Genomic DNA, 46,293 nt, shown 5'->3' with positions numbered 1-46,293 from the left:
GCCATTGCCGGCGGTGGGGGCCGCCGTGGAGGCGGCGACGCTGGCCGGTGCGCGCGGTGCGAGGATGTCGGGCTGGGCGGGGACCGCGTTCGCGTTGGTCTCGTCGGAACGTGTGGAGGAGGTCGTCACGGGGGTTCGTGAGGCCTTCCGTGATCGAGGACGTCCCGAACCCCGGGTACGGGTGGCGGTGCCTTCGAAGGGCGCCGGCAGGGTGCTCTGAGCTTCGCGCCGCCGATGTTCGCTTCCGCCGCCTCGCACCGGCCGGGGCGTTGACGGGGTTGGAACCGAACCAGACTACCCTGTCAGCGATCACAAGGGACGTAGGACACACCGAGCGACACGCGGCACGGAGCAGATAGGCGAATCCATGGCTGACCGACGACATCGGGGCAGACCCGGCTCCACCGGCGAACACGACCGGGGCGGGGTGTTCAGACGCACCGGTGCGCCCGGCGAGCCGGACGAGTTCGAAAAGCTCTACCGCCCCCGTGAGTCCGAGCAGCGCGTGGTGGGGAAGACCCGCCGCCTGCCGCCCGCCGACCAAGTGCCCCCGCATCGCCCCCGCAAGCGCCGCACCCATGGCGCAGGGCGTGTGTACGACGGACGCGGCATCAAGCGTCGGGCGCAAGAGGATCGCAAGCGGCGTCTGCGTAACACCCTGATCGTCTTGTCGGTACTGCTCCTGGTGCTCCCGACCGGTTTCTACCTGTGGGCGAACTCGCGATTGGAGCGGGTGGAGGCCCTCCGGGACTACGAGGGCCGGCCCGACCGTGCCCGTGGCACCGTCTACATGATCGTGGGTTCGGACAGCCGCGAGGGGATGGACGAGGAGCGGATGCGGGAGTTGGCCACCGGTAACGCCGAGGGCCGACGCACCGACACCATCATGATCCTGTACATGCCGCGCGGCGATGGTGACCCCACGATCGTGAGCGTGCCGCGTGACTCCTACGTGCCGATGCCCATCCCGGGGTACGCGGACAACAAGATCAACACCGCCTTCGCGGATTCGGTGTGCGGCACCGGCGAGGACGGTGAGCAGGTCTGTGGTGGCCCCGCCCCACTGGTCCAGGCCTTCGAACAAGCCTCGGGGGTGCGGGTCGACCACTACGTGGAGATCGGCATGGGCGGCTTCGTCGACCTGGTCGACGCGGTCGGCGGTGTGGAACTGTGTCCTGAAGAGCCGATGGTGGATCCGAAGGCCGGTCTGGACATCGAGGCCGGCTGCCAGGAAATGGACGGCGGCACCGCGCTCGGTTACGTTCGCACCCGTGCCACCCCCCGTGCCGACCTCGATCGGATCCAGCGTCAGCGCGAGTTCTTCTCCGCGTTGGTCCAAGAGACCAGTGCCCCTTCCACGCTCTTCAATCCCTTCAAGTCGGTACCGCTGGTCCTCGCGGGGACCGACACCTTCATGGTCGACGAGGGTGACAAGCTGCGCCACTTGGCGAGCATGCTGCCGGCGATGCGCGGCGGTACCCGGACCACCGCCGTGCCGGTCGGCGATACCCCCACCCTGGATGGCGTCGGATCGGTCGTGCTGTGGGACGAGGGCAGGGCGGAGCTGATGTTCGACGCCATGCGCGAGGGTGAGCCCATCCCCGAAGAGGCCATGCAGGATTGACTCCGACGTGCGCCGGGGCTGGGCTCGCCCGCCCGCCCCGCGCGAGGTCCTCCCCCACGAAGGCGAAGGGCCCGTCACCAATGGTGACGGGCCCTTCTTCGTGACGTTCCGTACTGTGCGCGCCTACCCCCCAGCGGGCGCACGGCCGGCACGTCGGTTCATGGTGGCCGAGGGGATGGAAACCCGCTCTGGCCTGCCGGTTCTCACCGGTGTGTCTCCACAATAAGTCAAAGTTCGTGAAAGGGGCGAATCGCAACCACGTGTCATACGTCGCACTGGTTTCGGGAACCCGTCCCTGACTCCGTCATCCTCCCACCGGCAGGACCCTCATGGGCCCCGAACACGGGAAACACGCAGAGAAATTCTTGGCGCGAGCACGTGCGCATCCCCACGAAGACGACGTTTCGCCCTCAGCGCCTCTCATCGTTGCCTCGCGGATCCGGAGACCAGGAAGCCCGGACATCCCGTGGGCGGGGATGCCCGGGCGTGGTCAAGGCCTCACCACGAGCGCCGGCTCACGACGATCGTGGGCGGTTAAGGCTCAGGCCAGACGCTTGGTCAGGTTCTCGTCCAGAGCGGCCAGGAACTGCTCGGTGGTCAGCCACTCCTGCTCGGCACCGACCAGCAGAGCCAGGTCCTTGGTCATCTGACCACTCTCGACCGTCTTGACGACGACGTCCTCGAGGGTGTTGGCGAACTCGATCACCTTCGGAGTGTTGTCCAGCTTGCCCCGGTGCTCCAGGCCGCGGGTCCACGCGAAGATGGAGGCGATCGGGTTGGTCGAGGTGGGCTTGCCCTGCTGGTGCTGGCGGTAGTGACGGGTCACGGTGCCGTGGGCGGCCTCGGACTCGACGGTGCGGCCGTCGGCGGTGCGCAGCACCGAGGTCATCAGGCCGAGCGAGCCGAAGCCCTGTGCGACGGTGTCGGACTGCACGTCACCGTCGTAGTTCTTGGTGGCCCAGACGTAGCCGCCCTCCCACTTGAGCGCGGCGGCGACCATGTCGTCGATGAGACGGTGCTCGTAGGTCAGGCCCGCGGCGTCGAACTTGTCCTTGAACTCGGTCTCGAAGATCTCCTCGAACACGTCCTTGAACATGCCGTCGTAGGCCTTGAGGATGGTGTTCTTGGTGGACATGTAGANGGACAAAGCCGTAGTTGAGGCTGGCGCGGGCGAAGTCCTCGATGGACTTGCGGAAGTTGTACATGCCCATCGCCACGCCACCGGCCTCGGGGAAGTCGGCGACCTCGAACTCGACCGGCTGGCTGCCGTCGGCCGGGGTGTAGGTCATCGTGACCTTGCCGGGACCAGGAACCTTGAAATCGGTGGCCTTGTACTGGTCACCGTGGGCGTGACGGCCGATGATGATCGGCTGGGTCCAACCCGGCACCAGACGCGGCACGTTCTCACAGATGATCGGCTCACGGAAAACGACGCCACCGAGAATGTTGCGGATGGTGCCGTTGGGCGAACGCCACATCTTCTTGAGGCCGAACTCCTCCACCCGGGCCTCGTCCGGGGTGATGGTGGCGCACTTGACGCCGACACCGTGTTCCTTGATGGCGTTGGCCGCGTCGACGGTGATCTGGTCGTCGGTGCGGTCACGCTCCTCGATGCCCAGGTCGTAGTACTTCAGGTCGACGTCGAGGTACGGCAGGATCAGTCGGTCCTTGATGAAGGACCAGATGATCCGGGTCATCTCGTCGCCGTCGAGCTCGACTACGGGGTTCTCGACCTTGATCTTGGCCATGGCTGTGTGGCTGTCCCTTCAGTCTTGCTACCGCCTCGTGCGGCGGAGTTCCGCTGACACCGGTTCGTGGCCGGTCTCCGGATCCGCGCGCGCGGCAATCCCCTGATCCCGCCCGGTGTCCGTGCCAACCGGGGAGGCGGTGCTTGTCGGTGTCGCGGTATCTCGACATCAAGCTTATTAGACGCTCACGAGGAGAGTTGCGGCGCCACCCAGGCCAACACGATCAGCAGGATCGCGAGGGCCACCAAGGTGACCAGATCGACCCAGCGGCGACGTACCGCGAGCAGGCCGATCCAGTCCTTGGGCAGGAACGACCGGAAGGTCGCCGCGAGCAGCAACGCCCCCGCGATGATGGCGGGACCGCGTTTGAAGTAGGCCGCGGCGACGACCACGATCCCCGCCACGAGGGTGGACAAGACCAATGCGTAGGGCACCTGGGAGAGCCAGTAGGGCACCTTCCCACCCGGGGTTCGCGCACCGTCGTCGGGTGCGTCCCCATCCGACCCCGCCACCTGAGCCTGCTCCGCGTCGTTCACCGCGTCCCGACCTGTTCGCTTCCGAGTTCCCTGGCCGCCGCGCGGCTCGTCCTCACGGTCTCCTCCGGAATCTGGCACAGACCGGCCACCGGCTGAAGGGGCGTTGTCCGAAACCGAACGGCGCTCCACCGTGGCCCGTGTCGCCGGTGGCTTCGGGCGATCCCCGTTGAGTTCGGGTTCCGCCTCCAAGAGGGACCGAACCCATTGTAGTCTTCGGCCTCGCCGATACCTCAGGGCTCACGGAAACGGACTCCTCACCCAAGAAGACTCAAACGTCCGTTTCTCACTTCCGGTTCAGCCACAAGGCCGTATTTCCGCGCCTTATCCCCCTAACTCCGAAGTAAGCGCGTAGAACACCTGACAGCCGGGTAACCAGATTGAAGATGAGTGCATCGGTGAGCGAGGACCACCCCCATGAAGCCCACACGACGTATGGATCGAACCGTCACCCCCCGTCAGTCCCCCCTCCCCCACCGTCGCTCCCACACCCACCGACCGCGCGGCGCAGGCACGGGAGGAGTCGACGTGGAGGGCCCCTACCTACGGATCGAGGAGAGTGGAGACGTCTTCCCACTCTCCGATGAGGTCACCACCGTTGGCCGTGGAGAGGGGGCGGACATCCATCTCGACGACCGCAGCGTCTCCCAACTGCACGCCGAACTGATCCGACGCGGACCCTACGTCTACGTGGTGGACCTGGGTCTATCCCGCAACGGCACCCGGGTCAACGGTCGCCCCATCGCCCGGCGGGTGCTGGAGGAAGGCGACGTGGTCAGCTTCGGCACCGCACGCGGCCGAATCGGCGGGCTGCCCAAGGAGCAGCTGAGTCCCGACAAAGTACTCCGCCGGGGCGCCGCCCCCGAGCTCACCCGCCGCGAACTGGACGTGCTCACCGCCCTGTGTCGACCCGCCCTGTCCGAGGAGGCCTTCGTGGCCCCCGCCACCGCGCGCGACATCGCCGAGGCCTTGGTGGTCACCGAGGCCGCGGTCAAACAGCACCTACTGCGGCTCTACCAAAAGTTCCGTATCCCGGAAGGACAGAACCGACGTACCCGTTTGGCCAACGAGGTGGTGGCCCTGGGTCTGGTCCGCCCGATGCCGGTCGGTCACGCCCGCCGCGCGGGCTGACCCTTCCGGCGCATAGCACGACGTGGAGGGGGCGGCCCGAGTGGGGCCGCCCCTTCGGGTCGCGCCATTCGATTCGCGGTGTCAGCCGGTCGGACCGGCCTGACGCTCGGCGGCCTCGACCACGTTGACCAACAGCATCGCTCGGGTCATCGGGCCCACGCCGCCCGGGTTCGGGGACAGGTGACCGGCGACCTCGGACACGCCTTCGGCCACGTCACCGACCAGTCCGGAGTCGGTACGCGAGACGCCCACGTCCAGCACGGCCGCACCCGGCTTGACCATGTCCGGGGTGATGAGCCCGGGCACACCCGCACCGGCGACGATGATGTCGGCCCTACGGGTGTGTTCGGCCAGGTCACGGGTGCCGGTGTGGCACAGGGTGACGGTGGCGTTCTCCGAACGGCGGGTCAGCAGCAGCCCGAGGGGACGCCCCACGGTCACGCCACGGCCGACCACGACGACCTCGGCGCCCTTGATCGGCACCTCGTAGCGGCGCAGCAGCTCCACGATGCCGCGCGGGGTGCACGGCAGTGGGGCCTCCTCCATGAGGACCAGCCTGCCCAGGTTGGTCGGTTGGAGGCCATCGGCGTCCTTGAGGGGGTCGATCAGGTTCAGTACCCGACCTTCGTCCATCCCCTTGGGCAGGGGCAGCTGCACGATGTAACCCGTACAGGCGGGGTCCTGGTTGAGCTCGTGGACCGCCCGCTCCACCTCTTCCTGGGTGGCGTCGGCGGGCAGGTCACGGCGGATGCTGGCGATGCCCACCTGTGCGCAGTCTCGGTGCTTTCCGCGCACGTAGGAGTGGCTACCCGGATCGTCGCCGACCAGGACGGTTCCCAGCCCGGGGGCCAGGCCCTTGGCGTGCAGCCTGGCCACCCGCTCGGTCAGGTCCTCCTTGATGGCCTTGGCGACGGCCTTTCCGTCCAGAACGATCGCACTCATACGCTTCTCCTCAACTATTGCGGTCACCACGGGGGTTCTTTCGTTCGGACGCCGGCAGGCCCTGTTTTCGACAAACCCGTGGAGGGGCCTGCCCGAAAAAAGCCTGTCGGCCGCCAAGCCGTCCGTTGAGGGCGGTGGCGGGCGACGGGTGGGCGAGCCATCACACCGTAGGCACCGAAGGTTCCCGTCCTGCCCTTTGGCGCCCGAACACGCTCCAAAGATCTCTGTCGGCCGCCAGGCCGTCCGTTGAGGGCGGTGGCGGGCGACGGGTGGGAGAAGCGAAGGAGCAAAGAGAACCCCGCTAGTGGAAGAAGTGGCGGGTGCCGGTGAGGTACATGGCGACCCCTGCGGCCTCGGCGGCGGCGATGACTTCGGCGTCGCGGACCGAACCGCCCGGCTGGACCACGGCGCGCACCCCGGCCTTGGTGAGGATCTCCAGTCCGTCGGCGAAGGGGAAGAACGCGTCACTGGCGGCGACCGCGCCCCTGGCCCTCTCGGCGGCCCGGGAGACCGCCAGCCCCGCGGAGTCGACCCGGTTGACCTGTCCCATGCCCACCCCGACGGTGGCACCCTCGGAGGCCAGCAGGATGGCGTTGGACTTGACCGCGCGCACGGCCTTCCAAGCGAAGGCGAGGTCGGCGAGGGTCGCCTCGTCCGCGGGGGCACCGGTGGCCAGGGTCCAAGAGGTCGGATCGTCTCCGGCCGCGTCGATGACGTCGGTGTCCTGGACCAGCAGGCCGCCGCTGATCTGGCGGGTCTCCCGGCGAGCGCCCCGCTCCGGGTCGGCGACGACCAGCAGGCGGATGTTCTTCTTCACCGATAGGGTCCGAGCGGCCTCATCGGTGAAACCGGGGGCGACGACGACCTCGGTGAAGACCTCGGCGATCTGCGCGGCGAGGTCGGCACCGACCTCGCGGTTGGTGGCGATCACACCGCCGAAGGCGGAGACCGGGTCACAGGCGTGCGCCTTGCGATGGGCCTCGGCGTTGTCCGCGCCCACGGCGATACCGCAGGGGTTGGCGTGCTTGATGATGGCCACGCACGGCTCATCGAAGTCGTAGGCGGCGCGCAGTGCGGCGTCGGAGTCGACGTAGTTGTTGTACGACATGGCCTTGCCGTGCAACTGTTCGGCACCGGCCAGGCCACCTCGGACTCCGGTCTCGGTGTACAGAGCGGCCTTTTGGTGCGGGTTCTCCCCGTAGCGCAGGGTGTCCTGGCGGGTGTAAACCGAGGCACGGAAGTCCGGCCAGCCGCTCTCGGTCGCCTCAGGGTCGGGAGCGTAGGAGGAGGCGAACCAGTCGGCGACCGCGGCGTCGTAGGCGGCGGTGTGCTGGAACGCCTTTCCGGCCAAGGCCTTGCGCTGCCCCAGGGTGAAGCCGCCGCCGCGCACCGCGTCCAAGACGGAGTCGTAGGCCCTCGGGTCGACCACGATCGCCACGCTCGCGTGGTTCTTGGCGGAGGCGCGGACCATGGCGGGGCCGCCGATGTCGATCTTCTCGATGCAGTCGGCCTCGATGGCACCGGAGGCGACGGTGTCGGAGAAGGGATAGAGGTTGACCACGACCAGGTCGAAGGGGGCGATACCCAGTTCGTCGATCTTGGCGACGTGGTCGGGGTTGCCTTGATCAGCGAGCAGACCCGCGTGCACGGCGGGATGCAGGGTCTTGACCCGGCCCTCCATGATCTCGGGGAAGCCCGTGACCTCCTCGACGGGGGTAACGGCCACGCCCGCCTCGGTGAGCCTGGCCGCCGTGGAGCCGGTGGAGACGATCTCCACCCCGGCCTCGGCCAGGCCCGCGCCCAGCTCCGTCAGGCCGGTCTTGTCGTACACACTGATCAACGCACGCCTGATGGCCTGCTGGGTCACCGGATCTCCTTCGTGTCGGTGCGGCCGAACCGCACGTGCCTGCCGTCGATGGTCCAGCCCTCGCGGGCGAGCCGGCCGACCGTGTCGACCAGCATCCGCCGCTCCACGACCTTGATCCGTTCGTGGAGGCCGGCCTCGTCGTCGCCGTCCTCGACGGGCACCGCGACCTGATCGATGATCGGACCGGAATCGATGCCCTCGTCGAGGAAGTGGATGGTGGTGCCGGTGACGCGGACACCGTGGGCCAGAGCGTCGCGTACCGCGTGTGCGCCGGGGAAGGAGGGCAGCAGAGCCGGGTGGATGTTGACCGCTTGGTGACGGCCGACCACGGCGGGCCCGAGGATGCGCATGAAGCCGGCGGAGACGACCAGGTCGGGTGTGTACTCGGCGATCCGGTCGGACATGGCCGCGTCCCACTCGGAGCGTTCCGCGAAGGCGCGGAAGGGAACCACGAACGTGGGCACCCCGGCGGCCTCGGCCACCTGGATCCCGCGGGTTCCTTCGCGGTCCGTGCCGACGGCGACGATCTCGGCCCCATAGGCGGGGTCCTTCGCGGCCTCCATCAGGGCGGACATATTGCTGCCCGTCCCCGATATGAGAACCACCACTCGCGCGGACAAAGCGTGCTTCTCCCTCATGTGTAGAAGAACGGTGCGGAAGACCCACTGGTCTCCACTTCCGGGGGCACCGGGGGACGGCGCAGCATCCGGAAATCGCGTACGCCTGGTACAGACTCCAGGCCAGGGCCCACTCGGCCCGTCCGCGCTCCCACCCTATCGGTCCGGGTAGCGTCTACCCCACGCGGACCGGCGAGTTACGGCCGCGACCACGACGACCTTCCGCACCGCCTCGGCGAGCGCGGACCACGGCGCCCCATCCTGACCGGGCGCCATCGAAGGAGTGAAGCCGTGACCGACAACAGCCCGGAGACCCACGCGGACGGTCGGCCCCCGAAGGTCGAGCGAGGCGGCCTATGGGGGCTGTTCCTGGGGCTGGCGGGCCTGCTGTTCCCGCCCTACAGCGGGGTGCTGTCCGCGATGGGCGTGGTGCAGGGCCTGCGAGCCCGCAAGGCCGCACGAACCCACCGCTCCCACGCCCCGGGCGCGCTGTTGAGCGTGGCCCTGGGGCTGGCGGGCGTGGTGATCTCGGCGGGGATGCTCTCCATCCTGTTCGTCTACAGCGAGGAGGTCACCGAGTACCGGGACTGCTCGGCGCGGGCGCACACGGTCTCCGCCCAGAAGGCATGCGACCAGGTCTGGGAGTCCGGCACCGGGATGCCTCCGGTCGTCGTCGGCGGCTGACCCGGTTTCGTTCCAGGCCTCCGCCTCTCCCACCCCTCACTCCCCACCCTCAACGGGCGGATTGGCGGCCGACGGTCTCTTTCGGGCCGGTACCTCGTTCGCGGCTCGATTCGTCTTGCACGGTGTCCAAACGAAGCCGCTCCGACCGCGCCCGAAAAAAGAACGCTCCCATGGCGGAATCAACGAGGGGCATCGAGTCGACCCGATGCCCCTTTTGCGTGCCCAGCGCCACAGAATCCGGTCCGTCGACCATGGCCCACCTGATGACAGTCGGTCTCCAAACGGCCTCACCGAGGAAAAGGGCTGTTTTTCAAGTCACCGGACAGACCCAAAGGGATTACACTTAGTATGCAATCGCTTACTAAAAGTGCTGCCATGTCTGTGTGGAGGAGATCCGATGGACACCGAGCTCCCCGGCTCACCCGGACCGGAACTGAAGGAGTACACCGCACTGCTGAGGCGCCGGTGGCGGCTCGTGGGCACGGGGATGCTCGGCGGGCTGGTCCTCGCAACCGCCGGGGCGTTCGCGGTTCCGTCCACCTACACCTCCACCACCGCCGTCCAGGTCCACCCCACCGGGATGGCCGAGTTCACCGGTGAGCGCTCCGGGCGGCTGACCGGAGACGTCAACCTCGACAGCGAAGCCCAAGTGGTGATCTCCGACCGGGTCGCGGGGGTCGCGGCCGGGGAACTGCCCGGGTCCCCCTCCACGGAGGAGATACGCGACGACATCGACGTGACCGTCCCGCCCAACAGCAACGTCCTGGAGTTGCACTACTCCGCCCGCACCCCGGAACTGGCGCGCGAGGGCGCCCAGGCACTCGCCACCGCCTACCTGGACCACCGGCGAGAACAGGTCCACGGCCTCATCGACGACCGGCTGAAAGCCCTGCGCGAGGAACAGCAGGATCGCTACGACTCCCTGGCCGCATCGAACTCCTCCGGTCTCGGTGGCGAGGGCCAGGTGGATTCCGAGGCCCTGCGCCAGGAGATCAGCGACCTGGGCAGCGACATCAGCCCGCTCAGCGCACTACGCGAGACGGTCTCCCCCGGTCAGGTCATCACCACCGCCCATCTGCCCGAATCCGCGTCCTGGCCCATCATCCCGCTGTGGTCGACCGCCGGCGCCGCCCTCGGCCTCCTGGCCGGGCTCTTGACCGCCCTCGTCCGTGATCGGTTGGACCCGCGTTTGCACGACGCCGAGGACACCGCACGCGTGGGCGGACTGCCCGTCCTGCTGGACCTGTCCGCCCCGGGAGCGCGCCACGACCGCTCGCCCGGACTGCTCACCGACGCCACCGTCGACGGGCAGCGAACCAACGAGTTCGCCCACCTGGTCCGCGCCCGGCTCACCGCGAGCGCCGTGGGCGAGGACGTCGAGGAGGAACCGGCGTCCGGTCGGGTGATCGTGGTCACCGGCACCACCCCGGGACGCTCCGGCGCGGCCGCCGCCGTGAACCTGGCGGCCGCGCTGGGCCGTGGTGGTGCCACCACCCTGCTGGTCTGCGCCGACCCTCGTACCGAGACCGTCACCGAACTCCTCGACCTGCCCCAAGGGCCCGGGCTGGCGGAGGTCCTCATCGACGGAGCGGACCCCTCCGACCTGGCGGTCTCCCCCGCCGATCTGCCTCGGCTGCGGGTACTGCGCCACGGGAGCACCGACGATCTCGCCCCACTTCAGGGCGGCGCCACCGAACTCGTGGACCTGCTGCGCACCCGAGCGGAGTTCGTGGTCATCGCCACCGCCTCCTCTCAGGAGCGTGCCGACGCGCACGCCCTGGCCGCCTCGGTCGATCTGCTGCTGCCGGTGGTGGAGTCGGGTCGAACCCGCCGCTGGGACCTGATCGCCCTGTACACCGCCGGTTCCCGATTCGGGGTGAGCGTGCCGGGAGCGATCATCGTGCCGCGCCAGCCCGAGCCCGGGCCCGCCCCGGCACCACCCCGGCCGGTCCCGCCCGCGCCCCGGCCTCCCAGCGAGGAGATCACCGCCGACACCGGCTGGGAGGGCGGGTCCCCCCGGACGGAGCCGCCCTCCTCGGTGAGCGGCGAAACCGCGTCGGCGGGAGCCCGGCCTTGACCGGCCCGGCCGTGGCCTCCCACAAGGCGCGAGCCAAAGGTGTGACCTGGGAGGTCGCGCCTGGCTCCACCCCGGTCACCGGATGGCCACTGATCTGGTTGCTCGCCGGATATCCGCTGTGGTGGGCGCTGGGCCTGGGCCAGTTCGCCTATTGGTTGTTCGCGGTACCGATGTTCGCCGAACTGGTACGTCGCCACCGGACGGTGGGGTTGCGGGTGCCGCCGGGGTTCTGGCTGTGGGCGTTGTTCCTGGTGTGGACGGTCCTCGGCCTGTGCCTGGTCCCGTTGGAGATGCCCGGGACCGTGCCCGACAGCGGCGGTTATCCGGGGGCGCTGCTGCGGATCGTCAACTACCTCGTGCTGACCGTGGTGATGCTCTACGTCGGCAACCTGACCGAACGTGAACTCCCCGTGCGGCTCGTGGTGTGGTCGCTGGCGGTGCTGTGCCTGGCCACCATCGTCGGTGGCTATCTGGGCATGTTGGCACCGAGGTTCGAGTTCACCGCCCCGATGGAGTACCTCCTGCCGGACGCGCTGCTCTGGGACCCCTACGTGCGGACGCTGATCCACCCGGCCTCCGCACAGCTCATGGACATCTTCGGTTACGAGTCGGCACGCCCCAAGGCCCCATGGGAGTACACCAACGTCTGGGGGTACATGCTCTCCCTGCTCCTGGTGTGGCTGGTGGTCGGCTGGGTGGTGCAAGGGGGTGGCCTGACACGGTGGTGTGCCCTGGCCGCAGCCGCCCTGTCGATGGCCCCGATCGTCTACTCGCTGAACCGTGCCCTGTGGGCCGGCCTGGTGTTGTCCCTGGTCTTCACCGTCGTCCAGGCACTACGTCGTGGCCGAGGGGTCCTCGTGGGAGCCGGTGCGGTCGCCGTGGTCGTATCGCTGCCGGTCCTGGCCCTGTCCCCCTTGGCGGAAGTGGTGCGGGACCGGGTGGACACCCCGCACAGTGATGGCGGCCGGGCCGCCAGCAACGCCGCGTCCCTGGAGGCCGCCGACCTGTCACCGGTGGTGGGGTGGGGCACCACTCGTGAGGCACTGGGCAGCTCCGATTCCATGGCGATCGGCCCCACCCCCGAGTGCCCTGGCTGCGGTCAGCACGTGATCGGCAACGCCGGTCAACTGTGGATGACGCTCATCACGAACGGATGGGTGGGCACGGTCCTGTTCGTGGCGTTCTTCGCACTGCCGGCCTGGCGGTACCGGGCCGCGGCGACCACCGTCGGGCAAGGGGCCCTGCTGACCGTGCTGCTTCTGTTCTGGTACATGTTCTTCTACGTCGCGCTCATGTCCCCGCTCGCCGTCACCATGATCGCCGTCGCCCTGTTGTGGCGCGTCGAGGAGCCGGTGGTGACCGCGCGTCGGGCCGTACGCACGGGCAGGGGTGTCTGGTGAAGACGGAGACCACCTACCTGACCGACCTCGCCGCGGTGCTGTGGCCCTGCGGCGGACTGCTCGGCCCCGGTGACGGCAGTGTTCGGCGCATGGCCCCCCGTGACCGGGGCAACCAGTACCTTCCCGTGCCCAGCGCGCACAACCCCAGGGTGATCCTGCCCGCGCACGACCGCTCGGCGGCCACTCGTGGCATCACTTCCTTCGCACAGGGGCACTCCCTGTGGGAGCGGCTGCGAACCCTGCTGCTGACCGGTGCGTTCGCCACCGGGGTGGCCCCCTTGTTGCTGCGCGACCGGCTCTACGTCGGCGCGGGCCCGGGGATCGAGCACGCACTCAGCAGCGCGCTCGACCGGGAACTGTCCATCGCCATCCACCTGGGTCCGCCACGCGCCAACCGTAAACCGGTCCTGCTGTTGCTCACCCCGGGTGGACGGAGGGTCGGTTACGCCAAGGTCGCCATCAACGACCTCACCGCACGTCTGGTGCGAGCCGAGACCCGAGCCCTGCGCCACCTCGCCGAAGCCCACCTGCCGGACGTGACGGTGCCCCGACTGCTCTACTCCGGTGAGTGGAACGGGCGACCACTCCTGGTCCAAGAAGCCCTGCCGGTGGGCGACCAGACCGACCGCCCCACCCGACGGCAATTGTTGCGCTGTGTCACCCAGATCATCGCTCTGTCCCCGGTGTACGAGCGCGGACTCGCGGCGAGTCCCTACCTGAGGACCCTCGACGAACGCATCGCCAAGCTGGGTTCACGTCCCGAGGTGGTGCCCCTTCGCGCAGCGCTGCACCGGCTCCCGGACGTTTCGCTGCCCTTCGGCGCCTGGCACGGCGACCTGACCCGGTGGAACCTGGCCAGTACGCCCCGGCGCGCGTTCGTGTGGGACTGGGAACGCCTGACCATGGACGCGCCGGCCGGCTTCGACGCACTGCACTATGACCTCAACGAGTGCGTGCAAGCCGGTGTGCATCCGGGGGTGCACCGCTGGTTGGACAGCGGGGCCCGGTTGCTGCGCGACCCACTCATGAGCGAACTGGGCTTGCGTCCGCACACGGTCTCCACCGTGATGGCGCTGTACCTGATCGACCTGGCCACCCGGTACCTGCATGACCGACAGGTACAGAGCGGAGGTCGGCTCGCCGCCGTCGACGACTGGCTCCTGCCCGCCCTGGACGGTCTGCAGGAAAGAGCGACACACGAGGCCGTCCACGCCGACTGAACCATTTCCGCCGCCCACTTCACGTCGAAGGAGCTCACGATGTCCCGGGCCACCTCTGCCTTGAACCGCCTCGCCGTCCCGGCCCGGCGTGTCCTGCTACCACTCGCCGACGGACTGGGCGGGGCGACCAGCCACGCCAGGGCGTTGCCGGACTCGCTCATCTGCGGTGCTCAGCGCTCGGGCACCACCTCACTGTTCAAGGCGCTGACCCTGCATCCCGCCGTCACCGGGCCCGTCCTGCGCAAGGGAGTCCACTACTTCGATACCGGTCACCACCACGGCCTGGACTGGTACCGGTCGCACTTTCCGCTACGGGCCCCCCTGCGCGCCAGGCGGGGGCGGCCTCGGGTCCGGGTGTTGGAGTCCAGCCCGTACTACATGTTCCACCCACTGGCCGCGGAACGGATCGCCCGAGAGTTGCCCGGAGTGAAGGTGGTGCTGATCCTGCGTGATCCCGTGGAACGGGCCCACTCCGCGCACGCCCACGAGACCGCTCGTGGGTTCGAGACCGAACCGTTCGCCCGCGCGATCGAGCTGGAGCCGAAGCGGTTGGCCGGGGTCGAGGAGCGCATGGCCACGGATCCCGCTCACTACTCGTACTCCCACCAACACCACGGTTACCTGGCACGGGGGCACTACGTGGACCAGCTGGTGCGGATGGAGCACCACCTGGGTCGGGAACGCATGCACGTGGTGGACCACGCCGACCTGTTCGATGGCACTCCGGACGCACTGGAGGAGATCGTCCGTTTCCTCGGGTTGCCACCCGCGCCCCTGGCCGCACCGGGCCGACACAACGCCCGTGAGCGGACGGTGATGCCCGAATCGTTGAGGACCGAATTGGCCTCGCGGTTCGCCGAGAGCGACGCTCGACTGGCCGCGTGGTGGGGGCGCACGCCCTCGTGGTGCGCGTGACCTCCGTCGGGTACCGCCCCGACAGCGGGTTGCGTCGCGTCCTGCGCGGTGGGGTGATCAACATGTTGGGCGCGGCGGTGGGCGCGGTGCTCAACCTCGCACTGATCGTCGCGATCACCCGCGCGTTCTCCCAAGAGACGGCGGGGTTGCTGTTCTTCGCCACCTCGATCTTCCTGATCATGGTGATGGTGGCCAATGCGGGAGCCCCGGACGCGTTGGTCTACTTCGTCACCCGGATGCGGCTGTTCGGTCGGGCCGGGAGCGTGCCCGCACTGCTCCGGCGGACCATGGGCCCGGTGGTACTGCTGTCCGTACTGGTCTCGGCGGCCCTGTTGATGTTCGCACGGCCGTTGGCCGACGCGCTGGGGCCGGAGGAGGCCGCCACCTACCTGCGACTATTGGCGCTGTTCCTTCCCTTCGCGGTGCTCACCGATACCGCCCTGGCCACGTCCCGGGCCCATCACGACATGGCGCCCACCGTGCTGGTGGACAAGGTCGGCAGACCATTGGCCCAGCTGGCGCTGGTGGGGATGATCGCGCTGAGCGGTTCGGCCGGTCTATTGGCCCTCGCGTGGGCGGGCCCCTACCTGCCGGCAGCGGTGCTGGCCTGGTTCTGGTTGGGACGGATCGTCCATAGGGCCACCTCCGATTTACGTTCTGGACCCGAACCCATGCCCTCGCCCTGTGAAGACGAGGGGAAACGGGTCCTTGCCTCGACCTTCTGGGCCTTCGCCCTGCCTCGGTCCCTGGGCGGGGTGGCCCAGATGGGGGTGCAGCGCGGCGGAGTGGTGATGGTGGCGTTGCTGAACGGGCCCGCCGGCGCGGCGGTGTTCATGGCCGCCACCCGACTCCTGGTCGTGGGGCAGTCGATCACCCAGGCGGTGCTGTCCGCGGCCCAACCTCGCTTCACCGAACTGTTGGCCGCACGTGACCACGCGGGGGTGCGTTCGCTGTACCAGGCGGGGACCGCGTGGCTGATCTGCCTGACCTGGCCGCTCTACCTGTCGGGAATGGTGTTCGCACCCGAGGTGATGCGGCTGTTCGGAGCGGCCTACGCCGCCGGTGCGACGGTGCTGATGGTGGTGTGCGCCGGACAACTGGTGGCCTCACTGCTGGGGATGGGCGACCTCGTGCTCACCATGACCGGACGCACCGGGTTGAACCTGTTGAACAACCTGTTGTCCCTGCTGGTTCTCCTGGGTGTGTGCGCGTTGTCGGTGCCCCTCCAGGGCGCCCTGGGCGCGGCACTGGCCTTGGTGACCGCGGTGTTGGTGCGCAAGGTACTGCCGTTGTGGCAACTGCGTTCGGTGGCGATGCTGCACCCCGTGAGTCGTCCGGTACTGGTGGCCGCCGGCGGCGCACTGGTGTGGTTCGGGGCGATACCGCTGATGGCGGAGGCCATCATCGGGGGCGGGGTCTCCACACTGGTCGCCTGCCTGCTGGTGGGGACCCTCGGTCACCTGACCTCGGTCTACTGGTTGCGCGAAGGTCTGGCCCTGAAACCACGAAGATGAGTCGCACGTCTTCGTGTCCTCACCTTCTCCACCCCCAGGATCATCACCCAGTGTCATGAAAGGAGCACTAGATGTCCGCACGGCCGGTCCTCCTGGTGGCGTCCAGCGGCGGCCACCTCGCCCAGTTGTGTTCGTTGCGCCCTTGGTGGCGACGGAAGGAACGGGTGTGGGTCACCTTCCGCACCCCTGACGCCGAGTCCGTCCTCGGTGACGAATCGGTGCGCTGGGCGCACCACCCCACCACCCGCCATGTCGGCAACCTGTTGCGCAACACCGCCCTCGCCCTGCGGGTGATGCGTGAACAACGCCCTTCCGTGGTGGTCAGCACCGGGGCCGGCGTGGCCCTGCCCTTCTTCGTTCTGGCCTGGCTGTCGCGGATCCCGACCGTCTACATCGAGGTCTACGACCGCATCGACACCCCCACCCTCACCGCCCGCCTCTGTAAGCCGTTCACCCGACTGTTCCTGGCCCAGTGGGAGGAACAGCGCTCATTCATGCCGACCGCGATCACCGTAGGACCACTCCTATGACCGAACAGACCACACGTCAGGACAAGCAGCACAAGGACGACGGCGACCATCCCGACGTGGTCGTCAGCATCGGCACCGACCATCACGCGTTCGACCGGCTGGTGCGCTGGATGGACGACTACGCCCGCCGCCACCCCGACCTGAAGATCCTCGTCCAACACGGGCACAGCTCGGCGCCGAAGAAGGCCTCGGGCACTCCCTTCCTGCCCGGCATCGAGCTCTCCAAGGCCATGCGCCGAGCCCGCGCGGTCATCACCCACGGCGGGCCCGGGAGCATCTCCCAAGCGCGAGCCGCCGGGCACCTGCCGATCGTGGTGGCGCGCGATCCAGAGCTGGACGAACACGTGGACGACCACCAACTGCTGTTCGTTGACCGAGTGGAGGAGGCCGGGCGGGTACGCTCCTGTTCCACCGCCCAGCAACTGCACACCTCCATCGACAAGGCTCTGGCCTCCCCGAGCGACTTCCGTGTGGACCCGACCAGCGACAGCGGCACCGAGGAAGCGGTCCGACGGGCGGGGGCACTGATCGATCTGCTCAGCGACGAAGGAGCGTCCGTCACCGAGTCCCCCGCCGGGGCCACCGAAGGCACCTGGCCGGAGGTGAGCGTGGTCGTGCCGACCCGGGACCGGCCCGAACTCCTACTTCGCACCCTGCGGGCGGTGACCGAACAGGACTACCCGGGCCGGATCACCACGATCGTGGTGTTCGACAACGATCGACCCGACCCCTCCTTGTCCGAGGAGGAAGGGGAACGTCCGGTTCGAGTGGTGACCAACACGCTCACGCCGGGACTGCCCGGAGCGCGCAACACGGGGGTCCTGGCCGCCGACACCGACCTCGTGGCGTTCTGCGACGACGATGACACCTGGCTACCGAACAAGCTCCGGACCCAGGTGGAGATCATGCGGGCCGAACCGGACACGGACGTGGTGTGCTGCGGTATCCGGGTGGTCTACGACGGGGTGGAGTCCGAGCGGGTCCTGGCCCGCACCAGCGTCACCTTCAAAGATCTGCTGCGTTCACGCCTGACCGAACTGCACCCGTCCACGTTCCTCATCCGCCGCGCGGCCATGGTGGACGGCTGTGGGACGGTGAGCGAGGAGATCCCGGGTGGCTACGCCGAGGACTACGAACTGCTGTTGCGGTTGGCCCGTCGAGGTCCGATCCGCAACGTTCCCGAACCCGGAGTCCGGGTGTTGTGGCACCGAAAGTCTTTTTTCTCCGAGCGTTGGCGGACCATCTCCACCGCGTTGCGTTGGTTGTTGGAGCGCTACCCCGAATTCGGGCTGGTGCCACGCGGCCACGCCCGCCTCGCGGGGCAGATCGCCTTCTCGGAGGCTTCGGCCGGTCGTCGGCGAAGGGCGTTGCGGTGGATCGGCACCACCCTGCGCTCCCATCCGCTCGAAGGCCGCGCCTACCTGGCCTTCCTGGTGGTCTGTGGCGTACCCCCCGGCTGGATCCTGCGGGCGCTGCATCTGCGCGGTAGGGGGGTGTGAGGGCGCGGGCGGCCCCGACGGTGCCGGCCCCGCGCACCCGTGTCGATAATGCGTGGACCCGACCGGCGGCGAACGGATAGTCTCCAGCCGAAGGTCCCGGGGCGAAGCGGACCATCGGAGGGGAACGAATGATCAGAGAGGCCACCACGGAGGACGTCACGAAGGCGGCGAACACTCTGGCCGCGGCGTTCGTGGACTATCCCTTCACACGCCACACGATTTCCGCCGACGACCACCTCACCCGGCTTCGTGAGTTCCAGCGGATCTTCCTCGCCGAGATCGGTCTGCCGCACGGGCGGGTGTGGGTCAGTGACGACCTGACCGCCGTCGCCGTGTGGTCCACCCCCGACTCCGGCGGCGCCGACGTGGCCTTGGAGCGGCTGTTGCCCACCCTGGTCGACCTGGCCGGGGATCGTGCCGAGAGCTACGCATCGGCGGAGGAGACCATGCGGCACCACCGCCCGACCGAACCGGTGTGGTTCCTGGGCACGGTCGGGGTACACCCCCGAGCCCGAGGGCGCGGTCTGGGCCGGCGTGTGATCGAGGCCGGTCTACGTGAGGCGGACGCCGCGGGCGTGCCCGCCTTCCTGGAGACCTCCGCCCGAGAGAACGTCCGATTGTACGAATCCCTGGGCTTCATGGTGAGCGCCGAGTACGAACTGCCCGAGAACGGGCCGTGCACCTGGGCGATGTCACGACCGGTGGGCGCAGGCCCCCTCAGTCCCGGCCGTGGCCATGGCTTCGCGCGTACTCCAACCACTCGCGGGCATGATCGGGCAGGTTGACGTACGGGTCCTGGCCGGCCATCTCGAACCCGCGCCGGGCGTGCTTGTTGGCCTTGATACGAAAATCGCACCCCTCGGAGACCTTGTTGTCCCAGACCTTGACCGCGCGCACACGTTCGTAGCGCTTCAGGACTTCGGGGATCTGCGCGTACCACTGGAAGGTCTTTCGGGGGCCGATGTCGGTGGTGCCCATCTCACCGATCATCACCGGTTTGGTCGGGTCGATCCCGTGCCGTGGCCCCTCCTCCTGGATCCACTCGTAGGCGGGGGCGAGTGCGTCCTCGAACGAGAGCACCTCGGTCCAGTTCGGCTGGGCGTCGCAGTCGGTCATGTTGTACGCCTCCCAACTGAGCCAGTCGACGTAGTCGTTTCCGGGCCAAAGTCCAGGGAGTCGGTCGAGGTTGCCGGGCCAGCCGGTCACGTTCCACACCCAGATGGCGTTGTCGGCGCCCTCCTGGCGGTAGAGGTCGACGATGTGTCGCCAGGAGCGCACGAACTCCTCGGGGGTACCGCGGTTGTTGTAACGCTTGTTGGCGTCGGCCTCGTGATCGAAGGTGACGAAGTAGGGCGCTTCGGTCCGGGCGATGGTGCGGGCCTGGGAGCGGAGGGAGGAATCGAACTCTCCGGCGAGGATGTCGCGGTAGGGGATGGCCGGGTGTCCCGGGCGAGTGAAACGGCGCGCCTCGATGTTGGTGTGGATCAGACGCCCCTGCGCGAGCATCCCCAGTTCCCGTTCTCCGGGGATACCGGCCTGGTCGACGCCGCGCCAGGTGTAGACGAGGTCCATGTCCCGACCGACCGCCTTCTCCAACGGTTCGATGTCGTCACGGTAAGGGCTGGCGCCCCACCAGACCCCGCAGGAGGGTTCGAGGATGTCGGAAACGGTGCAGTCGACATCACCGGTGGGAGAGGAGGGGCCCTGGAGGGATGCCGTCCTGGGCAAGGAGGACGGAGGCCGTTCCCCCGCCGGGGGCTCGGACGTGCTCGTGGCGGTCGTCCCGTCGTTCGTCCCGGTCATCCCCAAGGCGAAGAGCACCGCCCCCGCCACCGCGATTCCTCGTACCGGTGCACCGCCCACGGCCATCTCCCCCACCCCGAAAGTCACACTTAGCACTCACACTGTTACCATATGTTGTTTTTTATGCACGCAACAGCACGGGGAATCGCATAGTGGACTTCAGTAGCCGTAGCGCACACGCAAAGGTGTGGTGAGCGCTTCGACCAGATGGCGACGCCAGGGGGCCAGTCCCTCACGCCAGCCGTGATCGGCTCGCACGTCCACCGGCCCGGAGCGAAAACGCATCGGGTTCCCCGACAGGGCGTGCCCCACCGACAACCGCGCTTCGGTCCCGTCGAAGAGCGAAGGAGCCGGGTGCCCGACGAACTCCGCGACTCGCCCGAACTCACCCGCCGGATCGGCGACGAAGTCCTCGTAGCGAACCCGCAGGGTGGGTACACCGCGCCGGGCCAGAGCGTCCAGGGAGGCGTTCTGCGCCATCCACTGCACCGCCGCTCGGGGAGTCGAGTAACGCGCCATCTCCTGTTCCCCACTGGTCGGCGAGGCGTCGGGGCGAGCCACTCGCTTGGCCCAGGAGTAGGCCACCGCACGGGGATCGCGCACCACGTGCAACAGGCGCATCCGGGTGCCGTACCGTCGGCGCAGGCAGGCCGCCAACGAGGCGTGCTTGCTGGCGTCCACGACCACCCGAGCCCCATCGACCTCGGCGACCGCGGAGTAGAGCCGGTGATAGAGCTCGGTGTAGCGACTACTGCGCGCACCGACCGTCCCGTCCTCGCACCCACCGTTGAGCAGGGCGGGCAGGAAGCGGGTCCGATCCACGCTCTCCTTGAGCCCCAAGACCCGGGCCATGTCGAGCCGATTCCATCCACCGAAGGCACGTTCACCGACCTCCCCCCAGAACCCGCACTCCAAGAAGGGCAGACCGCAACCGCAGAGTTCGTTCTCCAGCACGCCTCGACGCCACAAGTGCACGACCTCGCCCACGGAGCAGAAGCCGGGCAGTTCACCGAGGAGGCGTTCGATCAGGGTCGAGCCGGAACGGCCCATACCTCCGACGAAGACCAGACGATATCCATCCACACACCCAGACTATTACCGAAGGCGACCAAACAAACTCCGAGTGTGATCAAAGCCCGAATGGTCGTGGATACGACCAGGCCCCGGGCCGCAGGGGGTGCTCCCTACGGCCCGGGGCCGTCCCGTTGTCCTGGATCACTCGCGGGTTGTGGACGTGCGGGGGCTCCACAAACCGGTGGGACCTACAGACCTTCGACGTTCAACAGCAGGTTGACGGTGCCGCTGGGCACACCACTGAGCTTGCCCTCACCGGCGTTGGAGACCAGCCAGTCCAGGATGGTGTCCTGGTCGTCGTCACCGAGGCCGCTCTTGTACAGAGCCGCGGCACCGGCCACGTGCGGGCTGGCCATCGAGGTGCCGTTGTAGCTGTCGGTGCCGCCACCGGGGATGGTCGACTCCACGTCCACGCCGGGGGCGTAGATGTCCACGGCGGACCCGTGGTTGGAGAAGGAGGCGACGGTGTCGCTCTCGTCGGAGGCACCTACGGTGACCACACCGGAAGCACCGGCCGGGGAGACGTTGCCGGCGTCCTGACCCTCGTTGCCCGCGGCCACGGCCACGAACACACCCGAGTCGGCCAGAGCGTTGACCGCGTCGTCGACGGCCTGCGAGGCCGGGCCACCCAGGGACATGTTGGCGACCGCACCCGGGCCGGCGTTGTCGGCCACCCAGTCGATACCCGCGATGACGTCGTCGTAGGAACCCGAACCGTCGTCGCCCAGAACCTTCACGCCGATCAGGTCGGTGCCGGGGGCGACACCGTAGGTCTGGCCTCCGACGGTACCGGCGACGTGGGTGCCGTGGCCCTGACGGTCGATGCCGTCACCACCACTGGCGTCGAAACCGACCTCGGCGCGTCCACCGAAGGCCGGGTGGTCCGGGTCGATGCCGGTGTCGATGATGTAGGACGAGGTACCGGAGCCATCGGCCTCGGTGGTGTAGGAACCGTCCAAGGGCAGGTCCGCTTGGTCGATCCGGTCCAGACCCCAGGTGAGCTGGGTGTGTGCCACACCGACCTGCTCGATGTAGGCGACCCCGTCCTGGGCGCGCAGTTCTTCGAGCTCGGCGGAGCTCAGCGTGGCGGAGTAGCCGTTGAGGACTTCCTCGTAGGTGTGGTTCACCTGGTCGGAGGAGATCCCCAGCGAGGCCGGGCTGACCGAGGAGGTCGTGATGGAGTCCTCCAAGACGACGAACCAGTCGTTGCCCGAGGCCGATGAGCTGGTGTAGAGCGGCGCGAGGTCGTCGGCGCCGGCCGAGGCCCCGGTCAGGGCCAGGGGAAGGGTGAGTGCGCCGACCGCGACGGCGCCGAGGGCGACCCTGCGAGTGGGGTGCTTCTTCACGCGGTTTCCTCCTTGTGGGGATATCGGGGGTTGGGGGTACAACGAGCTTCATCACCGTTCGTATTCGCCTGACTGCGAATCTTCCTGTGATTTCGCCACTTTAGGCAGAGTTGAACCATAATTTCCAGAGTTTTGTAGAATTTTTTCGCAACCGGACATTCATCCTATGTTTGACGAAGGGGGCTCACCTGCCGCCGAATCCTGACACCACGCCTGGCGTCCGCCGACCCGAAGCGCCCTAACGACGAGTAACTTCCACATCTTTGGTGAATGCTATTCACATAGATCCTCTTGGTACTCAGGACCAGAAAGGGCGCCCCGGACCTTCGCATTCAGAATTTTCTCCGCGATACCTCACCTTTTTCGGCCTGACCGATCGTGTGGGGTTCGCCCGTGCCCTGGGCCCGAACAAAAGAGAACGGGACCCTCCGAAGACGGTCCCGTTCGCGTGTTCGGCCCGGCTACCCGGCCTTGACGACCATGCCGGCGCCCACGGTGACGTTGGTGTCCTCGTCGACGAGGATGAAGCCACCGGTCTGCCGGTTCTTCGCGTACTCGTCCACGAACAAGGGCTGGGTGGAGCGCAACCGCACCCGACCGATCTCGTTGATCGCCAGGTGGTCGGCCTGCTCGTCACGATGCAAGGAGTTGACGTCCAGCCGGTAGCGCAGGTCCTTGACCATCACCTTCGCGGTACGGGTCGTGTGCTTGACGATGAGCTTGGTGCGCGGGGTGAGCTTGCGGGTATCGGTCAACCAGCACACCATCGCCTCGATGTCCTGCGAGACGGCGGGGGTGTTGTTGGGACGGCAGATCATGTCCCCTCGGGAGACGTCGATCTCGTCCTCCAGCAAAAGGGTGACCGACATCGGGGGGAAGGCCTCGGCGACCTCACCATCGGCAGTGAGGATCCGGGAGACTCGTGTGGACAATCCCGAGGGCAGGTGCGTGACCTCGTCCCCCGGTTTGAGCACGCCCCCGGCCACCTGCCCGGCGTAACCGCGGTAGTCGTGCAGTTCGGGGTCGTCCGACTTGTGCGGTCGGATCACGTACTGCACCGGGAAGCGGGCGTCGATCAAGTTGCGATCCGAGGCGATGTGCACGTTCTCCAGGTGGTGCAACAAGGAGGGCCCCGTGTACCAGGGCATGTTCTCGGAGCCGGTGACCACGTTGTCGCCGTGCAACGCGGAGATCGGCACGAACGTGAGGTCACGCGCGTCCAGCCTGGCGGCGAATTCGGTGAACTCGGCCTTGATCTCCTCGAAGCGGTCCTGGGAGTAGTCGATCAGGTCCATCTTGTTCACCGCCAGCACCAGGTGTGGCACCTGGAGCAGGGTGGTGAGGAAAGCGTGCCGGCGGCTCTGTTCCTGCAGTCCCTTACGCGCGTCCACCAGGATGATCGCCAGGTCCGAGGTGGAGGCACCGGTCACCATGTTCCGGGTGTACTGGATGTGCCCGGGGGTGTCGGCGATGATGAAGGTGCGCTTGGGCGTGGCGAAGTAGCGGTAGGCGACGTCGATGGTGATGCCCTGCTCACGTTCGGCACGTAGGCCATCGGTGAGCAGGGCGAGGTTGGTCTGCTCCTCGCCACGGGCGACACTGGTGCGCTCCACGGCGTCGAGTTGGTCCTCGAAGATCGATTTGGAGTCGTACAGCAGTCGCCCGATCAGGGTGCTCTTGCCGTCGTCGACGGAGCCCGCCGTGGCGAATCTCAGGATGTCATTGCTCATCAGAAGTAGCCCTCGCGCTTGCGGTCCTCCATGGCGGCCTCGCTGGTCCGGTCATCGGCGCGGGTCTGGCCGCGCTCGGTGATCCGGGTCGCCGCGATCTCCGCGATGATCTCGTCCAGTTCCACGGCGGTGGACTTGACCGCGCCCGTGCAGGTCAGGTCACCGACGGTGCGGTAACGCACGGTCTCGGTGAAGGGGACCTCGGTCTCGTCCCTCCGAATGAGCGGGGAGTCGGCGAGCAGAATACCGTCGCGCTCGAACACACTGCGTTCGTGCGCGTAGTAGATGGAGGGCAACTCCAGCCGCTCACGCTTGACGTACTCCCACACGTCCAGCTCGGTCCAGTTGGAGATGGGAAAGACCCGGATGTGCTCATCGCGGTTGATCCGGGTGTTGTACACGTTCCAGAGCTCGGGACGCTGGTTCTTGGGATCCCACTGGCCGAACTCGTCCCGGAAGGAGAAGACCCGTTCCTTGGCCCGGGCCTTCTCCTCGTCACGACGGGCACCACCGAAGGCCGCGTCGAACCCGTTCTCCTCGATGGCCTCCAACAGGGCCGAGGTCTGGAGCCGGTTGCGACTGGCCCAGCGTCCAGTGGGTTCACTGACCTTTCCTGCGTCGATCTGTGCCTGGACGGAGGCGACGACCAGTCGCACCCCTGCCTGGGCCACCCTACGGTCGCGGAAGTCGATGACCTCCTCGAAGTTGTGCCCGGTGTCTACGTGCATGACCGGGAAGGGGATGGGCCCCGGCCAGAACGCCTTCTCCGCCAGGCGCAGCATGACGATGGAGTCCTTGCCTCCGGAGAACAACAGCACGGGCCGCTCGAACTCCGCGGCCACCTCGCGCATGATGAAGATCGACTCTGCCTCGAGTACGTCCAGCTGGGAGAGCTGGTAGCGCCCGAGGGTCTGCTGGCTGGCCTGACCCATGGAATCCGCCTTAGAAATACCGACACACACGGCCGGTTCCATCGTGGGGTCCTTCGTTCAGCCCCCCACGTGCGGACCGGCGCTGTCAAGGTCCGCTCCATCGCGGATGCTCGCCAACAACATACCCGACAATTCCGATCGACATACAAGGATATCTGGGAGTAGTGGGTTGGCTGCGTTGTAGCGCAGCTCGGACCCATCGATCCGAGAGGTGTGCAGACCCGCGGCGCGCGCGACCGCGACCGGGGCGGCGCTGTCCCACTCGTACTGGCCACCCGCGTGCACGTAGATGTCGGCGACCCCGAGCAGCACGGCGCAGATCTTCGCTCCGGCCGAACCCATCGGAACGACCTCGGCCCCGAGCTGGGTGGCCATGCGTTGCACGAAGGCGGGAGGTCGGGTGCGGCTGGCGGTGATACGCAGTCGCTGGTCCTCCGGACGTTCCTCCGGCAACCACGGCGGGTCCACCGTGGACAGGCAGCTGCCCTGCGCGGGCAGGGCCACCGCGCCGGCGACCAGGTCACCGTTCTCCCACAGGGCCACGTGCACGGCCCAGTCGGTCCGGCCGGGCTCGGAGAACTCCCGGGTACCGTCCAAGGGGTCGATGATCCAGACCCGGCGCGACCTCAGGCGCGCCGGATCGTCCACGCCTTCTTCCGACAACACCGCGTCGCTGGGTCGCAATCGGCCGAGCGCGGAGAACAAGAACTCGTGTGAGGTCCGGTCCCCCAGGGTGCGCAAGACCTCGGGTTCGTCGAAGCCGTGTCGGGCGCGTAGGCGCAGCAACAACTGGCCGGCCTCGCTCGCCAGGTCCCGGGCCACCTCATGATCGTTTCGGATGCTCTTCACCGACTAGTACGCTCCCGCCCCACGGATCACAGCTGACCACGTCTTCCATAGAATCTGAATGTCCAGCGTCAGCGACCAATTCTCCACGTACCGCAGATCCAGACGGACCGATTCCTCCCAGGACAGATCGGAACGGCCGCTGACCTGCCACAGACCCGTCAATCCCGGCTTGACCACCAGCCGGCGTCGGACGTCATGTCCGTACCGAGCGACCTCCTCTGGTAGCGGAGGTCTGGGACCGACCAATGACATTTCCCCGCGTAGCACGTTGACGAGCTGAGGGAGTTCGTCAAGGGAGTACCGCCGCAGCCATGCCCCCACGGGAGTGACCCTGGGGTCCCGACGCATCTTGAAGAGCACACCGTCGTGCTCGTTGCGCGACCGGAGCACCATCTTCAGCGCTTCGGCATCGATCACCATCGTACGGAACTTGTACACGGTGAACTCGGCCCCGTCCCGTCCTACGCGTGTCTGTCGAAACAGGGCGGGGCCACCGTCCTCGGCACGGACCAGGACGACCAGTACCGCGAACAGGGGCAGGAGCAGGAGGAGGGCGAGCGCGGCGGCGCAGCGATCGAAGATTCCCTTGATCAGCCGGCGCGCACCGACCAGTTCGGGGTGTTCCACGTGCAGTAGGGGCAGACCCGCGACGGGTCGGATGGTGGTGCGGGGGCCGGCGACCTCCATGAGGGCGGAAGCGACGGTGAGGTCGATACCCGTCTTCTCCAGCTTCCACGCCAGCCGGCGCAGTTCCACACCGTCCATCTCGGGACAGGCCAGGACCGCGACGGTGTCGGCTCCGGTCAGGGCCGCGGCATCGGCGGCGTCACCGAAGGTACCCAGGACCGGGCAGCCGCGCACCTCGGTCGTGTCGCCCTCGTGTTCGGGAAGGCATACTCCCACGACGCGCATGCCGTGGTAGATCTCCTCACGGAAGCGGGTGATGAGCTCGCCCGCTGCGCTTCGGTAGCCGACGACCACCACCCCGCTCATACATCTGCCCGCGCGGCGGCTGTGGTGCAGGGCCTTGCGTCGGGCGTAGCGAAGACAAAGACTCAGCAGGACGATCAGGGGCAGGGTCACCAACACGTATCCACGGGCCAGATCGAACTTGATGGCGTAGGCACCGATGGCGATCGTGGCGGCGAGGAAGGCCCCGGAGACGGCGACGCGTCGGTACTCCTCCGTACCGATTCCGAGGAATCGGCGCTCGTATCCACCACCGAGGCGGACGAAGGCGATCCAGACCGGTGGCAGTGCGAGCGAGAGCAGCAGATAGGGCGTCGTGGTCTCCGCCGTCAGCGATCCGTGGAAGCGGACGATGGTCCCGGAGAGGGCCGCCATCAAGGCGGCGAACGAGTCGATCCCGACCAGACCGATGACATAGGAGCGCGACCAGGCCTCGGTTCCCGGCAAGGACCGAACATGAAAGGAGCTGAGACGCTCTCGCCGTTGCGAACCACCCTTCGTGCGCGCCGGTGGGACGGCGGGTTCTCCCTGGATGGTCCCACTACCTGTGACCAACGTCTTCCCCCAAGAGCACGTAAGGTTTCGGACACTCCCCATGCGTAAGCGCCCCTGGTGTCATGGGACCCGCTCAGAGGGCGGCACGGCGGGGCGCGCCGTCGGGGTGGCACACCCCTTCACCACCCCGAATTGTAACTAAGAGTAGTGTAAACATCGCCATCGGTTGCTTACTGCTGGGAAAGAAGTCCGCTCCGGGGAAGAATGTGCCCGCGTGGAGCAAAGCCGTGAGCTCAGCAGGGCGCCCCACTCGGGGAACGAGTGGGGCCTCGACAGGGGCCCACCTCAGGCCAGGGCCGGATCCATCACCGCGGCCAACCTGAGATACGGTTCGGCCAGTTCCCGTTCCCCCTGTCGCCGAAGTGTGTGCCCCATGAGCAGGTGGGCGTAGGCGTCGTCCGATCCTTGGGCGACCAATTCCTCCAGAAGCCGGCGAGCCCGCCCGAGCTGGGCCGAGTGGAAGTAGGCGCGGGCCGCCAGCAGGCGGACCGATCGGTCCGAACCGTGCTCCTCCAACAAGGGCTGGAGCAACTCCAGCGCACCCAGCGGATCACGTCGGGTGAGCAGGGCCTCGCAGCGGCGGAGGCGCGCCACCTCCTCGGGCAGCTCCCGGGGCCGCCGCAGGGCGGCCTCGGCGAGGAAGTCCGCCATGAGGGCGGGGGCCTGGGCGCCGGACAGGGACATGCCGTGGACCACGAAGGTGGGAGAGGTGCGCACACCCTCGGCCTTGCCGGTGAGCAGGAGCTCGCGAACCCGCCGGTCGCCATCGCCTGCGGCCATCCTCTCACCACCGCGGATGAAGCCGGCATCCGTGGCGATCGCGCTCAACACCGTGTGATCGGCGATGTCACGGCCCTCCACGAAGTGTGCGCGAAGGATCCGCTCGGCCACGGTGTCCTGGAGGTCGGCCCCACCTTCTTCCTCGGCCAAGACGAGCAGCCGGTGGGCGTCATGGCTGTTCGCCCGCCAGGCCGCACCCCAATCACCCTCGATGCCTTCGACCTCGGCCAGTTCCGACACCCTGACCAGTTCACCCTCCTCAGTGGGCTCCGGCCCACACGCCCGAAGGCTCTCCTCGACGAAGGGGTCACGCATGACCTCGTCGATCGGTTCGGACACCGTGGGCGCGGTGGGATCGATTCGGTACGGACGCCATACGACCTCGGCGGCCCCTTCGGCCCGACCCTTGAGCGCCCTGTCCAGACGGCGCCTGCCGATGTACGCCCAGGGGCAGACCGGGTCCGCCCAGATCTCGATTCGCATACCATGAAGATAAACGACACTTGTTGTTAAAGCAACATGTGTCGCTTATCATGTGGACCATGAATCCCCACGATCCCCGGGTCCGCCGAACCCGTGAGCGCCTGCGCACCGCGCTGCTCTCCCTGGCCGCGGAACAGGAACTCGCCTCCATCACCATGGCGGCCGTCGCCCGACGTGCCCAGGTCAACCGCGCCACCGCCTACCAGCACTACGCCGACCTGGACGCTCTGGTGGCCGATGCCATGGAGGACGCGGTGGCGCACGTGGCCCGCTGCGCGATGCTGTGCCCCCTGGACTCTCCGGGTGATCCAACCCCCGAACCCTTGGTGGACCTGTTCACCCACGTGGCCGAGAACGCCGTGCTCTACCGACGGATGTTCGCCGAACGCGGCGGCGCACGTTCGGCCGAGATACTGCGCGAACGCATCACCCGGGAGCTGACACCGGGCTTCACCGCGGGTAGGCGCCCATCGGCGCACACCGATGTGCCCCCGAAACTGCACGCGGCCTTCGTCGCCGGTGCCTTGGTGGGTGTGATCGCCGTCGCCGCCGAGGCTGGACGCTCCCCCTACGCCGATGCCCACGACACCTGGCTCCTGCTCACCTCGCCTCGCTGAGGGCGCCCCCGAGGGCCCGCCGGCGAGGGGGACGACTCAGGTGGAGGCCGGGCGGGTGTGGGGTGGGGGTGCGGTGCTGTCACGGACGACGAGACCGGTGGCCAACTCGATGCGAGAACTCTCGATGTGCTCGTCCCGAATGATCCGCTCTATGGTGCGCATCGCCATTCGACCCATGTCGGCCAGTGGTTGGCGAACCGTCGTCAACGGAGGTGAGGACCAGCGTGCCTCGGGTAGGTCGTCGAATCCGACCACACTGACGTCGTCGGGCACACGCAGGCCGCGTCGCCGCAGCGCCTCGTACACGCCCAAGGCCATCTGGTCACTGGAGACGAACACGGCACTGGGCGGATCCTGGCTCTCGAACAGTCGGCGGCCGGCGCGAAACCCCGACTCGTAGGTGTACTCCCCCGGAACGATGAGATCACCCTCCACCGCGATCCCGGCCATTTCCAGGGCCGCCCGGTAGCCCCCCATCCGCGCACGGCTGCACCACAGTTCGGGACGGCCCTCGACGAACCCGATGCGCCGGTGCCCCAGATCGATGAGGTACTCGGTGGCGCTCAATCCACCGGACCAGTTGGTGGCGCCGATGGTGGGTGTGGCCAGGTCGGGCACGCCCACCGGATCGATGACGACCGCGGGCACCCGTAGCTCCCGCAGTTCTTCGTCGAGGGAGGGAGCCAGATCCGTGGTGACCAGGATCGTTCCGTCGCTGACCCGGGAGCGCACGTTGTCCAACCACTGTCGGGCCGAGCTGGCCCGTCGATGTATCGCCGAGACCACCACGCCGGCACCGGCCTGGTGGGCCACGTCCTCCACCCCACGGATGATCTCGACCGCCCAAGGACTGTCCAGATCGTTGAAGACCAGGTCGATCAGGTCGACGCGCTCCTTGGAGCGCTGGCCGCGACGACGGTAGCCGTGCCTGCGCAGCAGCTTTTCGACGCGCTCACGGGTGGCGGGGGCCACGTCCCCCCTTCCGTTGAGGACGCGGGAGACCGTCGGTGCTGAGACACCGGCCTCGGCCGCGATGGCGGAGATGGTGACGTCTCGGGATGGGGTACCGACCACTGATCCTCCTCGTTGCCCACCCAGGGTACGAGCCCGCCAGGTGTGTCGCTCACCCGGATTCCCCTCGCAAAGGGGTCTTGACGCTCGCCGAGCCCTCGTTCTACTGTCCCTTTTCGATGTTGTTTCGGAATTTTTCCGAAATATTTCGAAATCCGACCCCCTGGAGTACCCCGCTATGAAACGTGTACGAACCTCGACGCTCCTGGTCGGAGCCGCTGCCGCGGCCGTGGCCGTGCCGTTGGCCCTCTCCCCCATCTTCCAGTCCTCCGACTCCGAAACGGCGGAGCCGGTCAACGACGCCCAGGAAATGAGCCTGGGCGAGGCCGCCCCCGATGGTCTGGTCATCGGCAGCGCCGTCGCCGGCGGCGGACACCACCACGACGAGGACTACCCGGATCCCTTCACCGGGGACGCCCCCTACCGTGAGCTGCTCGCCACCGAGTTCACGTCACTGTCCGCCGAGAACCAGATGAAGTGGGACCACCTGCGTCCGGACCGGGACACCTACGCCTTCGACGACGCCGACGCCATCGTGGAATTCGCCGAGCGGAACGGCCAGGTCGTGCGCGGCCACACACTCCTGTGGCACAGCCAGAACCCGGACTGGTTGGAGAACGGGAACTTCGGCGCCGATGAACTCCGTGCCATCCTGCGGGACCACATCGAAACCGTCGTCGGACGCTACGAGGGCCGGATCCAGCAGTGGGACGTGGCCAACGAGATCTTCGACGACAACGGGAACCTGCGCACCCAGGACAACATCTGGATCCGTGAGCTGGGCCCGGAGATCATCGCGGACGCCTTCCGCTGGGCCCACGAGGCCGACCCCTCCGCGGAGCTGTACCTCAACGACTACAGCGTCGAGAGCGTCAACGCCAAGAGCGACGCCTACTATCGGATGAGTCAGGACCTGCTCGCCGACGGAGTACCCCTGCACGGCTTCTCCGCCCAAACGCACCTGAGCCTACAGTACGGTTTCCCCTCCGACCTGGAGGACAACCTGCGCCGATTCGAGGAGCTCGGCCTGGGCACCGCCCTGACCGAGGTCGACGTGCGCATGCCGCTCGCCGAGGGCGCCGAGCCCACCGAGGAACAGCTCCGGCAGCAGGCCGACTACTACCTGCGCACCTTGGAGGCGTGCCTGAACCTGAGCAGCTGCGGCTCGTACACGGTCTGGGGCCTGCCGGACAAGTACTCCTGGGTCCCCGTGACCTTCGAGGGTGAGGGCGCAGCCACCATCTACTGGGACGATCTGACCACCAAGCCCGCCTACGACGCGCTGCTCGAGGCCCTGGTCGACGCCTCCTGATCGAGGTTTCGAGCCCATGCTCCCCACACCCGGGCGGGGTGCCCACCCTGAATCACCCCGCCCGGGCCTGGCGTGCGTCAGACCACGGTGTGGAAGATGTTCTGTGCCCGTCCCAGCCCGTCGGTGAGAACGGTGCGCACCGCGTCGGCGGCACGTTCGACGTTCAGGTCGAGCTCAGCGCGCTCGGTGGAGGAGAAGTCTCGCAACACGTAGGCCGCCGGGTCCATCCGGCCGGGAGGACGCCCGATCCCGAAGCGTACCCGCAGGTAGTCGGGCCCGGACAGGGACGCGGTAGTGGACTTCAGGCCGTTGTGGCCACCCGAACCCCCGCCCTTCTTCAGTTTGAGGGCACCGTAGTCGATGTCCAGCTCGTCGTGGACGACGATGATCCGTTCCATCGGGACCTTGTAGAACTTCGCCAGACCCGCGACCGGCCCCCCGGACAGGTTCATGAAGGTACGGGGTTTGGCCAGGACCACGGCCGCGCCGTCGATCCGGGTCTGCACCACCTCGGCGTGCGCCTTGTGGACCTTCCAGCGTTCGCCCTTGTCGGCGGCCAGCGCGTCCACCACCATGAATCCGGCGTTGTGCCGATTGCCCGCGTACTTGGGGCCGGGGTTGCCCAACCCCACGACCAGCCATCGCTCGATCTCGGCCATGTCCTCGTCGTCCCTGTTCTTCCTGACACCCAACCTGCTCAACAAGCCCCACATGCCGCACGACCCTATCGAGCCTCGGCCGGGTACCGAAACGACGAATGCGTGGACCCGGCCGGGTCCACGCATTCGATGCGAAGCGTGTGATCGATACACGGCGCCCTTACTCGGCGCCGGCCTCAGCGGCTTCCTCACTGGTCTCCGGCTCTTCCTCCACACGCGGTGCGGAGACGGTCAGTACCGTGGTCTCCGGGTCGTCGATCAGCGTGGCGCCCTGGGGCAGCACGACCTCGCCGGCGGTGGGGACGGCACCGATCTCCATACCCTGGATGTCGAACTCGATCTGGTTCGGGATGTTGTGGGCCTCGACCTCGACGCGCACGGTCACCAGCTCCTGGTTGAGCACACCCGGGGCCTTGACCTCACCGGTCAGGACCAGGGGCACCTCGACCTCGACCTTCTCGCCCTTGGTCACGACGAGCAGGTCGACGTGCTCCAGGAAGCCCTTGATGGCGTCGCGCTGCACGCTCCTGGGCAGGGCCAGGTTGTCCTTGTCCAAGCCGTCGAGACGGATCAGGACGTTCGGGGTCTTGAGAGCGAGCATGAGCTCGTGGCCCGGCAGGTTCAGGTGGCGGGGATCGGTGCCGTGGCCGTAGAGGACGGCCGGCACCTTACCCGCGCGGCGGGCGCGACGAGAGGCGCCCTTGCCGAATTCCGTGCGGGGCTCGGCAGCGATACGTACCTCGGACACGACAAAACTCCTCGGGTTCAACCCCGCAACACGGGGAACACGACTCCAGTAGTACGAACGATTCCCGCACTTGGCGGGGAATGCGGCGGGGTCACCCGGTCGTCGGGAGACTCGGCCGCCCTGGTTCCAGGCGTGCCCGGCGAGCCGCCACCGGACTCATCCGGCCCGGGAACGCTCGTCGCGCACCCCTGCCCGTGTGGTTTCCAGGCGGAAATACGCCGAACACATGCGCACATCCGTCCGGGCACGGGGACACTCGGTCAAGTCTACTGGTTCTGGTGACGACTCCGTACACGCCCCGATCAAGGTCACCCGGAAAGCCGGCGAGCCTGGACTGAAAACGGGGTGCCCTGGGGTCTGAGGGGAACCTCAGGGCACTCCACGGGGAGATTCATCTCATTCGGCCGCCTGGTCCAGAGCCGAAGTGGCGAGCGCGCCGGCGCCTACCGAAGGCCGCTCAGTCGAACAGGCTCGTGACGGACCCGTCGGTGAACACCTCGTTGACCGCACGGGCGATGAGCGGGGCGATCGAGAGCTGGGTGAGCTTGTCGAAGCAACGCTCCTCGGGCACCGGAAGCGTGTTGGTGATGACGACCTCGGAGATGCGCGAGTTCTGCAAACGCTCGGCCGCAGGTCCCGAGAGCACACCGTGCGTGGCCGCCACCAGGACCTTCTTGGCACCCTGCTCGAAAAGGGCCTCGGAGGCCTTCACGATGGTGCCGCCGGTGTCGATCATGTCGTCGACCAGGACACAGACACGGTCCTTGACCTCACCGACGACCTCGTGCACCTTCACCTGGTTGGCGACGTCCGGGTCACGGCGCTTGTGAATGATGGCCAGCGGCGCACCCAGACGGTCGGCCCAGCGATCGGCGGTACGAACCCGACCGGCGTCGGGAGAGACCACGGTGATCTCGGAGTGGTCGACCTGACCGGCGATGTGGTCGGCCAGGATCGGCAACGCGAACAGGTGGTCCACCGGGCCGTCGAAGAAACCCTGGATCTGGTCGGTGTGCAGGTCCACCGCCATCATCCGATCCGCACCGGCGGTGCGGAACAGGTCCGTCATCAGGCGGGCGGAGATGGGCTCGCGGCCACGGTGCTTCTTGTCCTGTCGGGCGTAGCCGAAGAACGGCGTGACCACGGTGATCCGCTTGGCGGAGGCACGTTTGAGCGCGTCCACCATGATCAGGTGCTCCATGATCGACTCGTTGATCGGGTCCGCGTGACACTGGATCACGAAGGCGTCGCAGCCGCGCACCGACTCCAGGTAGCGAACGAAGATCTCTCCGTTGGCGAAGGTGTCGAACCGGGTGGGGACCACCTCGATCCCCAGCTCCTTGGCCACCTCCTCGGCCAGCGCGGGGTGCGTGCGCCCCGAGACAAGCATCAGTTGTTTCTGCCCGGTGGCCTTCATCCCGGTCACGTGTTTCTCCCCCACAGTCACTGCTCCTCGGCGTCGGCGTCGACACGCCGCTGCGCCTGCTCCGCCGCTTCGGCGGAGGCTGTTCCCGGACGCTTGCGCCGCGTCCAGCCCTCGACGTTACGCTGCCGGTTTCCCTCGGACACGGCCAGGGCTCCCGGCGGGACGTCGTCCCGGACCACGGTCCCGGCCCCGGAGTAGGCACCGTCGCCGACGGTCACCGGCGCGACGATGGTGTTGTCACTACCGATGCGCACGTGGTCACCGATGGTGCTCCGGGACTTGTCGATCCCGTCGTAGTTGACGAACACCGAGGAGCAGCCGATGTTGCTGCCCACACCGATGTCGGCGTCGCCCACGTAGGTCAGGTGCGGGATCTTGGAGGCGACACCGACGTTCGAGTTCTTGACCTCGACGAAGGCGCCGGCCTTGGCCCGATCGGCCAGGCGGGTGCCCGGCCGCAGGTAGGTATAGGGGCCGACCGTGGCCCCAGGACCGATCTCGGCGCGATCGGCCGTGGTCTGGCGGACCTCGGCCCCATCACCCACGACGGTGTCGCGCAGGTCGGCGCCGGGACCGACCACGGCGTCCTCGCCGATCCGAGTGGTCCCTTGCAGCCGGGTGTCGGGGTGCACCACGGTGTCCGCGCCGATGCTCACCTGGGCATCGACCCAGGTCGTCGCGGGGTCGACGATGGTGACTCCGGAGAGCATGAGTTCGTTCAGGAGACGCTCGTTGAGCAACCGGCGGGCCTCGGCCAACTGGACACGGTTGTTCACGCCTTGGACCTCGTGCCAGTCGGCGGCGATCCAGGCGCCGACCCGGTGCCCATCGCCACGGAGCAGGCCGACGACGTCGGTGATGTATTCCTCACCCTTGGCGTTGTCGCTGGAGAGACGCTGAACGACCTCGGTCAGCAGAGCACCGTCGAAGGCGTACATGCCGGAGTTGATCTCGTCGATCTCGAGTTGGGCGGGCGCGGCGTCCGCCTGCTCGACGATCTCGGTGAAGGCGCCATCGGCGTCCCGGACGATACGCCCGTAACCGTGGGGATCGGGAACGCGGGCGGACAGAGCGGTGACGGCGTTGCCCTCACGCTCGTGTTCGGCGATCAGGCCGTTGAGCGTCTCGCCTCGCAGGAGCGGCGTGTCGCCACAGGTGAGAACGACGGTCCCGGTGAGCTTGAGCCCTTGGCGGGCCAGGTCTTCCAGGGCCATGCGCACCGCGTGGCCGGTGCCGTTCTGTTCCTCCTGGATGGCGGTGGACGCCTCGGGAGCCACCTTCGCCAAGTGCTCGGTGAAATGTTCGCGCTTGTGGCCGAGCACCACGACCGTGTGCTCGGGGTCGGTCGCCCGTGCCGCTTCGAGGACGTGGCCGAGCATGCTGCGGCCACCGATCTCGTGAAGCATCTTGGGGAGCTTGGACTTCATCCGGGTGCCCTCTCCGGCGGAGAGGACGATGACGGCAGCCGGGCGTTTCACGCTCACTGAAGGAGACCCCTCGTGATAGCTGGCACTTGAACTGTCGGCTCGCCCTCGGCGGCGCCTTCCGTATGCCGCGTGAACGGCCGTCGGATGGCCGGCGGCCGACAGGGGAAGGATACATGCGCCTGCCGGGGGTTCCTCTGCGGCAAGGGCCACACCAGGCACGGGTGCGGGTGGCCATCGCGCCGGCGGAGCCCACGGGGAGGGGCTGAGACAGACCCGTGTGAGTTGTGTCGCCGTTCCCCCACGAGAAGGGGGGTGCCCTGGGCGAGCGCGTACGACGAAGGGCTCCCGGACCAGGGCTCGAACCTGGACGATGGGGACCAAAACCCCACATGCTGCCGATTACATCATCCGGGAACGCGCCGGGCGGTGTTCCCGTGCGTCCGTCACCAACATAGCGCCTCTCAGGGAGGACTTGCCAAACCTACGGGGTCGTAGGTTACGGTTACGTAGGAATAGGTTGGGACGTCCCAACGGGTGCACCAAACCCCTGTGACGCCGTTCTGACCAGCGACGACGTTTTCCGCGACGAGGTGTACAGACCATGACCGCTGCCCCGGAAGTTTCCACTGAAGGTGTTTCGAAGAACACGACACGCCCGCCCAAACGCGAGGCGATCCCCGAGTACGAACCCGAACTGAAGGGCAAGGCGGAGCGCTACACCGTCTTCGCGTTCGTGTTCGTCCCGCTGATCGCGCTGCTGGCCGCGGTGCCGTTCTTCTGGGGCTGGGGACTGACTCTCACCGACGTCGTCATCGCGGCGGTCTTCTACGTGATCGGCGGCTTGGGCATCACCGTCGGCTTCCACCGCCACTTCACCCACGGTTCCTTCAAGGCCAATCGTCCACTGCGCATCGCCCTGGCGATCGCCGGAAGCATCGCCATCGAGGGCAGCGTCATCAAGTGGGTGGCCGACCACCGTCGCCACCACAAGTACTCCGACGCCGAGGGCGACCCGCACTCTCCGTGGCGCTTCGGTGATGACTGGAGGTCCGTGGCCAAGGGTCTGTACTACGCGCACATGGCGTGGATGTACCTGGACGAGAAGAAGACCTCGCCGCGCCGCTTCGCCCCGGACCTGCTCAAGGACAAGGACGTCGTCCTCATCGACCGGCTCTTCGGACCGATCGTGCTGTTCTCCCTGTTCGCCCCGGCGGTCATCGGCGGCCTGGTCACCATGTCCTGGTGGGGCGCGCTCACCGCCTTCTTCTGGGGCAGTCTGGTTCGCGTCGCGCTGCTGCACCACGTCACCTGGTCGATCAACTCCATCTGCCACACCCTGGGCGAGGAGAACTTCGAGGTGCGCGACCGTTCCCGCAACGTGTGGTGGCTGGCCATCCCCTCCTTCGGTGAGTCCTGGCACAACCTGCACCACGCCGACCCGACCTGTGCCCGTCACGGCGTGCTCAAGGGCCAGATCGACATCTCCGCTCGGGTCATCTGGCTCTTCGAGAAGTTCGGTTGGGCCACCAAGGTCCGTTGGCCGAACAACGAACGACTCGCCGCGAAGCGGGTCAAGGTCTAGGATCGGTAGCCATCATGGGAGTAGCCGACAGCGGACAGGGAACCCGGGCGCGCAGAAAGCGCATGACGGGCAAGGAGCGTCGGCAACAGCTACTGGAGATCGGCCGGGAGCTGTTCGCCGAGCGGGGCTTCGACGCGACCTCCGTGGAGGAGATCGCCGCACGGGCCGGAGTGTCCAAGCCCGTGGTGTACGAACACTTCGGTGGCAAGGAAGGCATCTACGCCGTCGTCGTGGACCGGGAGATGCGCACGCTCCTGGAGATGATGGGCGAAGCCCTCACCGCCGAGCACGCTCGAAGCAAGATCGAGAAGGCGGCCCTGGCCCTGCTGCGCTACGTCGAGGAGAACACCCTCGGGTTCCGGGTGCTCACCCGGGACTCGCACGTGGCCTCCGGGACCGGTAGTTTCGCCGGCCTGATCAACGACATCGCGAGTCAGGTCGAGCACATCATGGTCGATGAGTTCATCGAGCACGGCTACGACCCGGCGCTCGCCCCCATGTACGCGCAGGCCTTGGTGGGGATGTGGGCGCTGACCGGCCAGTGGTGGCTGGAGGTGCGCAAGCCCAAGCGCGACGTGGTCGCGGCCCACCTGGTCAACCTGGCCTGGAATGGTCTTTCCGCTCTGGAGGCCAAGCCCAAGCTGGACACTCGGAGCACGAACCGCAGGAGGTCCGGCTGAATTCCTTGTGAGGCCGGTCACGCCGGCGTCACATCGGGCCGTGGGTGGGGCGGGTGCGATGCGCATACCCGCCCCACTATCTTGATGTCAAGAGATAAACTGTTCCCATGCGCGATGAGGTGGATGGGCTCCTGGAGGCGTGGCGCTCCGAGCGGCCGGACGTGGACGTGACACCGCTAGAGGTGTTCAGCCGGGTCTCTCGGCTCTCTCGCCACCTGGATCGTGCCCGGCGCACCGTCTTCACCGAGCACCAGTTGGAGCCCTGGGAATTCGACGTCCTGTCCGAACTCCGTCGCTCCGGGCCGCCCTACGAGCTGAGCCCTGGTCGGCTGCTACGCGCCACCCTCGTGACCTCCGGCACCATGACCAATCGGGTGGACCGCTTGGCCGCGGCCGGCCTCGTGCGCCGACGCCCCGACCCCGCGGACAAGCGCGGTGTCCTGGTCAGGCTCACCGACAAGGGGGCCGAGCGCATCGACGCCGCCCTGAAGTCGTTGCTCAGCTACGAGGAGACCCTCTTGGCGCCCATGCCCTCCGCCGAACGCGAACAATTGGCATCGTTACTGAGATGCCTCCTGGCGCCTCTCGACAGGACCCCTTCGGGTCAGCAAGGGTAGTTACTCGGCGGTATCCGTCTACTCACCGGGAACCCGCCTCTGGGCGCGTGTCAATTCCAGTACTGGGTCTTGGTTGGAGAGCACTTTGAGAATCCGGTGGATGGCCGCGGTCGTCACGGCCTTGGTGGTCGCGGGATGCTCCGGCGGTGGTGAGGGGGCACCGGCCTCCGAACAGAATCACTACCTCTCCCTGGGCGACTCGTTGACCGTCGGGGTGCAACCCGACGAATCGGGTGCCACAGAGGAGACCCCTGAGGGCTACACCGATGTCCTGTACCGCACCCTGAAGGACACCGACTCCACCCTCCGGCATGAGCGCATGGGCTGTGGTGGCGAAGACACCACCACGTTCATCGAGGGCGGTATCCCCCAGTGCGACGATCGTTACGAGGCGGGGTCCCAACTCGATCAGGCCGTGGCCTTCCTGGAGGAACACGGTGATCGGGTCGGTCTGGTCACCCTCACCATCGGCGGTAACAACTTCACCGACTGCGTAGCCGGCGTGGAACCCGCTTCGGACGCCGAGACCGAATTGTCCATCGACGACCTCGGTGTGGACGAGGACTGTGTGGCCGACGGCCTGGAGCGGTTGGAGACCGAGGTTCCGGTGATCGCCGAACGTCTCACCGAGGCGGCGAGCCCGGACACCCAGATCGTCGCGATGACCTACTACAACCCGTTCCTGGCCCTGTCCCTGCTCGATGACGCCGAGGAATCCGACGAGGACGTCGAAGGCTCCGAGGACGTCTCCCAGGACGTCCCCGATGAGACCGCGGAAGAAGTCGCCCAAGAGAGGGCCGAGTCCGACCTGGCCGCCCGAAGCATCGAAATCCTGAACCAGGTCAACGAGTCACTCACCACCTCCTACCAGGCCGCCGGGATCGACGTCGCCGACGTCGACGAGGTCTTCGAGGGTTCCAACACCGAGGTGCCCGCCGACAGTGACACCGGCATGCCGGTCAACCTGCAGCACATCTGCGACCTGACCTGGATGTGCAACACCGCTCTGGGGCCGGACATCCACACCAACCTCGCCGGTGCCCAGGAGATCGCCGAGGTCTTCCAGGCCCAGGTTCGCTAGCGAACGGGCCGAGGACGTCGCCGCGGTGACCCCGAGGGCCCACCCTTGAAGGATCTCGTACCCGTGGGCGCCATCGGTGACCACGGGTACGAGACCCCCGGGGCCGGCGCTACCGAGGTAGGGACCTTTCGATGAGGTCGACTATCTCGGGGGCGTCAGGGAGGACCGTGGGTCGGAAGCGGTGCACGGTGCCCTCCGGCAGGACCAGGAACTTCTCGAAGTTCCACTTGACCCGTCCGGCCTGCCCCTCGGCGTCGGGCACCTCGGTGAGCTCGGCGTACAACGGGTGTCGGCCACGGCCGTTGACCTTGGTCTTGCTCATCATGGGGAAGGTGACGCCCCAGGTCATCGAGCAGTACTCGGCGATCTTGTCGTCGGCGCCGAACTCTTGGAGGAACTGGTTGCTGGGAAAACCCAGCACCGTGAAGCCACGGTCGAAGTAGCGCTTTTGAAGCTCCTCCAAGGCCGCGTACTGCGGAGTGAGGCCGCAGCGAGAGGCCACGTTCACCACCAGCCGTACCTTGCCGGCCCACTCTCCGAACGTGGTCTCACGCCCGTCGATCAAGGTCACCGGAATCTGGTCCAGGTCGGCCATGTCACTCCCTCGCATCGCTGGATCACCGCGCCACGACCAATCTACGCAAAGCGCCTCCCCGGCCCCTTACCGGTACCGGGGAGGCGCCGAACGCGCATCCCTCAGTCACCGACGAGTTCGGCCTGTTCCAGCCAGACCATCTCCAGCTCGTCCTTCTCGGCGGCGAGGGTCTTGGCTTCGGCGTCGAGCTCGGCGAGCCTGGTGTAGTCCTCGGCGGCGGCGGCCATCTGCTCGTGCAGTCGGGCCTCGCGCTCGGCGATCTTGTCCATGCGCCGTTCGACCCGCTGCATCTCCTTTCGGGCGGCGCGCCGTTCGGCCGCGGAGACGCCGGGACCGCCACTCGCCTCCTGCTTCTGAGCGGCGGCCATCTCGGAGGCGCCCAGGGGCACCGTCGTATCACCGGCCCCGGCGGCACGACGCTCCAGGTACTCGTCGACCCCACCGGGCAGGAACGCCAGGGAACCGTCACCCATGAGGGCCAACACCCGGTCGGTGATGCGCTCCAGGAAGTACCGGTCGTGGCTGACCAGCACGAGTGATCCCGGCCACCCGTCGAGGAGGTCCTCCAGTTCGGTGAGGGTCTCGATGTCCAGGTCGTTGGTGGGTTCGTCCAGCAGCAGCACGTTGGGCTCGTCCATGAGCAGACGCAGCAGCTGTAGGCGGCGCCGTTCACCACCGGACAGGTCACCGATCGGGGTCCACTGTCGCTCACCACGGAAACCGAACTTCTCCAGCATCTGGCTCGCGGTGTACTCCCGCTTGCCGATGGTGAGGTACTCGCGCACGTCCATGACGGCCTGGAGGGGCCGGGCGGTGGGATCGAGTTCGGTGACGTTCTGCGACAGGTGCGCGAGCTTCACGGTCCGCCCCGTGCGCACGGTCCCCGAGTCGGGTTCGCGCTCCTGGGAGAGGATCTTGAGCAGCGTGGACTTGCCCGCGCCGTTCACTCCCACCAGGCCCACCCGGTCGCCGGGGCCCAGCTGCCAGGTGAGGTGGTCCAGCAGGGTGCGGTCGGGGACCGAGTACGACACGTCCTTGAGATCGATGACGGTCTTGCCCAACCGGGAACTGGCGAAGCGCATCAATTCCACGGTGTCGCGGGCCGGAGGTTCGTCGGCGATGAGCTGGTTGGCCGCCTCGATACGGAACTTGGGCTTGGAGGTACGTGCGGGGGCGCCCCGGCGCAGCCAGGCGAGTTCCTTGCGCATCAGGTTCTGACGGCGGTCCTCGGCCGCGGCCGCCTGGCGATCCCGTTCGGCCTTGGCGAGTACGTAAGCGGCGTACCCGCCCTCGTAGCGCTCCACGGTGCCACGACCCACCTCCCAGGTCCGGGTGGTGACCGCGTCCAGGAACCAGCGGTCGTGGGTGACGACCACGAGCGCCTCGGGGCGAGTGCGCAGGTGCTCGGCGAGCCAGGCGATGCCCTCGATGTCCAGGTGGTTGGTGGGCTCGTCCAAGACGATGAGGTCGTGGTCGTCGACCAGTAGGCGCGCCAGGCCCGAACGCCGGCGTTCACCACCGGACAGGCCCGACATCGGCAGGTTCAGGTCCCAACCACCCAGCAGGCCCCGCAGGATGTCGCGGATGCGAGCATTACCCGCCCACTCGTGTTCGGCCAATCCACCGAGGACGAACTCGCCGACGGTGGCGTCCGGGAAGTCGTCCCGCTGGTGCAGGAAGCCGACCCGCAGACCTCGGTTGTGCACGACACGGCCGGCGTCCGGCTCGGTGATCCCGGACAGCACGGAGATCAACGTGGACTTTCCGCCACCGTTGCGACCGACCACGCCGATACGTTCACCCTCGTCTACACCGAGGGAGACCTTGTCGAGGAGTACGAGCGGCCCGTAGGCCAGGGACACGTCCTGAAGGTTGACCAGATTCGACATCACCCTCCATTGTGCTGCCCCCGCGACGGTGCGCGGACCGTCGCGGGCGGTGGGGTCGGCGGAAAGAGGGGCCAGGGACCACACCACCCCGGGTCCGGGCCGTTCCACCAGGAAGCGGTCGCCCGGATCAAACCCTAGATCAGGAAGAACTCCCGGGCGGACTTGGCGATTCCCTCGGTGTCCAGGCCGTGGGCGCGGGCGTGTTCGGCGGGGGTCCCGTAGGCACGCGATTCGGTGTCCCGTGCCACGCCCAGGGACAACTGACGGTGGCGGCGGTCGGCGAGTGCTTCGGACACCTCATGGGCGGAGGTGCCGCGCAGGTAGGGCTCCACCAGAAGGACGTCGGCGTTTCCCGCGGCGGCGGTCAGCGCGCTGAGCCCTTCGCGGTCGAAGGGGCGAACGGTGGCGGTGTAGGCGACGGTGACGTCGAGGTCGGCGGTGGCCTCCAGGACCCGGTCGAGCATCGGTCCCACGGCGACCACCACCCCGGCCGAACGCGGCGGGGGGGGGGGGAGCCGGTACGCACCACGTGCAAACGGGAACGGACCGGCAGGGCGGCACGGTTGGAGGTGCCGGACAGCCGCAGGTAGACACGCCCCTCCCCGGGGACGTCCTGTTCCAGGGCGTTTCGTACCTCGTCCGGGTGGCCGGGTACGCGAATGGTCCAGTCCGGCAGGGTGTCGATGAGGGCGACGTCCTCAGGCGCCTGGTGGGTCCGGCCCTCTTCGGCGGCGTCGTAGGAACCGCCGATGCTCACCAGGATCGCCCCCACGTCCTGATGGTTCAGGCCGATCTTGATCTGTTCGAAGGGGCGCTCGATGAGGAAGGGCGCGTAACTGTGCACGATCGGTCGCATGCCGGTGAGCGCGAGCCCACCGGCCACGTCGATCATGGCCTGTTCCCGTATGCCCAGGTTGATGACGCGACCCGGATGGTCGAGCGCCGACCGGCGGAACATCCCGGCGGAGATGTCGGCGAGGACGATGGCGACCCGAGGGTCGCGCTCGATGGCTTGGGCGACGGTGGCCGCGAAGATCTCACGCATGTCCGGATACCTCAGCTTCCGTTACGAACGCGGGCGACGACGACCGAGGGGCCTCCGGTGCGGGCCGGTGTGAAGGCCTCGTGGAGGGCTTCGTGGTCACGCCCGCTCACCTCACGGACCCACCACCCCTCGATCTCGAACCTGCGGCCGACGCCGCCGGGCCAACCATGGCTTGCGGAGGCGTTGTCGATGACCACGACGGTCAGGTTGTCGACGCCCAGGCGCCCGGCGGCGGCGATGGTCTCGTGGTTGCTGCCCTCGTCGAGCTCGCCGTCGCCGACGAGCACCACCACGCGGGGTGCGGTGCCGTCGGCCCTGCGGATTCCCTGGGCCCGCAGGCCCAGGGCCATCCCGAGGCCGAGGGGCATGCCATGGCCCAGGGAACCGCTTCCGATCTCCACTCCGGGCACCAGGACACGGTCCGGATGGTGGCCGAGCGGAGAGTCGAACGTGGTCCAGCGGCGCAGGGTGGGCACGTCGAGGAAACCCTTGGCCGCGAGCACCGCGTAGAAGGCGGCGGGCCCGTGCCCCTTGGACAGCAGGAAGCGATCCCGGGCGGGGTCCTCGACGGTGTGCGGCGTGACGTCGAGGACTCGGTCGTAGAGCACCCAGAGGACGTCGAGGGTGGAGTGGGACGCGGCGTCGTGCTTGTCGTCCCCCTCCATCAACCCGATGAGCGCCGGGAGGTCGGCGTATCTGGAGAACGTGGCCGTGGTCGTCATGCACCCCAGTGTTCGACCTCAACAAAGGTTTAGGTCAAGGGGTGCGAACCCTTGATTCCCCCAGGAGCATGCAGTGATTTGCATCACACGATCGTGGCCCCGGGGACGTCCCCGTCCGCCGTCACCACCCTCTCGCACAGACCGGTGCCACCCAGAGCGGCCACCACCTCGGCCTCTCGCTCGAGGAGTTCCGGATCTTCGAGGTCTCCCACCAGGAAGGCACAGGTGGGGCCGGAACCGGATACCAGGGCACCCAGCGCACCGGCGTGGCGTCCGGCCGCCAAGGTCCGTTCCAGCTCGGGCAGCAGGGACAGCGCGGCCGGCTGTAGATCGTTGCTCAGGACACCGCCCAATGCCACCGCGTCGCCCGCCACCAGTGCCTTCTCCAGCCGTGGGTCCAGCCTGGGCGTCGGTGCGTCCGGTCGCAACCGGTCGTACTCACCGAACACCTCGGCGGTGGACAGGCCCCGCTTGGACAGGGCGAACACCCAGCGGTAGCGACCCGGACTCGACATCGGTTCCAGGACCTCGCCGCGCCCGGTCCCCAGCGCGGTGGCTCCGACCAGGCCGAAGGCCACGTCGCTGCCGAGCCGCGCGGCCAACTCCAACAGGCGTTCCTCGGAAAGGTCGCAGCCCCACAACCGGTCACAGGCGATCAGGGTGGCGGCGGCGTCCGCGCTACCTCCGGCCATCCCTCCGGCCACCGGGATGTGCTTGTCCAAATGGATCGCGACCGGCGTGCCTCGGCCGGTCTCCTCCGCCAACAGCCGGGCGGCGCGGGAGGCGAGGTTCGTCTCATTCAGGGGGACCCTGGCCAGGTGCGATCCCATCTCACCACTCGCGGTGAGCGCGGTGAGGGGGTTCGACTGACGCGGGGGCGCCGCCTTGACGGTAACCTCATCGAACAGCGAGACGGCGTGGAACACGTTGACGAGGTCGTGGAATCCGTCCTCGCGGCCGGGCCCCACCGCCAACTGGAGGTTCACCTTCGCGGGGACCCGCACGGTTACGGTGGTATTAACGGTCACGAGTCCCCAATCGTAAAGGAACCCCCACCTTGCGTGAACACACACCCCACATCCGGGCTTGTGGTGTTCATGGGCCTCGAAGGGCACGAACGTTCGTGCTCCCAAGCATGAACGAACTCCACGAACACGTATTCGCTAACACTGTCATGTCAGTCACCGCCCACCCCCTGAGCGGCCCGATCCGGCCTCCGAGTGGGAATCAGGGCACAAACACCGCTACCTTGGGGCGAGGCGGAGTTTGGACACCGTCGGGGAGGGTCGCTTGCCGTCGGATGGGCTCCCGAAGAACCTGGAACCGCTGGCCGCCGGAGATCCGGCCACCATCGGTCCCTACGTGCTGTCCGGGAAGCTGGGTAGTGGCGGCATGGGAACCGTCTACCTGGGTAGCACGCCGGAGAAGAACAATCAGGTAGCCATCAAGGTCATCCGCCCGGAACTCGCCTTCGACGAGCAGACCCGGGCGCGATTCCGTGACGAGATGGAGAACGCCCGCAAGGTCGCCTCCTTCTGCACGGCCAAGGTGCTCGACCACGGGACGTTCGAGAACCGTCCCTACATGGTGACCGAGTACATCGCGGGCACCGCACTGGCCGAACACATCTCGGAGCACGGCCCCCTGGACTCCTCCACGCTGCACGGCTTCGCCCTGGGTGTGGCCGCCGCGCTGGCCGCCATCCACCGCACCGGCCTGGTCCACCGTGACCTCAAACCGGCCAACGTGCTGCTCTCGATCTCCGGCCCTCGGGTGATCGACTTCGGCATCGCGCGCGCGATGAACACCGCGACCAACCACACCCAGACCGGCATCGTCATGGGCAGCCCCGGCTGGATGGCACCCGAACAACTCCTGGAGGAGAAGGTCACCACCTCGGCCGACATCTTCGCCTGGGGATGTCTGGTGGCCTTCGCCGGCAACGGCACGCACCCCTTCGGCAACGGTGACGCCATGACTCTGGGCAAGAGGGTGCTGTT

Annotated in this window: 39 protein-coding genes and 3 pseudogenes (1 of these 42 cut by a window edge); 19 read left to right on the top strand and 23 right to left on the bottom strand. The window is 67.7% G+C overall.

Going from position 1 to position 46,293, the window contains the following annotated elements; all coding sequences use genetic code 11:
• Together D472_RS0105195 and D472_RS0105190 are read left to right on the top strand one after the other, a co-directional pair.
• Positions 1–220 (top strand): annotated as a pseudogene (locus D472_RS0105195) (GHMP kinase); the annotation flags it as partial.
• Between the two features lie 147 nt (positions 221–367).
• Entirely contained in the window at positions 368–1,624 is a 1,257-nt protein-coding gene (locus tag D472_RS0105190) for an LCP family protein (RefSeq protein ID WP_017603445.1), read from the top strand.
• 541 nt (positions 1,625–2,165) lie between these two features.
• Here D472_RS0105190 and D472_RS26610 read toward each other — a convergent pair.
• Together D472_RS26610 and D472_RS0105180 are read right to left on the bottom strand one after the other, a co-directional pair.
• Positions 2,166–3,372: pseudogene (locus D472_RS26610) on the bottom strand (NADP-dependent isocitrate dehydrogenase).
• Between the two features lie 185 nt (positions 3,373–3,557).
• Positions 3,558–3,908: a DUF3017 domain-containing protein gene (locus tag D472_RS0105180; protein ID WP_017603443.1), complete on the bottom strand. Its 351-nt coding sequence runs from the start codon at positions 3,906–3,908 to the stop codon at positions 3,558–3,560.
• 525 nt (positions 3,909–4,433) lie between these two features.
• Here D472_RS0105180 and D472_RS0105175 point away from each other — a divergent pair.
• Positions 4,434–5,036 carry an FHA domain-containing protein gene (locus tag D472_RS0105175; protein ID WP_017603442.1) on the top strand — a complete coding sequence of 201 codons (603 nt, stop codon included), beginning with the start codon at positions 4,434–4,436 and terminating at the stop codon, positions 5,034–5,036.
• Positions 5,037–5,117: 81 nt separating this feature from the next.
• Here the strand turns inward: D472_RS0105175 and D472_RS0105170 are convergent, their stop codons facing one another.
• The 3 genes from D472_RS0105170 to purN form a co-directional block, all read right to left on the bottom strand.
• Positions 5,118–5,978, bottom strand: a complete 861-nt coding sequence (locus tag D472_RS0105170) for a bifunctional methylenetetrahydrofolate dehydrogenase/methenyltetrahydrofolate cyclohydrolase (RefSeq protein ID WP_017603441.1) — start codon at positions 5,976–5,978, stop codon at positions 5,118–5,120.
• A 301-nt stretch (positions 5,979–6,279) separates the two neighbouring features.
• Positions 6,280–7,845 (bottom strand): bifunctional phosphoribosylaminoimidazolecarboxamide formyltransferase/IMP cyclohydrolase, encoded by a 1,566-nt coding sequence (purH, locus tag D472_RS0105165; protein WP_017603440.1) that lies wholly within the window; start codon positions 7,843–7,845, stop codon positions 6,280–6,282.
• A complete protein-coding gene (gene purN / locus D472_RS0105160; protein ID WP_026117401.1) occupies positions 7,842–8,453 on the bottom strand; it encodes a phosphoribosylglycinamide formyltransferase in 612 nt (203 codons plus the stop codon). The genes purH and purN overlap by 4 nt, the downstream gene beginning before the upstream one ends.
• A gap of 300 nt (positions 8,454–8,753) precedes the next feature.
• On the opposite strand from purN, the gene D472_RS0105155 reads away from it, so the two are divergent.
• The 9 genes from D472_RS0105155 (at position 8,754) to D472_RS0105115 (ending at position 19,086) form a co-directional block, all read left to right on the top strand.
• A complete protein-coding gene (locus D472_RS0105155) occupies positions 8,754–9,146 on the top strand; it encodes a hypothetical protein (protein WP_017603438.1) in 393 nt (130 codons plus the stop codon).
• Positions 9,147–9,543: 397 nt separating this feature from the next.
• Positions 9,544–11,223 (top strand): hypothetical protein, encoded by a 1,680-nt coding sequence (locus tag D472_RS0105150; protein WP_017603437.1) that lies wholly within the window; start codon positions 9,544–9,546, stop codon positions 11,221–11,223.
• 41 nt (positions 11,224–11,264) lie between these two features.
• Positions 11,265–12,623, top strand: coding sequence for a ligase (locus tag D472_RS0105145; RefSeq protein ID WP_026117400.1), 1,359 nt, complete (start codon positions 11,265–11,267; stop codon positions 12,621–12,623).
• Positions 12,620–13,843: a phosphotransferase gene (locus tag D472_RS0105140; RefSeq protein ID WP_017603435.1), complete on the top strand. Its 1,224-nt coding sequence runs from the start codon at positions 12,620–12,622 to the stop codon at positions 13,841–13,843. The genes D472_RS0105145 and D472_RS0105140 overlap by 4 nt, the downstream gene beginning before the upstream one ends.
• A gap of 39 nt (positions 13,844–13,882) precedes the next feature.
• Positions 13,883–14,758, top strand: a complete 876-nt coding sequence (locus D472_RS0105135) for a sulfotransferase domain-containing protein (RefSeq protein ID WP_017603434.1) — start codon at positions 13,883–13,885, stop codon at positions 14,756–14,758.
• Positions 14,728–16,272 (top strand): lipopolysaccharide biosynthesis protein, encoded by a 1,545-nt coding sequence (locus D472_RS0105130; protein WP_033303198.1) that lies wholly within the window; start codon positions 14,728–14,730, stop codon positions 16,270–16,272. Before D472_RS0105135 ends, D472_RS0105130 begins: the two co-directional genes overlap by 31 nt.
• A 71-nt stretch (positions 16,273–16,343) precedes the next feature.
• Complete coding sequence (locus D472_RS0105125; protein WP_017603432.1) at positions 16,344–16,802, top strand: glycosyltransferase family 28 protein; 459 nt, start codon at positions 16,344–16,346, stop codon at positions 16,800–16,802.
• Positions 16,799–18,301: a glycosyltransferase gene (locus tag D472_RS0105120; RefSeq protein ID WP_017603431.1), complete on the top strand. Its 1,503-nt coding sequence runs from the start codon at positions 16,799–16,801 to the stop codon at positions 18,299–18,301. The genes D472_RS0105125 and D472_RS0105120 overlap by 4 nt, the downstream gene beginning before the upstream one ends.
• Positions 18,302–18,429: 128 nt before the next feature.
• Entirely contained in the window at positions 18,430–19,086 is a 657-nt protein-coding gene (locus D472_RS0105115) for a GNAT family N-acetyltransferase (protein ID WP_017603430.1), read from the top strand.
• Here the strand turns inward: D472_RS0105115 and D472_RS0105110 are convergent.
• The 8 genes from D472_RS0105110 to D472_RS0105075 all read right to left on the bottom strand — a co-directional run bounded on the left by D472_RS0105110 (position 19,019) and on the right by D472_RS0105075 (position 28,822).
• Positions 19,019–20,170 (bottom strand): glycoside hydrolase family 26 protein, encoded by a 1,152-nt coding sequence (locus D472_RS0105110; protein ID WP_017603429.1) that lies wholly within the window; start codon positions 20,168–20,170, stop codon positions 19,019–19,021. The genes D472_RS0105115 and D472_RS0105110 overlap by 68 nt on opposite strands.
• A gap of 93 nt (positions 20,171–20,263) precedes the next feature.
• On the bottom strand, positions 20,264–21,187 hold the full coding sequence (locus D472_RS0105105; RefSeq protein WP_275040589.1) for a sulfotransferase family protein: 924 nt from the start codon (positions 21,185–21,187) through the stop codon (positions 20,264–20,266).
• 179 nt (positions 21,188–21,366) lie between these two features.
• Positions 21,367–22,524 (bottom strand): S8 family peptidase, encoded by a 1,158-nt coding sequence (locus tag D472_RS0105100; RefSeq protein WP_017603427.1) that lies wholly within the window; start codon positions 22,522–22,524, stop codon positions 21,367–21,369.
• Positions 22,525–22,985: 461 nt separating this feature from the next.
• Positions 22,986–24,254: a sulfate adenylyltransferase subunit CysN gene (cysN, locus tag D472_RS0105095; RefSeq protein ID WP_017603426.1), complete on the bottom strand. Its 1,269-nt coding sequence runs from the start codon at positions 24,252–24,254 to the stop codon at positions 22,986–22,988.
• A complete protein-coding gene (cysD, locus tag D472_RS0105090; RefSeq protein ID WP_026117398.1) occupies positions 24,254–25,186 on the bottom strand; it encodes a sulfate adenylyltransferase subunit CysD in 933 nt (310 codons plus the stop codon). The genes cysN and cysD overlap by 1 nt, the downstream gene beginning before the upstream one ends.
• Positions 25,187–25,243: 57 nt before the next feature.
• Positions 25,244–26,035: a 3'(2'),5'-bisphosphate nucleotidase CysQ gene (locus D472_RS0105085; protein ID WP_017603424.1), complete on the bottom strand. Its 792-nt coding sequence runs from the start codon at positions 26,033–26,035 to the stop codon at positions 25,244–25,246.
• Between the two features lie 3 nt (positions 26,036–26,038).
• A complete protein-coding gene (locus D472_RS0105080; RefSeq protein ID WP_026117397.1) occupies positions 26,039–27,559 on the bottom strand; it encodes a sugar transferase in 1,521 nt (506 codons plus the stop codon).
• Between the two features lie 285 nt (positions 27,560–27,844).
• Entirely contained in the window at positions 27,845–28,822 is a 978-nt protein-coding gene (locus D472_RS0105075; protein WP_017603422.1) for a DsbA family oxidoreductase, read from the bottom strand.
• A gap of 59 nt (positions 28,823–28,881) precedes the next feature.
• Between D472_RS0105075 and D472_RS0105070 the strand changes: the two genes are divergently transcribed.
• On the top strand, positions 28,882–29,439 hold the full coding sequence (locus tag D472_RS0105070) for a TetR/AcrR family transcriptional regulator (RefSeq protein ID WP_193373427.1): 558 nt from the start codon (positions 28,882–28,884) through the stop codon (positions 29,437–29,439).
• Between the two features lie 36 nt (positions 29,440–29,475).
• Here the strand turns inward: D472_RS0105070 and D472_RS0105065 are convergent, their stop codons facing one another.
• Complete coding sequence (locus D472_RS0105065) at positions 29,476–30,513, bottom strand: LacI family DNA-binding transcriptional regulator (protein ID WP_017603420.1); 1,038 nt, start codon at positions 30,511–30,513, stop codon at positions 29,476–29,478.
• Between the two features lie 175 nt (positions 30,514–30,688).
• Between D472_RS0105065 and D472_RS0105060 the strand changes: the two genes are divergently transcribed.
• Positions 30,689–31,822, top strand: a complete 1,134-nt coding sequence (locus D472_RS0105060; RefSeq protein ID WP_017603419.1) for an endo-1,4-beta-xylanase — start codon at positions 30,689–30,691, stop codon at positions 31,820–31,822.
• Between the two features lie 77 nt (positions 31,823–31,899).
• On the opposite strand, the gene pth is transcribed toward D472_RS0105060, so the two are convergent.
• The 4 genes from pth to glmU form a co-directional block, all read right to left on the bottom strand.
• A complete protein-coding gene (gene pth / locus D472_RS0105055) occupies positions 31,900–32,535 on the bottom strand; it encodes an aminoacyl-tRNA hydrolase (RefSeq protein ID WP_017603418.1) in 636 nt (211 codons plus the stop codon).
• A 106-nt stretch (positions 32,536–32,641) separates the two neighbouring features.
• A complete protein-coding gene (locus tag D472_RS0105050; protein WP_017603417.1) occupies positions 32,642–33,229 on the bottom strand; it encodes a 50S ribosomal protein L25/general stress protein Ctc in 588 nt (195 codons plus the stop codon).
• Between the two features lie 457 nt (positions 33,230–33,686).
• On the bottom strand, positions 33,687–34,655 hold the full coding sequence (locus D472_RS0105045) for a ribose-phosphate diphosphokinase (RefSeq protein ID WP_017603416.1): 969 nt from the start codon (positions 34,653–34,655) through the stop codon (positions 33,687–33,689).
• 17 nt (positions 34,656–34,672) lie between these two features.
• Positions 34,673–36,139 carry a bifunctional UDP-N-acetylglucosamine diphosphorylase/glucosamine-1-phosphate N-acetyltransferase GlmU gene (glmU, locus tag D472_RS0105040; RefSeq protein WP_017603415.1) on the bottom strand — a complete coding sequence of 489 codons (1,467 nt, stop codon included), beginning with the start codon at positions 36,137–36,139 and terminating at the stop codon, positions 34,673–34,675.
• Between the two features lie 544 nt (positions 36,140–36,683).
• Between glmU and D472_RS0105035 the strand changes: the two genes are divergently transcribed.
• From D472_RS0105035 to D472_RS0105020, 4 genes are all read left to right on the top strand, one after another.
• Positions 36,684–37,664: an acyl-CoA desaturase gene (locus D472_RS0105035; RefSeq protein ID WP_017603414.1), complete on the top strand. Its 981-nt coding sequence runs from the start codon at positions 36,684–36,686 to the stop codon at positions 37,662–37,664.
• Positions 37,665–37,678: 14 nt separating this feature from the next.
• The gene (locus D472_RS0105030; protein WP_026117395.1) at positions 37,679–38,344 is read left to right on the top strand and encodes a TetR/AcrR family transcriptional regulator; all 666 of its coding nucleotides are present in this window, start codon (positions 37,679–37,681) and stop codon (positions 38,342–38,344) included.
• 107 nt (positions 38,345–38,451) lie between these two features.
• Complete coding sequence (locus D472_RS0105025) at positions 38,452–38,961, top strand: MarR family winged helix-turn-helix transcriptional regulator (RefSeq protein WP_017603412.1); 510 nt, start codon at positions 38,452–38,454, stop codon at positions 38,959–38,961.
• 100 nt (positions 38,962–39,061) lie between these two features.
• Entirely contained in the window at positions 39,062–40,042 is a 981-nt protein-coding gene (locus D472_RS0105020; protein ID WP_017603411.1) for a GDSL-type esterase/lipase family protein, read from the top strand.
• A gap of 109 nt (positions 40,043–40,151) precedes the next feature.
• Here D472_RS0105020 and D472_RS0105015 read toward each other — a convergent pair whose 3' ends face one another.
• The 5 genes and pseudogenes from D472_RS0105015 to D472_RS0104995 form a co-directional block, all read right to left on the bottom strand.
• Positions 40,152–40,637, bottom strand: coding sequence for a glutathione peroxidase (locus tag D472_RS0105015; protein WP_017603410.1), 486 nt, complete (start codon positions 40,635–40,637; stop codon positions 40,152–40,154).
• Positions 40,638–40,738: 101 nt separating this feature from the next.
• Positions 40,739–42,526 carry an ABC-F family ATP-binding cassette domain-containing protein gene (locus tag D472_RS0105010; RefSeq protein WP_026117394.1) on the bottom strand — a complete coding sequence of 596 codons (1,788 nt, stop codon included), beginning with the start codon at positions 42,524–42,526 and terminating at the stop codon, positions 40,739–40,741.
• A gap of 134 nt (positions 42,527–42,660) precedes the next feature.
• Positions 42,661–43,571 (bottom strand): annotated as a pseudogene (locus D472_RS26605) (transketolase family protein).
• 11 nt (positions 43,572–43,582) lie between these two features.
• Positions 43,583–44,293, bottom strand: a complete 711-nt coding sequence (locus D472_RS0105000) for a thiamine pyrophosphate-dependent enzyme (protein WP_017603408.1) — start codon at positions 44,291–44,293, stop codon at positions 43,583–43,585.
• Between the two features lie 83 nt (positions 44,294–44,376).
• Entirely contained in the window at positions 44,377–45,321 is a 945-nt protein-coding gene (locus D472_RS0104995; protein ID WP_083903386.1) for a 4-(cytidine 5'-diphospho)-2-C-methyl-D-erythritol kinase, read from the bottom strand.
• A gap of 262 nt (positions 45,322–45,583) precedes the next feature.
• Here D472_RS0104995 and D472_RS0104990 point away from each other — a divergent pair, with 262 nt between their 5' ends.
• A protein-coding gene (locus D472_RS0104990; protein WP_033303190.1) for a serine/threonine-protein kinase crosses the window boundary here: on the top strand, positions 45,584–46,293 show its beginning. 1,123 nt of this gene lie beyond the right edge of the window; only the first 710 of its 1,833 coding nucleotides appear in the window; its start codon is at positions 45,584–45,586; its stop codon lies off the right edge, out of view.

This window comes from Nocardiopsis alkaliphila YIM 80379, from assembly GCF_000341005.1.
In the GTDB taxonomy this organism is placed as follows: Bacteria; Actinomycetota; Actinomycetes; order Streptosporangiales; family Streptosporangiaceae; genus Nocardiopsis; species Nocardiopsis alkaliphila.
The sequence above is the reverse complement of the archived record's forward strand: the minus strand, read 5'-3'. Positions and strand labels throughout refer to the sequence as shown.

Bases quoted from the DNA above. Each gene is read 5' to 3' on its own strand.
- D472_RS0105190 (WP_017603445.1), top strand. From the start codon at position 368: ATGGCTGACCGACGACATCGGGGCAGACCCGGCTCCACCGGCGAACAC.
- D472_RS0105170 (WP_017603441.1), bottom strand. From the start codon at position 5,978: ATGAGTGCGATCGTTCTGGACGGAAAGGCCGTCGCCAAGGCCATCAAG.
- D472_RS0105150 (WP_017603437.1), top strand. From the start codon at position 9,544: ATGGACACCGAGCTCCCCGGCTCACCCGGACCGGAACTGAAGGAGTAC.
- D472_RS0105135 (WP_017603434.1), top strand. From the start codon at position 13,883: ATGTCCCGGGCCACCTCTGCCTTGAACCGCCTCGCCGTCCCGGCCCGG.
- D472_RS0105125 (WP_017603432.1), top strand. From the start codon at position 16,344: ATGTCCGCACGGCCGGTCCTCCTGGTGGCGTCCAGCGGCGGCCACCTC.
- D472_RS0105120 (WP_017603431.1), top strand. From the start codon at position 16,799: ATGACCGAACAGACCACACGTCAGGACAAGCAGCACAAGGACGACGGC.
- D472_RS0105115 (WP_017603430.1), top strand. From the start codon at position 18,430: ATGATCAGAGAGGCCACCACGGAGGACGTCACGAAGGCGGCGAACACT.
- D472_RS0105110 (WP_017603429.1), bottom strand. From the start codon at position 20,170: ATGGCCGTGGGCGGTGCACCGGTACGAGGAATCGCGGTGGCGGGGGCG.
- cysN (WP_017603426.1), bottom strand. From the start codon at position 24,254: ATGAGCAATGACATCCTGAGATTCGCCACGGCGGGCTCCGTCGACGAC.
- cysD (WP_026117398.1), bottom strand. From the start codon at position 25,186: ATGGGTCAGGCCAGCCAGCAGACCCTCGGGCGCTACCAGCTCTCCCAG.
- D472_RS0105075 (WP_017603422.1), bottom strand. From the start codon at position 28,822: ATGCGAATCGAGATCTGGGCGGACCCGGTCTGCCCCTGGGCGTACATC.
- D472_RS0105070 (WP_193373427.1), top strand. From the start codon at position 28,882: ATGAATCCCCACGATCCCCGGGTCCGCCGAACCCGTGAGCGCCTGCGC.
- D472_RS0105060 (WP_017603419.1), top strand. From the start codon at position 30,689: ATGAAACGTGTACGAACCTCGACGCTCCTGGTCGGAGCCGCTGCCGCG.
- pth (WP_017603418.1), bottom strand. From the start codon at position 32,535: ATGTGGGGCTTGTTGAGCAGGTTGGGTGTCAGGAAGAACAGGGACGAC.
- D472_RS0105035 (WP_017603414.1), top strand. From the start codon at position 36,684: ATGACCGCTGCCCCGGAAGTTTCCACTGAAGGTGTTTCGAAGAACACG.
- D472_RS0105030 (WP_026117395.1), top strand. From the start codon at position 37,679: ATGGGAGTAGCCGACAGCGGACAGGGAACCCGGGCGCGCAGAAAGCGC.
- D472_RS0105025 (WP_017603412.1), top strand. From the start codon at position 38,452: ATGCGCGATGAGGTGGATGGGCTCCTGGAGGCGTGGCGCTCCGAGCGG.
- D472_RS0105020 (WP_017603411.1), top strand. From the start codon at position 39,062: ATGGCCGCGGTCGTCACGGCCTTGGTGGTCGCGGGATGCTCCGGCGGT.
- D472_RS0105015 (WP_017603410.1), bottom strand. From the start codon at position 40,637: ATGGCCGACCTGGACCAGATTCCGGTGACCTTGATCGACGGGCGTGAG.
- D472_RS0105010 (WP_026117394.1), bottom strand. From the start codon at position 42,526: ATGTCGAATCTGGTCAACCTTCAGGACGTGTCCCTGGCCTACGGGCCG.
- D472_RS0105000 (WP_017603408.1), bottom strand. From the start codon at position 44,293: ATGACGACCACGGCCACGTTCTCCAGATACGCCGACCTCCCGGCGCTC.